This window comes from Kribbella qitaiheensis (assembly GCF_042657745.1).
Classification (GTDB): Bacteria; Actinomycetota; Actinomycetes; order Propionibacteriales; family Kribbellaceae; genus Kribbella; species Kribbella qitaiheensis.
Window position 1 is genome coordinate 1 of the sequence record NZ_JBHSKE010000076.1, and the last position, 54,595, is coordinate 54,595.

General features: G+C 67.6%; 57 protein-coding genes, 1 tRNA gene and 2 pseudogenes (1 of these 60 cut by a window edge). 29 read left to right on the forward strand and 31 right to left on the reverse strand.

The genetic code is table 11. From position 1 onward, the window contains the following. Positions 1–453: 453 nt before the first annotated feature. Entirely contained in the window at positions 454–945 is a 492-nt protein-coding gene (locus tag ACFPJ1_RS39935; protein WP_380111573.1) for an Hsp20/alpha crystallin family protein, read from the forward strand. A 2,056-nt stretch (positions 946–3,001) separates the two neighbouring features. Continuing rightward, the gene (locus ACFPJ1_RS39940) at positions 3,002–3,355 is read left to right on the forward strand and encodes a hypothetical protein (RefSeq protein WP_380111574.1); all 354 of its coding nucleotides are present in this window, start codon (positions 3,002–3,004) and stop codon (positions 3,353–3,355) included. On the opposite strand, the gene ACFPJ1_RS39945 is transcribed toward ACFPJ1_RS39940, so the two are convergent. Further along, complete coding sequence (locus ACFPJ1_RS39945; protein WP_380111576.1) at positions 3,341–3,994, reverse strand: DUF433 domain-containing protein; 654 nt, start codon at positions 3,992–3,994, stop codon at positions 3,341–3,343. The two genes, ACFPJ1_RS39940 and ACFPJ1_RS39945, sit on opposite strands and share 15 nt — an antisense overlap. Before the next feature lie 860 nt (positions 3,995–4,854). Between ACFPJ1_RS39945 and ACFPJ1_RS39950 the strand changes: the two genes are divergently transcribed. Then, a complete protein-coding gene (locus ACFPJ1_RS39950; RefSeq protein WP_380111577.1) occupies positions 4,855–5,301 on the forward strand; it encodes a PaaI family thioesterase in 447 nt (148 codons plus the stop codon). A 1,278-nt stretch (positions 5,302–6,579) separates the two neighbouring features. On the opposite strand, the gene ACFPJ1_RS39955 is transcribed toward ACFPJ1_RS39950, so the two are convergent. Together ACFPJ1_RS39955 and ACFPJ1_RS39960 are read right to left on the reverse strand one after the other, a co-directional pair. Continuing rightward, the gene (locus tag ACFPJ1_RS39955; RefSeq protein ID WP_380111578.1) at positions 6,580–6,786 is read right to left on the reverse strand and encodes a hypothetical protein; all 207 of its coding nucleotides are present in this window, start codon (positions 6,784–6,786) and stop codon (positions 6,580–6,582) included. After that, positions 6,786–7,019, reverse strand: a complete 234-nt coding sequence (locus ACFPJ1_RS39960) for a hypothetical protein (RefSeq protein WP_380111579.1) — start codon at positions 7,017–7,019, stop codon at positions 6,786–6,788. Before ACFPJ1_RS39960 ends, ACFPJ1_RS39955 begins: the two co-directional genes overlap by 1 nt. A 229-nt stretch (positions 7,020–7,248) precedes the next feature. Here ACFPJ1_RS39960 and ACFPJ1_RS39965 point away from each other — a divergent pair. After that, a pseudogene (locus tag ACFPJ1_RS39965) lies at positions 7,249–7,428 on the forward strand (helix-turn-helix domain-containing protein); the annotation flags it as partial. A 233-nt stretch (positions 7,429–7,661) separates the two neighbouring features. Here ACFPJ1_RS39965 and ACFPJ1_RS39970 read toward each other — a convergent pair. From ACFPJ1_RS39970 to ACFPJ1_RS39980, 3 genes are all read right to left on the reverse strand, one after another. After that, positions 7,662–8,468, reverse strand: coding sequence for an SDR family NAD(P)-dependent oxidoreductase (locus tag ACFPJ1_RS39970; RefSeq protein ID WP_380111580.1), 807 nt, complete (start codon positions 8,466–8,468; stop codon positions 7,662–7,664). Between the two features lie 342 nt (positions 8,469–8,810). Then, positions 8,811–10,502: a tyrosine-type recombinase/integrase gene (locus ACFPJ1_RS39975; RefSeq protein WP_380111581.1), complete on the reverse strand. Its 1,692-nt coding sequence runs from the start codon at positions 10,500–10,502 to the stop codon at positions 8,811–8,813. Positions 10,503–10,716: 214 nt separating this feature from the next. Beyond that, a tRNA-Lys gene (locus ACFPJ1_RS39980) sits at positions 10,717–10,789 on the reverse strand. A 218-nt stretch (positions 10,790–11,007) separates the two neighbouring features. Here ACFPJ1_RS39980 and ACFPJ1_RS39985 point away from each other — a divergent pair. The 4 genes from ACFPJ1_RS39985 (at position 11,008) to ACFPJ1_RS40000 (ending at position 13,701) form a co-directional block, all read left to right on the forward strand. Further along, positions 11,008–11,430, forward strand: coding sequence for a DoxX family protein (locus ACFPJ1_RS39985; protein WP_380111582.1), 423 nt, complete (start codon positions 11,008–11,010; stop codon positions 11,428–11,430). Between the two features lie 102 nt (positions 11,431–11,532). After that, on the forward strand, positions 11,533–12,039 hold the full coding sequence (locus tag ACFPJ1_RS39990) for a sigma-70 family RNA polymerase sigma factor (protein ID WP_380111583.1): 507 nt from the start codon (positions 11,533–11,535) through the stop codon (positions 12,037–12,039). After that, positions 12,036–12,698: an anti-sigma factor family protein gene (locus tag ACFPJ1_RS39995; RefSeq protein WP_380111585.1), complete on the forward strand. Its 663-nt coding sequence runs from the start codon at positions 12,036–12,038 to the stop codon at positions 12,696–12,698. Before ACFPJ1_RS39990 ends, ACFPJ1_RS39995 begins: the two co-directional genes overlap by 4 nt. A gap of 328 nt (positions 12,699–13,026) precedes the next feature. Beyond that, positions 13,027–13,701: an ANTAR domain-containing protein gene (locus ACFPJ1_RS40000; RefSeq protein WP_380111586.1), complete on the forward strand. Its 675-nt coding sequence runs from the start codon at positions 13,027–13,029 to the stop codon at positions 13,699–13,701. Positions 13,702–13,944: 243 nt separating this feature from the next. Here ACFPJ1_RS40000 and ACFPJ1_RS40005 read toward each other — a convergent pair whose 3' ends face one another. Then, a complete protein-coding gene (locus ACFPJ1_RS40005) occupies positions 13,945–14,184 on the reverse strand; it encodes a hypothetical protein (protein ID WP_132189198.1) in 240 nt (79 codons plus the stop codon). Between the two features lie 63 nt (positions 14,185–14,247). Further along, complete coding sequence (locus ACFPJ1_RS40010) at positions 14,248–14,955, reverse strand: ArsR/SmtB family transcription factor (protein WP_380111587.1); 708 nt, start codon at positions 14,953–14,955, stop codon at positions 14,248–14,250. 65 nt (positions 14,956–15,020) lie between these two features. On the opposite strand from ACFPJ1_RS40010, the gene ACFPJ1_RS40015 reads away from it, so the two are divergent. Continuing rightward, the gene (locus tag ACFPJ1_RS40015) at positions 15,021–15,665 is read left to right on the forward strand and encodes a flavin reductase family protein (protein ID WP_380111588.1); all 645 of its coding nucleotides are present in this window, start codon (positions 15,021–15,023) and stop codon (positions 15,663–15,665) included. On the opposite strand, the gene ACFPJ1_RS40020 is transcribed toward ACFPJ1_RS40015, so the two are convergent. Next, the gene (locus ACFPJ1_RS40020; RefSeq protein WP_380111589.1) at positions 15,616–15,858 is read right to left on the reverse strand and encodes a hypothetical protein; all 243 of its coding nucleotides are present in this window, start codon (positions 15,856–15,858) and stop codon (positions 15,616–15,618) included. The genes ACFPJ1_RS40015 and ACFPJ1_RS40020 overlap by 50 nt on opposite strands. Before the next feature lie 88 nt (positions 15,859–15,946). Between ACFPJ1_RS40020 and ACFPJ1_RS40025 the strand changes: the two genes are divergently transcribed. After that, entirely contained in the window at positions 15,947–16,342 is a 396-nt protein-coding gene (locus tag ACFPJ1_RS40025; RefSeq protein WP_380111590.1) for a RidA family protein, read from the forward strand. 10 nt (positions 16,343–16,352) lie between these two features. On the opposite strand, the gene ACFPJ1_RS40030 is transcribed toward ACFPJ1_RS40025, so the two are convergent. Then, a complete protein-coding gene (locus ACFPJ1_RS40030) occupies positions 16,353–17,225 on the reverse strand; it encodes a serine hydrolase (protein ID WP_380111591.1) in 873 nt (290 codons plus the stop codon). Then, a complete protein-coding gene (locus ACFPJ1_RS40035; RefSeq protein ID WP_380111592.1) occupies positions 17,222–18,103 on the reverse strand; it encodes a LysR family transcriptional regulator in 882 nt (293 codons plus the stop codon). Before ACFPJ1_RS40035 ends, ACFPJ1_RS40030 begins: the two co-directional genes overlap by 4 nt. 144 nt (positions 18,104–18,247) lie before the next feature. On the opposite strand from ACFPJ1_RS40035, the gene ACFPJ1_RS40040 reads away from it, so the two are divergent. Beyond that, positions 18,248–19,183: an MBL fold metallo-hydrolase gene (locus ACFPJ1_RS40040; protein WP_380111593.1), complete on the forward strand. Its 936-nt coding sequence runs from the start codon at positions 18,248–18,250 to the stop codon at positions 19,181–19,183. An 11-nt stretch (positions 19,184–19,194) separates the two neighbouring features. On the opposite strand, the gene ACFPJ1_RS40045 is transcribed toward ACFPJ1_RS40040, so the two are convergent. Then, entirely contained in the window at positions 19,195–20,061 is an 867-nt protein-coding gene (locus ACFPJ1_RS40045; protein ID WP_380111594.1) for an oxidoreductase, read from the reverse strand. A 116-nt stretch (positions 20,062–20,177) separates the two neighbouring features. Next, positions 20,178–20,954 carry a GntR family transcriptional regulator gene (locus tag ACFPJ1_RS40050; RefSeq protein WP_380111595.1) on the reverse strand — a complete coding sequence of 259 codons (777 nt, stop codon included), beginning with the start codon at positions 20,952–20,954 and terminating at the stop codon, positions 20,178–20,180. 202 nt (positions 20,955–21,156) lie between these two features. Between ACFPJ1_RS40050 and ACFPJ1_RS40055 the strand changes: the two genes are divergently transcribed. Further along, positions 21,157–22,164 carry a YeiH family protein gene (locus ACFPJ1_RS40055; RefSeq protein WP_380111596.1) on the forward strand — a complete coding sequence of 336 codons (1,008 nt, stop codon included), beginning with the start codon at positions 21,157–21,159 and terminating at the stop codon, positions 22,162–22,164. Positions 22,165–22,168: 4 nt separating this feature from the next. Here the strand turns inward: ACFPJ1_RS40055 and ACFPJ1_RS40060 are convergent, their stop codons facing one another. Further along, the gene (locus ACFPJ1_RS40060) at positions 22,169–23,998 is read right to left on the reverse strand and encodes a glycoside hydrolase family 2 protein (RefSeq protein ID WP_380111598.1); all 1,830 of its coding nucleotides are present in this window, start codon (positions 23,996–23,998) and stop codon (positions 22,169–22,171) included. Positions 23,999–24,344: 346 nt separating this feature from the next. Between ACFPJ1_RS40060 and ACFPJ1_RS40065 the strand changes: the two genes are divergently transcribed. Then, positions 24,345–25,130, forward strand: coding sequence for an epoxide hydrolase N-terminal domain-containing protein (locus ACFPJ1_RS40065; RefSeq protein WP_380111599.1), 786 nt, complete (start codon positions 24,345–24,347; stop codon positions 25,128–25,130). Here ACFPJ1_RS40065 and ACFPJ1_RS40070 read toward each other — a convergent pair. After that, the gene (locus tag ACFPJ1_RS40070) at positions 25,116–25,985 is read right to left on the reverse strand and encodes an amidohydrolase family protein (RefSeq protein ID WP_380111600.1); all 870 of its coding nucleotides are present in this window, start codon (positions 25,983–25,985) and stop codon (positions 25,116–25,118) included. The genes ACFPJ1_RS40065 and ACFPJ1_RS40070 overlap by 15 nt on opposite strands. A 61-nt stretch (positions 25,986–26,046) precedes the next feature. On the opposite strand from ACFPJ1_RS40070, the gene ACFPJ1_RS40075 reads away from it, so the two are divergent. From ACFPJ1_RS40075 to ACFPJ1_RS40085, 3 genes are read left to right on the forward strand one after another with little or no spacing between them, the layout of a single operon-like run. Next, positions 26,047–26,571, forward strand: a complete 525-nt coding sequence (locus ACFPJ1_RS40075) for an ArsR/SmtB family transcription factor (RefSeq protein ID WP_380111601.1) — start codon at positions 26,047–26,049, stop codon at positions 26,569–26,571. A 2-nt stretch (positions 26,572–26,573) separates the two neighbouring features. Further along, a complete protein-coding gene (locus ACFPJ1_RS40080; RefSeq protein WP_380111602.1) occupies positions 26,574–27,611 on the forward strand; it encodes a serine hydrolase domain-containing protein in 1,038 nt (345 codons plus the stop codon). Beyond that, the gene (locus ACFPJ1_RS40085; RefSeq protein WP_380111603.1) at positions 27,608–27,943 is read left to right on the forward strand and encodes a hypothetical protein; all 336 of its coding nucleotides are present in this window, start codon (positions 27,608–27,610) and stop codon (positions 27,941–27,943) included. The genes ACFPJ1_RS40080 and ACFPJ1_RS40085 overlap by 4 nt, the downstream gene beginning before the upstream one ends. Positions 27,944–27,948: 5 nt before the next feature. On the opposite strand, the gene ACFPJ1_RS40090 is transcribed toward ACFPJ1_RS40085, so the two are convergent. The 4 genes from ACFPJ1_RS40090 to ACFPJ1_RS40105 are packed head-to-tail and all read right to left on the reverse strand — an operon-like array spanning position 27,949 to position 32,172. After that, a complete protein-coding gene (locus ACFPJ1_RS40090; protein ID WP_380111604.1) occupies positions 27,949–29,187 on the reverse strand; it encodes an ATP-grasp domain-containing protein in 1,239 nt (412 codons plus the stop codon). A gap of 10 nt (positions 29,188–29,197) precedes the next feature. Beyond that, on the reverse strand, positions 29,198–29,944 hold the full coding sequence (locus ACFPJ1_RS40095; protein WP_380111605.1) for an esterase family protein: 747 nt from the start codon (positions 29,942–29,944) through the stop codon (positions 29,198–29,200). Beyond that, complete coding sequence (locus ACFPJ1_RS40100) at positions 29,934–31,124, reverse strand: MFS transporter (RefSeq protein ID WP_380111606.1); 1,191 nt, start codon at positions 31,122–31,124, stop codon at positions 29,934–29,936. Before ACFPJ1_RS40100 ends, ACFPJ1_RS40095 begins: the two co-directional genes overlap by 11 nt. 10 nt (positions 31,125–31,134) lie before the next feature. After that, complete coding sequence (locus tag ACFPJ1_RS40105) at positions 31,135–32,172, reverse strand: alpha/beta hydrolase (RefSeq protein WP_380111607.1); 1,038 nt, start codon at positions 32,170–32,172, stop codon at positions 31,135–31,137. Between the two features lie 720 nt (positions 32,173–32,892). Here ACFPJ1_RS40105 and ACFPJ1_RS40110 point away from each other — a divergent pair. After that, positions 32,893–33,201, forward strand: a pseudogene (locus ACFPJ1_RS40110) (ester cyclase); the annotation flags it as partial. Between the two features lie 78 nt (positions 33,202–33,279). Further along, positions 33,280–33,642, forward strand: a complete 363-nt coding sequence (locus tag ACFPJ1_RS40115) for an MmcQ/YjbR family DNA-binding protein (protein WP_380111609.1) — start codon at positions 33,280–33,282, stop codon at positions 33,640–33,642. Between the two features lie 346 nt (positions 33,643–33,988). Here ACFPJ1_RS40115 and ACFPJ1_RS40120 read toward each other — a convergent pair whose 3' ends face one another. Together ACFPJ1_RS40120 and ACFPJ1_RS40125 are read right to left on the reverse strand one after the other, a co-directional pair. Next, positions 33,989–34,726: a response regulator gene (locus ACFPJ1_RS40120; protein WP_380111638.1), complete on the reverse strand. Its 738-nt coding sequence runs from the start codon at positions 34,724–34,726 to the stop codon at positions 33,989–33,991. Continuing rightward, the gene (locus ACFPJ1_RS40125) at positions 34,723–36,048 is read right to left on the reverse strand and encodes a sensor histidine kinase (RefSeq protein ID WP_380111610.1); all 1,326 of its coding nucleotides are present in this window, start codon (positions 36,046–36,048) and stop codon (positions 34,723–34,725) included. Before ACFPJ1_RS40125 ends, ACFPJ1_RS40120 begins: the two co-directional genes overlap by 4 nt. 234 nt (positions 36,049–36,282) lie before the next feature. On the opposite strand from ACFPJ1_RS40125, the gene ACFPJ1_RS40130 reads away from it, so the two are divergent. The 3 genes from ACFPJ1_RS40130 to ACFPJ1_RS40140 all read left to right on the forward strand — a co-directional run bounded on the left by ACFPJ1_RS40130 (position 36,283) and on the right by ACFPJ1_RS40140 (position 38,732). After that, the gene (locus ACFPJ1_RS40130) at positions 36,283–36,978 is read left to right on the forward strand and encodes a M15 family metallopeptidase (protein ID WP_380111611.1); all 696 of its coding nucleotides are present in this window, start codon (positions 36,283–36,285) and stop codon (positions 36,976–36,978) included. A gap of 27 nt (positions 36,979–37,005) precedes the next feature. Next, positions 37,006–37,383, forward strand: a complete 378-nt coding sequence (locus ACFPJ1_RS40135; RefSeq protein WP_380111612.1) for a hypothetical protein — start codon at positions 37,006–37,008, stop codon at positions 37,381–37,383. A 311-nt stretch (positions 37,384–37,694) separates the two neighbouring features. Next, a complete protein-coding gene (locus ACFPJ1_RS40140) occupies positions 37,695–38,732 on the forward strand; it encodes a LacI family DNA-binding transcriptional regulator (RefSeq protein ID WP_380111613.1) in 1,038 nt (345 codons plus the stop codon). 15 nt (positions 38,733–38,747) lie between these two features. Here ACFPJ1_RS40140 and ACFPJ1_RS40145 read toward each other — a convergent pair whose 3' ends face one another. The 3 genes from ACFPJ1_RS40145 to ACFPJ1_RS40155 form a co-directional block, all read right to left on the reverse strand. Next, the gene (locus tag ACFPJ1_RS40145; RefSeq protein ID WP_380111615.1) at positions 38,748–39,137 is read right to left on the reverse strand and encodes a pilus assembly protein CpaE; all 390 of its coding nucleotides are present in this window, start codon (positions 39,135–39,137) and stop codon (positions 38,748–38,750) included. 102 nt (positions 39,138–39,239) lie between these two features. Further along, on the reverse strand, positions 39,240–39,947 hold the full coding sequence (locus ACFPJ1_RS40150) for a YqeB family protein (protein WP_380111616.1): 708 nt from the start codon (positions 39,945–39,947) through the stop codon (positions 39,240–39,242). Further along, positions 39,944–40,570 (reverse strand): TetR/AcrR family transcriptional regulator, encoded by a 627-nt coding sequence (locus ACFPJ1_RS40155; RefSeq protein ID WP_380111617.1) that lies wholly within the window; start codon positions 40,568–40,570, stop codon positions 39,944–39,946. The genes ACFPJ1_RS40150 and ACFPJ1_RS40155 overlap by 4 nt, the downstream gene beginning before the upstream one ends. Positions 40,571–40,702: 132 nt before the next feature. Here ACFPJ1_RS40155 and ACFPJ1_RS40160 point away from each other — a divergent pair, with 132 nt between their 5' ends. Both ACFPJ1_RS40160 and ACFPJ1_RS40165 read left to right on the forward strand, forming a co-directional pair. Beyond that, positions 40,703–41,722 (forward strand): ornithine cyclodeaminase family protein, encoded by a 1,020-nt coding sequence (locus tag ACFPJ1_RS40160; RefSeq protein WP_380111619.1) that lies wholly within the window; start codon positions 40,703–40,705, stop codon positions 41,720–41,722. Between the two features lies 1 nt (position 41,723). Beyond that, on the forward strand, positions 41,724–43,139 hold the full coding sequence (locus ACFPJ1_RS40165; protein ID WP_380111620.1) for an aromatic amino acid lyase: 1,416 nt from the start codon (positions 41,724–41,726) through the stop codon (positions 43,137–43,139). A 105-nt stretch (positions 43,140–43,244) separates the two neighbouring features. Here ACFPJ1_RS40165 and ACFPJ1_RS40170 read toward each other — a convergent pair whose 3' ends face one another. The 5 genes from ACFPJ1_RS40170 to ACFPJ1_RS40190 are packed head-to-tail and all read right to left on the reverse strand — an operon-like array spanning position 43,245 to position 47,683. Beyond that, positions 43,245–43,418, reverse strand: coding sequence for a hypothetical protein (locus ACFPJ1_RS40170; RefSeq protein WP_380111621.1), 174 nt, complete (start codon positions 43,416–43,418; stop codon positions 43,245–43,247). Further along, positions 43,415–44,404 carry a hydroxyacid dehydrogenase gene (locus tag ACFPJ1_RS40175; RefSeq protein ID WP_380111622.1) on the reverse strand — a complete coding sequence of 330 codons (990 nt, stop codon included), beginning with the start codon at positions 44,402–44,404 and terminating at the stop codon, positions 43,415–43,417. The genes ACFPJ1_RS40170 and ACFPJ1_RS40175 overlap by 4 nt, the downstream gene beginning before the upstream one ends. Next, positions 44,404–45,555, reverse strand: a complete 1,152-nt coding sequence (locus tag ACFPJ1_RS40180; RefSeq protein ID WP_380111623.1) for a hypothetical protein — start codon at positions 45,553–45,555, stop codon at positions 44,404–44,406. The genes ACFPJ1_RS40175 and ACFPJ1_RS40180 overlap by 1 nt, the downstream gene beginning before the upstream one ends. Further along, positions 45,549–46,811, reverse strand: a complete 1,263-nt coding sequence (locus ACFPJ1_RS40185) for a glucarate dehydratase family protein (protein WP_380111624.1) — start codon at positions 46,809–46,811, stop codon at positions 45,549–45,551. Before ACFPJ1_RS40185 ends, ACFPJ1_RS40180 begins: the two co-directional genes overlap by 7 nt. After that, positions 46,808–47,683, reverse strand: a complete 876-nt coding sequence (locus tag ACFPJ1_RS40190; protein ID WP_380111625.1) for a 5-dehydro-4-deoxyglucarate dehydratase — start codon at positions 47,681–47,683, stop codon at positions 46,808–46,810. The genes ACFPJ1_RS40185 and ACFPJ1_RS40190 overlap by 4 nt, the downstream gene beginning before the upstream one ends. Before the next feature lie 202 nt (positions 47,684–47,885). Between ACFPJ1_RS40190 and ACFPJ1_RS40195 the strand changes: the two genes are divergently transcribed. From ACFPJ1_RS40195 to ACFPJ1_RS40220, 6 genes are all read left to right on the forward strand, one after another. Then, positions 47,886–48,893, forward strand: coding sequence for a LacI family DNA-binding transcriptional regulator (locus ACFPJ1_RS40195; protein ID WP_380111626.1), 1,008 nt, complete (start codon positions 47,886–47,888; stop codon positions 48,891–48,893). Positions 48,894–48,926: 33 nt separating this feature from the next. After that, entirely contained in the window at positions 48,927–49,553 is a 627-nt protein-coding gene (locus tag ACFPJ1_RS40200) for an FMN-binding negative transcriptional regulator (protein ID WP_380111627.1), read from the forward strand. 161 nt (positions 49,554–49,714) lie between these two features. Beyond that, a complete protein-coding gene (locus tag ACFPJ1_RS40205) occupies positions 49,715–50,347 on the forward strand; it encodes a hypothetical protein (protein WP_380111628.1) in 633 nt (210 codons plus the stop codon). Positions 50,348–50,514: 167 nt separating this feature from the next. Further along, entirely contained in the window at positions 50,515–50,844 is a 330-nt protein-coding gene (locus ACFPJ1_RS40210; protein WP_380111630.1) for an ArsR/SmtB family transcription factor, read from the forward strand. Further along, entirely contained in the window at positions 50,841–51,314 is a 474-nt protein-coding gene (locus ACFPJ1_RS40215; protein WP_380111631.1) for an SRPBCC family protein, read from the forward strand. Before ACFPJ1_RS40210 ends, ACFPJ1_RS40215 begins: the two co-directional genes overlap by 4 nt. 2 nt (positions 51,315–51,316) lie before the next feature. Continuing rightward, positions 51,317–51,907, forward strand: a complete 591-nt coding sequence (locus ACFPJ1_RS40220) for a dihydrofolate reductase family protein (RefSeq protein ID WP_380111632.1) — start codon at positions 51,317–51,319, stop codon at positions 51,905–51,907. On the opposite strand, the gene ACFPJ1_RS40225 is transcribed toward ACFPJ1_RS40220, so the two are convergent. Both ACFPJ1_RS40225 and ACFPJ1_RS40230 read right to left on the reverse strand, forming a co-directional pair. Beyond that, positions 51,908–53,059, reverse strand: coding sequence for an NAD(P)/FAD-dependent oxidoreductase (locus ACFPJ1_RS40225; protein WP_380111633.1), 1,152 nt, complete (start codon positions 53,057–53,059; stop codon positions 51,908–51,910). Continuing rightward, positions 53,056–54,595, reverse strand: the 3' portion of a protein-coding gene (locus ACFPJ1_RS40230) for an aldehyde dehydrogenase family protein (RefSeq protein WP_380111634.1). It continues 5 nt past the right edge of the window; only the last 1,540 of its 1,545 coding nucleotides appear in the window; its start codon lies beyond the right edge, outside the window; it ends in the stop codon at positions 53,056–53,058. The genes ACFPJ1_RS40225 and ACFPJ1_RS40230 overlap by 4 nt, the downstream gene beginning before the upstream one ends.

Sequence of the window (54,595 nt, forward strand, 5' to 3'; positions counted from 1 at the left end):
GCGCTCAGCGCCTAACCAACCAGAGGATCACGCGACACAACCGCTACACCACCCCGCTGGACTTGACCGCGGAGATCTTCCATGCGGATAACGAGTGGTTCGGGCATGCCCGAAGCCTTGCAGACCACAGGTGCGCAACGCGCGCTCATGCCGAGATCCGGTAGAAGCGCGGGCGTGTGTAGGGACGGTGAGCAACTGGAGGCGTTCCGGTCCGCCAACGATACGTCGGTTCTGCCCTAGGAGATGCCGTCCGGCGCCGGAGGTGGTGCTTGAGGGGGACTCCGCCTGCTCTTGGGTTGTCGAGGTGCTGCACAGAGCCTCGCCGTTCCTGACATCCGAGGCCGAGAGACATGAATGCGGAGTCCCAAGAGGACTATTATGTCCCGAGAGAGACAGCGTCGCCCGAGGCGGTATGTGGTCCCCGAGCCGACACCTCACGAGGAGGGGCCAGCGATGTCAGTGTTCAGGTTTGAGCCCTTCCATGACCCTGCCCGGGAGCTCGACCGGCTCATGTCGATGGCCGCGAGCGGGACGCGCGCGCCTCTCGCGATGCCGCTGGACGTCTACCGCGGCGAGGACGGCAGCTACCACATCGAGGCCGACCTGCCCGGCGTCGACCCTGTCAGCATCGAGGTGACCGTCGACTCCGGCGCCTTGACGATCCAGGCCGAGCGCACCCCGCCCTATCGTGAGAGCCAGCAGGTCATTGTCGCCGAGCGATCCCAGGGGTCGTTCGCCCGGCGACTCTCCCTCGGCGAGGGCGTGGACTCGCAGAACCTCACCGCAGACTACGCCGACGGTGTCCTGCACGTGACCATCCCGGCGTCGCCGCGGAGTCAGCCACGCCGGGTCGAGATCACCCATGCGACCGGCAGTAGCCGCACTATCTCGAGCACCGTCGAACAGGGTGACGCGTCCGCCGGTAGCACGGGCGACGCCGGCTGAAGGCGCGGCGCCCCGTCGACGGTCATCCGCACGATCACCCGTCCGGGTCCGATCGAGGTCCAGCCCGAACCGTTTGCGGACCGTCGTACCGATCGCTCACAGAGGCCTCTTCGTCGCTGGGACGGACCGCCATGTCGCCTTCGGCCGTGGGGTGCACTTCTGCCTCGATGCCGCCCTTGCCCGCATGGAAGCCAGAACCGTCATCAGCACCATGCTGCATCGCATACCTGACTGGAACACCGAGCGGCTCGGGGGCACCGCGGGGGCACAGGACCATTCCGCGGCTGCACCTCCCTCCCCACCACGTGAACCAAGGCAGCACAGCCGGGGTAACGCGCGCATCTGCCGCATTGCGTGTTAGTCGACGCGCTCGAAACTCGTCACCGAGACGATGTAGACGCGATCGGGTTCACCCAGGTCGACCTCAAGAGCCGATCCGTCGTCGCGACGCTCGATCGAGAACGCGTCCACTGAATCGGCGACCTCACCATGAGCGAGCGCCTCGATGATGTCTTCGACAATCGCAGAAGTACGGTCCTGGTCCGTGGCGCAACCGTAGGGACGAACGCACTCATCTGCCGCGTTGAGTGCGCTCGGACGTTGGCGGTGTCATTCGGCGCGTGTCCTGGTTCGAAGGTTCGGCGCCCCGAAGTGAGGCCGAGGCAGAGTTCTTTGCCGCGCTTCGCACTCACGCCGCCAACTGGGAGTTCGACGTTGGTCCGGAGCACACCGGAGTGCTCACCGCACTGGAACGGCAGACGGGAAGACGCAGGGTCGGAATTGGTGGAGGCGACCTCAAGCCGTCACGGGTTTGCGACCAGGAGCCCGTCTCGGCACCAGTGGACGATTGTCACTGCGAGCTGTACAACTCCGACAGCCTCTTCCAGGCGCGGTGCCCGGTTCTGGCCGCCACCATGACGGTCGGGATTCGGCCAGATGAGTCGTAGCGCAGCGGTCAAAGTCTCTACGCCGCCAGTCGAACCGCTGCTGTCTAGGCCCAAGGTCCACTTGCTTGGCTTGGCTTCAAGGGCGCTGAGCATGGAGCCGAGTGTCGCCTTCGGGTTAGCCGGAATCACGATCGGACCCAGAAGAGTCTCGACTGCCTTGATTGCGTGATCCCAACCGTCGGACGGGTTCGGATTCCGGCCGTAGACCCTTGGACCACGCCTCGTTTAGCTCGGTGCTTGCGGCGTCCGCAGACGCGGTGGCGACTGCCATTGAGGACTGAGCGGTCGGGTCGACCCTGGTCTGCAGTGACAAGTTGTCGGGAGCGACCGTCCAGGCGGATGAGCCCGCATCGAGAATCCGCCGCAGTTCGCTCGCAGGTGCTCCTCGTGTTTGTTCCAAGGTGGCATCCAGCACATCGAGGAATATGTCCGGATCAGCTAGGCACTGGTCAAGGATCTGATTCGAGACGCCACCGAGTTCGTACGTCGAACGCAATGGGATCTGACAGGCAACACCGACACGAGCCATCACCGACTCGTTCATCCCGCCGGGGGTGCGCCACCCGAACTCGCCTTCAAGCCAGTGACGGACCCCGTATTGCAGATGCACGGGGATCCCTTCGTGCGGTCCCGACGCAGGCCGGAGTCCACGCCGTACTGACAGCCGTTGGAGTTCGACATCGCGTCCCTTCGCCGAGCGTGGACCGCCTCGGGTGCGGTCACATAACGGTGCTCAAATCGCCGTCGTTCAGAGTAGACCGCCTGGAAGGATCCGCCGCATCTGCCGCGTTGCGTCGCCCAATTTTGTTTGCCTGGGCTGGTCCAGACTTGCTAACGGGTTTGCTAACAAACGGTGTGGATCGGGGTGGACAACCAGGCGCGAGCTGGCCGGGTTCAGGCTCAGACCGGGTTGGGTGCAAGCCTCGGGTGGACCGGCGTGGACAGGTCTGCGGCAACTTTGAATCTCCAAGAGGCGTTGGGGCGGTCGGCGTTACCAGTACTTGCTGGGTGGATTTGTGGCCGGATTGGAGATGTCGAAGCGACGACGCGAGCTAGCCACACGGTGAATGCGGACGATCCGCTGAGTGGGCGCGGCTTCGAGTTCTGCGATGATCGGGCGGATCGCCGCACAGATGGCGGCCGACGCGAGGGCCAGCCCATCTAGGCCGGTCGTCAAGCTCATAGCTGATGTGGTGGAGGCCGGAGCGTTGGATCGCTCGGCACTCGTCAGGATCGCTGAACTGGCTGATGTCATTCGTAAGGATCGCGTCGAACTGTCGTTCCGCTGCGTCTCGATAGAGCGGCTGATCCTTCTTTCCCTTCCAGCCGAGGGACGCGACATTCTCGATAACATGCTTCGGGTCTCGTCTTCGGAGGAGGTGGCGGATGAGCGGCAGCAGAGGTTCGGGCACGTCCTCATCGAGGAGCAGCCTCATCCTCGCGATGCCTTACGCTGCCGTTGAGCTGCGCTTGGTGGTCTGGTCGATTAGGTGGGCCAGCTCCACAGCGCCTTCGACGTCAGATGCAGACACTGACGGGTACAGCTCGGCGATCTCCTCCGCAGGCATTCCGTCTGCGCGGAGCCCCGCCACGACGTGGAATGGGATCCGGGTGCCCTCGATGACCGGATACCCACCACGTACCTCGGGATCGATAGTGACGCCAGTCGCCGGCTCCCCAAGGTTCGGGACGCGTCGACCATCAGCAGTGGTGAACGCGCTGAACAGATCTTCCATCACAACCTTGAGGGTTCCCTGTCCAGGGTGCTTGAGAACGTCGACATATTCGCCTTCGGGAGTCACCCACACAGCACTAGCCCCGCCAGGCAGTGCCTTGACCTTGTGTGCCGACAGGTGCGTTGCGGGGTAGATCTGCTCCAGCGATGCGACCACCCGACGTACCTTCTGCAGTGACAGGTCTCCGCGCAGTCGTACGAACATCCGCAGCGCAACGATGTCGCGGTACGAGTACAGGGCTCGGGGCCGAGTGCCATGCTCTGGCGCGAAGAGCACTCCCTTTCCAGGCGTGTTCTTGCGCCAATAGTTGAGCTGCCGCAAGGTTGCGCCACTCAGAGTGGCGGCAAGCGGTGTCGGGTAGCTCATATGTGTCTCCTCAAAGGCTCTCTGTGTGCATCATGCCATGGTGCAAGCCATGTGTTCTGTTGACTAGCAGCCCCCCGAGTGTGTCGCACGAAGGGATGTAGTGGTGCCCCCGGCGTGCCCCAACGAGAGTGCAGTAGCGGGCTCGACCGGTCACTCACAGGGCCGAACCGGCTGAGCCCACGCTTAGGGATCTGGCGCTCAGACGAGCGGGAGCGCCACAACCGCCTTTGCAAGGTGAGTGACCCCAATCTGACCCCAACGACCCCGCACGGCGAGCACGCAGCTGCCAGTCGCGCGATGGCCGACTCGGACGGCGATGGGGGCCGCGCACACGTGCAGGCTCCTACGGATCAGAAGGCCCGCGCCCGGTGCGCCTGACCAGGCGTGAGCCGCGACCTAGGGTGGTCCAGATGCATGGCATGACTCGTGGCACGAAACGACGGCTACGCATGGGGAATCTCGCGCTTGCTGGGGGCGGCCGTGTTGCTAAGAGCGCTGGTAGAGGGCAGATGCGACGCTGTCGTTCTTCCTCGTAATGAGAAGGTCATCAGTTCGCCGGACGGGCTGTGGCTGTGATCCGCCAACAGATCCGCGACAGCTGTCCGCCAACTGATCCGCAAGAGTCTAGAAGCCTGGCGACCACCTGAAGGACCCGGCGAACGCACGGATCAGCCGCTGTCGGAGCGGAACGCCCGAACATAGCCGCCAGCCGGTTGCCCGGGTGCTTGCAAGCAACTCCGCGGATGGTCGGCAGGCTGACTGTTCGGTCGTGAAATGCGCGCCGCGGCGCGAGCGGTCCGCCGCCGTGGCCGCTCGCGGAAAGATCTGCTGACGTAGCTGTGCCGTAGGCTGCCTTGGCTATGGGTGAGAAGCATACGCCGTACGTGCGGCTCGACGACTACAGTGCCGCGTCGTTCAACCGGTTCGGAGCCGGGTACCTGCCGGGTTACCTCGGGATCGAGATTGTCTCGGCGGAGCCGCAGAGCATTCGTTGCCGTACCCCTATCCGCACCGAGCTGCTCGCGCCGAACGGCTACCTGCACGCCGGAACAGTCGTTACGATCGCGGACTCGCTGTGCGGCTACGGCTCGGTCGTCAATCTCCCGGAGGGATCCGCCGGCTTCACCACGATCGAGCTCAAGAGCAACTTCCTTGGTACTACGCGCGATGGCGCCGTGCTGTGCGAGGCCAAGCCCGTCCACCTCGGCCGGACCACCCACGTCTGGGACGCGATCGTGACCGACGAGACCTCCGACCGGACGATCGCGTTGTTCCGCTGCACCCAGATGGTCTTGTGGAAGAGCTAGACCAAGACCCGCGGCAGGGCGGCCGGCGAGCACGCGCGGGATGGCGGACGCGTAGTCCATTGGTCTCGGCGCTCCTAGTGTGATGGTTGCTTTGGGCATCGTTCATCTCGGCGCGGTAGCCACAGGCCGAGCAGCCGATCCAGGGATTTGCATCTTGTCGCAGTGGCGGCGCAGGAGCGCCACGCGGGGCCAGCCATGGATGCGGCGCCCTGCATCGGTAGGTGGTCAGTCGTGGTGCTGATCGTGGTGCGAAGTGACGGGTAGCCCTGGGGAAATTCGGGGCGCGGGCGGGCGTGTTGGCAAAACCGCTGGCAGAGAGCCTAAGCGACGCTGTAAGTCCTCCTCGTAATGAGAAGGTCGTGGGTTCGACTAAGACAGGCGGTTCAGTAAAGTTAGTCAGGGGCGGTCTCGAATCGCCAAACCTTCGCTTTCAGCTGATGCAATCTGGCAATCTGTGGCCCCTGACTGCCGACAGCCGACGAGACCACCAAGCATGAGTCACGGGCAGGATCACCTTGTCGGCCAAGCCGTTCGCCGCTATCGCCGCGTGTCGACACCGAGCCCTCAACCGCGACGGAGCGGCTGTTAGCGGGCTCGACGAGCCGCCGTGGCATGCGTCGTGGCATGAAGTTGGGTCCAACAAGGTTGTCGGCAGTTGGCCAGCGCAGACCAAAGAAGGAGACCTGCGCTCAAGTTGGCTCCTGATCTCCTGTCGGAGGCTCTCATGGTCCCTTGTTCGGTGCTTGAGTCCTGACGTCTGAGGAATTGATACCTCACTGTCTGTGCGGCGTCGTTGGTGATCGGCCGCAAGGACCGCGGCGCCAACCTGATCATGGTCCGGCGCAACGTGCCGTTCGTTGTGTCGCTGTCCGCTGAGCTCCGCGCCGTGCCGCGGCCGGCGAAGCGCCACGCGTGGCGGAGGGGGCAGTCGCCGAGATGAGGCTGCCGGGACCGAACAAGCCGCTCTCAAAGGTCCAACCGAAGACGGTGGTCGAGGTGTAAGCCAGGTGCGGTACGTCTCATTCAGCTCCGTCTCAGTCATGCGGCGCGCTACCTGGACGCCTTCTGCCACGGAAGGGGCCGACGGCAACCTGGCTGACGAACTCGGCGGACGAGATGACCAGGCTGGCCTGCCCCTGATTGGCGCTCCACTTCCGCTGCGGGCGAGGTGGTAGAGGTGAGCCCGGGCCGACATGAAGGTGTCGGCCGGGCGTTCGACTTGCTTGGGCTTGTGCGAGGTCTGGGTTCGACAGATTAAGCCATGCCCTAGACCCAAGTTCAAAGGAGTGATTGAGGCAACCCGTCCGGCTCGTCGAGCAGGTCCAGGGTTTCGACGAACGACCGGTGATGGTCCAGCCGGTGGGTCGTCGAGTCCGGCATAGACTTGTCCCAGTAGATGACGATCCTGTTGCCCGCCACTGACTCGATCGTGCCCGTGCCGTACTCGGGCGAGCGCACCCGAGCGGCTGGCTTGAGCCTGTCCATCAGTCGCGAGGGTCATACGGTCGGGTGCCGGGGTAGGCAAGCTCGTTCACGGTCAACGGCTCGCACCTAAGCTGGCGATCCGGCAGCCCGGCTATCCGCAGGCGAATGACATCGGCGTACCGCTGGGCCAGCTCCGTTGGCGCGACGTGCTCCTCGATCAGGTGCGTCCCCAGCCAGAGTTGGACCTTCCAGTAGCCGCTCGGGGATTGATCACGATGCGTCGTGATTGGCACGCCCAGTCCATTCTCGTGACTTCTTCGCGTCAGGTTTCCTGCCTTCAAGACAGTAAATCAACCGAGAAGTAAGTGCAAGGAGTGACAAGTACACAAGACGTGCCGCAGGCTGGTTATCACGACATGACGCTGGAGGCAATAGCGGGAAGGATGCCGCTGTGTCACCTGAGGAGATTGATGCGCTGGTAGCGGCCAATGTTCGCGCGCTCCGGCCAGGCGGCGGGAGCGGCAGGAGGATCTGGCCACCGAGCTGGGATGGTCCAGGCCCACTGTCGGAGCCCTAGAGGCCGGCACTCGGCGAGTCACCCTGGCAGATGCCGTTGCACTGTGTCGCGTGCTCGAGGTGGACCTTCGGGAGCTACTCCGCGGTGCCGACGAGGAGACGCTTCGAGCGCTCGGCGTCAACTGACCGCAGGGGGCACGGTTTGTGACCGAAGATTCGGATTCCGCGTTCAGAAGGAACCAGCGCGTGACGGATGGGGCGTCAGTGGCGTCCAGCAGAGTGGTGTATGGATTCCCAAGGTGACAGTGCGGTTCGATTCCCGTCACCAGTTCCCGATTGCTCCAGCTCAGGTCAGCCGCATGATCAGTCGCCAAGGCCTCGTGCGCCGAAGAATCACTCCTCGCTCGTGCCCGATCCGTTCACGACCCGCGGGACCGGGACGCCTTGCGGCGTGCCCCCGTGCGCCATGCAATCCACTCAGTCAGCCGAGGCATGAAGCGCTCGCTCAAGTAGAACACTCGCAGCATGGATGGCACGACGACCTCACGGCGTCCATGTTCCACCGCCCGGCAGATTGCCTCAGCCGCCTGCTCAGGCGTCAAGGTCGGGACGAGACGCGCGACAGCCGGTATCCGCTCTTCAGACCCTGGGTTGTGCAGGAAGTACTCGCTGGAGACCTTGGCCAGCACCATGTGCGTCACGCCGATGCCGCTCTGCCGCAGGTCGGCGCGCAGACCTGCATCAAATCCGCGCATCGCCCCGCGAGCGCTGATGTAGCCCACCGCACCAGGCCACGGGATCTGCGAAGCGGGGCTGTCGACATTCACCACCCAGCCCGAACCGCGAGCCAGCATCCCCTCAACGAAAGCTCGGGTAATAAGGAACGCCGCCATGTAGGGCGCCGCCGCCATCTCGAGGAATTCCTCGGGATCGGTGTCTTCGATCGACAGCCACCGCCCAGCACCGGCACTATTCACGGTCACATCAGGCACCCCGTGCTCCGCTTGCACGCGATCGGCCATCACGGCCACTGCCCGATGGTCACTGGCATCACACGGATACGCAGCCGCGCTGTTGCCCAGCTCGCGGACTAGCGCCTCGAGCTTGTCCTCGCTGCGTGCCACCAGCAGGACTTGAGCCCCACGCCGGCACATCGCCCGGGCCGTAGCCGCACCAATCCCAGACGATGAGCCGGTGATGAGGACAGTCCTACCCCGCAGGTCCACAACAGGAGCCTACGACCCTCCTGTCGCGGTAGCTGCATCTGCCGTAAACCCCAGGCTGTGCTGAGCGAATGCCGAAGGAACTGTTGGCTCTCATAATCGCTGGCTCGTGCATCCGAGCCTCGACATCTGGTAGCCCAGTCTCGTGGTGCCAACCGCGCTGCGAAATCGAGTCAGACAGCGTTGGCAGAGTGGGCTGATGAGGCTGGTCGGTTGACTCCTGCAGCCTGAAGTCGCCTGCTGTGGTGATTGCCGCGGCCTGAACGCGCGGTGGTGGTAAGCGGAAGGGTGCGTGTCACGGCCACCATGCCGCGCAGCAGGCTGGAGGTTCCGGTGGTACCGGTCTTACTTTGTGGCCACAAACGTCGTCATGAGGTCGACGTTTCCGGCGAGGCGTACGGTCAACTCGTAGTCGCCTATGTCTGCGATGTCCCCACCGCGTCGCCGGATCGCTCCGACCAGCAGTTGCCGAAGGTCCGTGGTGCTTCCTGGGTCCGCCTCGGCTCTGAACTTGGCGATGGACTTCCCAAGGAGTTGCAGTTCGAGGTCAAGCGGCTGCGGCTGGCCGGCACTTTGCCCAGCTGTGGCTGGTGCGATCTGCGCCGTGCTGGTGACGGTTGGCGCGACGGCTGCGGATATATGCTTCACGAGCGTTCGGCGGCCGCTGTTCAGTTCCACCAGCCCCCAGTCGTTCAGCAGCTTGACGGCGCGTTGGACGGTCGACACCGAGCAGCCGTGTTCAGCTGCCAGCTGCTTCACGGAAGGGATGGGCAGGCCGACCTGGAACTCGCCGTCGAGGATCTGGCTCCGGAGGCTGACGGCGATTCGTTCGTACGGACTTGAGGGATCCAGGTCGGTGAATGCGACGGCAGGCGAGGCGCCTGGACGACTCGGCATTCGCGCAGCGAGGCTTCCTGCCGCTCGCTGGTCGGCCTCGGAAACCCAGGCAGTGTAAGCCCGCAACGTGGTGGTTCCGCCGCCGCCATGACCCAGGCGCCCTGCCACGGTTCGGATGTTGACGCCCGCGGCTATGAGCTCGGTTGCGGAGTAGTGCCGCAGCTTATGGATCGTCGTCTTGATCTCCAGCCGCCGTGCCAGGTTTCCGTACCGCTGTGTGACAGAGTCCGGCACGAGGTGCGTGGAGCCGTCTGGCGCCAACGAGAACACGAAGGCGTCGTCCTTCAGCTTGGCGTGGAGCGCAGCCGCCCGCGTGGCGCAGCGAGCCTTGTGGTCGCGGAGGAGCTCCACTGTGTCGGGGTCGAGCGTTATTCGGCGGTCCTGGTGGGCCTTGGTGTCCTTCTCCCACTTCTTCTTGCCGCGCTGGCCGATTGCCTTCTCGAGGTGTAGAACGCCGTTGTCGAGGTCGTTGTGAGCCCACCGGATGGCGCAGAGCTCGCCTCGCCTCTGGCCGGTCACCATGGTTAGCCATATGAGTGCGCCCCAGTCGGGGTCCTTGAATGCCTCGTTGATGATACGTGCGGCGTGCTCGGGAGTCGGTGGTCGTGGATTCGACTTCGGCGCGGCCGGCGGTTCGGCGCCGGCGATGGGATTGGTCGTGACCCACTTCCACCGGATTGCGCGCCGAAGAGCGCCGTACAAGACGAAGTGGATCTGGCGGATTGTCGAGGAGGACAGAGGTCGGCATTCGTGCGGCAGGCACCGGCCGTCGCACTCGTGCTCGCGCGCCGTCCGATGATCGACGAGCCCCCTGTTGCGCTTGCAGTGGTCGCGGCAGCGACGGAGCTCGACGTACAGCGAATCCATGACGCCGGCGTCGAGAGAGCCGACCTTCTGGGAGCCGAGGAGGGGGCGGATGTGCTTTTCGGCGTAGCCGCGGTAGGTGTCAAGTGTGCTGAACTCAAGATCGGCTTCGAGGAAGTACCGATCGAGAAGCTGATTGACGGTGGCACTGGTGCGAGGTTGCCTGCGCTCATCCACCTGGTTCTGCAGCCTGCGGACGGCCTTGTCTGCCTCCTTGGAGGCGTTCGGCGTGCCGGCCGGGATGGTCTCCCGTAGGTAGTGACGCTTCTTGGTCACTGGGTCGATCCCTGCGTACACGGAGACTCGGAGGGCGCCGCTGGGCAGCTCTTCGATGCTCCCTTTGGCTCGCTTCTGTGCACGCGTGCGGTCTCCCCATGGGGCCTGATCTTAGGCGATTCGCACCACGTTTGATCCCACGAACAGGACGAGAGCCTTGAGACGGTGGTGGCCCCTGACCTGTTTGTGCAGGTCAGAGGCCACTTCTCACCGGTAGGCCCCGTCGGACTCGAACCGACAACCCGCGGATTAAAAGTCCGCTGCTCTGCCAATTGAGCTAGAGGCCCTGGGTGTGGGGAACAGTGTGTCAGGTCTTGGGGGTGGGGCGCTAAGCGACCTGCTGGTCGGTAGACCAGTGTGCCGACTGGTTTCGGACGGTGATCGGAGCATCACTCGGGGTTGAACCGGATGGGCGCCTCGCCAGTTCTGGAGAGGTGAGGGCATTGCCGGTGGCCGACCTCTGCCGGTGGTGCGCGAATCCGTCCGTTCACCTGAGGAGTGAGCTATGACTTTGCTGGAGCGCTGGCAGGACCAGGTACTGGCTGTCTTCCGGATCGTCGTGGGGTTCTTGTTCGCCACCCATGGGGCCGCCGCCCTGTTCGGGGTGTTCGGGGACGAGAAGGTGCAGGCTTTCGTCTGGCCGAGTTGGTGGGCGTCGGCGATCCAGTTGGTCGGTGGTCTGTTCGTCATGGTCGGGCTGGGGACCCGGTACGCCGCTCTGCTCAGCTCGGGCTCGATGGCCTACGCCTACTTCACTGTGCACCAGGCGGGCGCCTTGCTGCCGGTGCAGAACGGTGGGGAGAAGGCTGCCCTGTTCTCGTTCGCGTTCCTGCTGATCGCGTTCCTCGGATCCGGCGCGTGGGCACTCGAGCGGCTCCCGGTGTTCAAAGCCCAGGAGTCGCGGCAGCTCGAGCCGGTGACCGAGTGACCGGCCGCAGTGACCGACCGCAGTGACCCTGTCCAGTGACCAGGATCAGTGACCAGGATCAGGGCCCAGGATGATGACCCGTACGCGAGCGAGGGAGTGCCGATGGCCGACGACCGGGCGGCGCTGCTGCGCGAGTTGCACGACGTGCACGCGCCTTCGCTGTGGCGGTTCGTGGTCCGGCTGACCGGGGACGACCGGTTCGCCGAGGACGTCGTTCAGGAGACCCTGCTGCGGGCGTGGCGGCGCCCGCAGATCCTGACCGAGGGCGAGGGGGCGCGGGCCTGGCTCTTCACGGTGGCGCGCAACCTCGTCATCGACGACCGGCGCAGTGCCCGCGTCACCCGGGAGGTGGCCAGTGACGACCTGCCGGAAAGACCGAGCGCCGACCACGCGAACGCAGTACTGGATGCGTGGCTGGTGGCAGATTCGCTGGCGCAGTTGTCGGACGACCATCGGCAGGTGATCGTGCGCGCGTACTACGGACGCCGTACGGTCACCGACATCGCCGCGGAGCTCGACATCCCAGCCGGAACGGTGAAATCGCGGTTGCACTACGGGTTGCGGGCGTTGAGGCTCGCGCTGCAGGAGAGGGGGGTGACGAAGGAATGAGCGACCCGTACCGGGAGTGGGACGCGGCGTACCTGCTCGGGGCCCTGTCGGCGAAGGACCGGCGGGACTACGAGGAGCATCTGCACAGCTGTCCTGACTGTTCGGCGGAGGTGGCGTCGCTGGCCGGCGTACCCGGGACTCTGGCGATGCTGCCGGACGACCGGGCGCTCGCCACGATCACCGCCACCCCGCCGAACCTGTTGCCGAAGCTGGTCCGCGGGGTGCAACGCGACCGGCGCAGGAAGAGACACCTGTACGCCGCTGTGGTGGCGGGCGTCGCCGCCACGGCGGCCGTCACCGGCGCGATCGTGGCCGGACAGTTGACCGGAGACGGGCCGCCGGGGGAGACCGTGGTGCTCGCGCAGACGGTCTCGAGCAGGTTGTCCGCGGACGCTCGGCTGGTGGACGAGCCGTGGGGGACGACCATCGAGATCAGCTGCCGGTACGAGCAGCTCGCCACCCCGAGCGAGCGGGCACGGGGCTACGAGTTGTACGTCACGGACCAGGCGGGCAAGGCCACGCTGCTGGCCAGCTGGACCGCGGCGCCCGGCACGACCGTCAAGCCGGCCACGACGACCAAGCTGCACCGCAACGAGATCAAGACTCTCGACATCCGCGGCTCCGAGTCCGGCCGGATCCTGCTCGCCGTGCACTTCTAGAGGGACAAGAGCACTTCCAGAGGGACACGAGCAAATCTGATCGCACAGCGACAGAAAATCTGAGCAGACAGGAGCGGAAAACCTGATTGGCCGGGGATTCAAGGGGCACCTGAGGGTCAGGAGCGTCCGGTCGCTCGAGAGGTTGGCCACTCCAGGTCCCGGCGTTCAGAGACGTGCGCCGGGACCGCGCGTATCTCCCGGCGGCCGGGGTATGGTTCTCCCGGTTGGGAAGTCAGCCGGTGGCGCAGCATGCCACCCGCTAGACGGTACCGACCCGCGAGGATGCACCGACGGTGAGAACTCCCCTGCCCTTCCCGGTGACTGCCGAGTGAAGGACAAGTTCGCCCAGGAACTGGCTCAGATGGCGCTGGCCCTGCACGAGCAACCCGATGTCGAGCGGACCGCGGAGCGGTTCCTCGACTACGTCCAGTCGACGATCGGCACCCAGCACGCCAGTGTCGTGCTGGTGCACCGAGGCGGTCGGCTGGAGTCCGCCGCGTCGACAGATGCGCTGGTCGAGGAGGCCGACCGGCTGCAGGTCGAGACGGGGGAAGGCCCCAGTTACGCCGCGATTCACGACGAGGAGAGCGTGGTCTGCGCCGACGCTGCGAGCGATGCCCGGTGGCCGGCCTGGTCCGCCGAGGTCGCGAGCGTCGGACTGCGCAGTGTCCTGAGTGTCCGGCTCCGCACGCCGACGACGACGATCGGTGCGCTGAACCTCTACGACAAGGCCGAGCAACGGTTCACCGCCGCGGACCAGGCCATCGCGCAGGTCTTCGCGGACCACGCGGCGGTGGCGGTCGCGAACGCGCGCAGCGAGTCGACCCTGTGGCAGGCGATCGAGGCGCGCAAGCTGATCGGGCAGGCGCAGGGCATCCTGATGGAGCGGTTCGACCTGACCGACGAGCAGGCGTTCGCCGTACTGCGTCGCTACTCCCAGGACACCAACGTCAAGCTGCGCGACGTCGCGCAGCGGCTGATCGCCACCCGGAAACTCTCCTGAGCCGCCCCGGAAACTCTCCTGGGCAAGGAAATCTCCGCGAATCTGTAACGCCGGGGCAGTGACGAGCGATACACCGTGTGTAACGCCACTGAGGATCCCGTCCCAGGCCAACCGCCCGAAGGGCCTGGGACGGGGTTCTCGTCTGTCGCCCTGAGGCGCCCCGACTCCAGTCGTTACGCGAGAAGGCCCCCGGAGAGTCTCCGGGGGCCTTCTCGCAGTTCTTCCTCCTACGCCGTGGTTTCCTTACGACGCTCGCTCAGTCGGTCGGTCCGACTCCGGCAGCGCGATCCGGTCGGCGGGCAGCCGTTCGGTTCGCTCGATACCGTCGTCGCCCTCGTACTGCACCATGCCGGTCCATCCTGTCTCCTCGTGCTCGCGGCCGATCAGCCACGCAGGCCGCCACTGGCCGTCCGCGAGGACGATCACGTGGCTGGGCAGCGAGAGACGGGACACCAGCTCGGTGTCGGGCTCGAACTCAGTCATGGCCGAAGGCTAAGCGGTTTCACCGACAATTGCGCGTCCGAAGCGTGTTCTCTGCCATCGGTCTCACGATCTGGAGAGTAGTTCTCGCACCACTCCAACAGACAGGCCGAAAGTTTCCACCGAACCGGTGACCTTGAGTGCGCGTCCACCAGTGATACGTGTCACCCAGCCTTGCTGCAAAGCGTGTGTGCACAAAGCGGCGCCGACGGCACCGGCCAGATGCGGCCGTCGCTCGGTCACATCCAGACAAGACCGTACTGCGGGCCGCCCGTGCCGCGACTCGACCACGATGCCCAGATCGTCCAGCCAGCGGGCGCCTTCGGGAGTGAGCGCGACGCCGTCGGACCAGTCGATCAGGCCGCGCTCCGTCATCGCGTCGGTCAACGCGACCCCGAGTTTCCCCGCGAAGTGGTCGTAGCAGGTGCGAGCCCGCGCGAACGCGTCCCGCTTGCTCGCCGCCGAGAGGCTGTTCGCGATCTCCGTACGCCGGGGCGCCAGCGCAGCCAGTCCTTCGAGCAGTTCGGCGGTCTCCGGACCGGCCAGTTTCACGTAGCGATGCCGGCCCTGCCGTACTTCGGACAGCAGTCCGCCGTCGACCAGCATGTTGAGGTGCTCGCTGATCGTCGGCCGGGAAACTCCTGCCAGCTTGGCGAGTTCGGTCGCCGTCCAGGCGCGTCCGTCCAGCAGCGCGAGGCACACGGTCGCCCGGGTGGTATCCGCGAGCATCTTGGCCCAGGCGGCCAGTTCTTGCCCTTCGGTGGACGTGTTCACAACCCCATCCTGCCTCGCGGTCAGTTCGGCGCCGGCCGAAGCAACCAGCTCCTAGCGTCGCAAGCATGACGCACCTGACGATCGAACCGTCCATCCTGTACGTCGGAACGCCGGTCGAGCTGATCTCCACCGAGAACGGCGACGGCACCTTCAACCTCGCGCCCATGTCGTCCGCGTGGGCCCTCGGGGATGTGGTGGTGCTGGGGTTCGGTCGAGACGGCCAGACGGCGCACAACCTGCAACGGCGGCCGGAACTGGTGATCAACTTCCCTTCTCCAGAGCTCTGGGACTCGGTCGAGCGAATCGCCGGCCTGACCGGGCGTGACCCCGTTCCCGAGCACAAGCAGGAGAGGTTCCGCCACGAGCCGGCCAAGTTCGAAGCGGCCGGGCTGACGCCGGTGGAGTCCGAGCTGGTCCGTCCGCCGCGCGTCGCCGAGTGCCCGTTGCAGTTCGAGGCACGTGCCGTCCGTGCCGAACTAGATGCTGAGGGCAACTTCCTGCTCGTGCAGGCGAAGGTCCTCCGGGTTCACGCCGACCACCGCGTCGTCGTACCGGGCACCTCGTACGTCGATCCGGACGCCTGGTCGCCGTTGATCTACAACTTCCGCCACTACTTCGGGCTCGGGTCGCAGCTCGGCGAGAGCTTCCGCACTGAGACGCCTACCGCTGACCGAGTACCAGCCGGAGTCGGTCCAGCTCCTCGCCGATGAGTACGTCGTCGAGCTCATCGGCGAGCATCGCGCCCACTTCGTCATCGTGTACTGCGCGCCGGGTGGTCCGGCCGTCGGCGTACGTGGTGTGCAGGCTGTGCAGCGCTTCGACGGACGCAACGACGCGTGGATGCTGGATCCGTCGCAAGTAGGCGTCCAGGTCGAGGCTCCCGGTGTTCCACTCAGCCGTCATGCAGTCATAAGAACAGCTCCACCGCTCTTGAAGGCAAAGGTGGACTGGCGGCGGGGGAAGATGGGGGTCTGATCACTGGAGGTGTGTTGTGAGTCCGATCTCCCATCCGGCGCCCGAGGGTGTTGCCCCGGGCAACGGTTATAGCCATGTCGCGACCGGGCCCGGCCGCTGGGTCGCGATCGCCGGCCAGGTCTCGCTCGACGCTGACGGCAGGTTCGTCGGTGTCGGGGACCCGGCGGCCCAAGCCCAGCAGGTCTTCGCGAACCTCGAGCGCTGCCTGACCGCCGCTGGCGCGACCTTCGCGGACGTGGTGAAGCTGAACTTCTACGTCACCGACATCGCCATCCTGCCCGCCGTCCGCACCGCCCGCGACGCGTACATCGACACAGCCAACCCACCGGCCAGTACTGCGGTCCAGGTGGTCGCCCTCTTCAGCCCCGACGCCCTCCTCGAGATCGAGGCCTACGCGGTGGTCGAGGACTGAGACCAAATCATCAGCGGAGGTGGTCGACGGCCAGCCGTGCGGCCTCGCCGATGGCGGCGTCGACGCGGGGAAGCCGTCGATCACCTCGGGCCGCGTGTGTGAAGACGGCCACCGCGTAGGCGTCGCCGCCCGGCAACGTCACCACGGCGACCTCGTGCCGCAAGGCTCCGAACGTCCCCGTCTTCCCCGCGATCCGCACCCCGTCATGTGGGAAGCCCGCCGCGATCCGCTGCGTGAACACCTGCTGCTCCATCGCCTTCCGCACGAACGCCGTCTGCCCCTCCGACAACAACCCCCCGCTCCACACCTCCCGTAACAGCAACGTCATGTCCCGAGCAGATCCGGCCGACAGATTGGCCGCGTCATACACCCCTGCCGGATCCGTCCGATCGTTGTCAGCCAGTACTGCGAACGCCGCGTCCGGGTCACTCGCCCCGGTCCGCCGGACGAGTTCGACGAGGTTGCCCGCGGCCCCTCGCCGTACCCGGGTGTGCTCCAACCCGAAGGACTGCAGGAGCTCCGCCAGCCGGTCGGGCCCGACCTTGTTCAGCAGGGCGTCCGCGGACGCGTTGTCGGACACGGTCATCATCGTGACGGCCAGATCGCGCAACGACATGGTGACCGGATCGGCCAGGATCGACAGCCCGGTCGGCCCGGGAATGCGGGACTCGGGCGAGAGCGTGAGCTGCTCGCTCGGGTCTAGCTCGCCAGTGTCGACCAGCCGGCAGAACGCGGCGAGCAGCGGCAACTTGTAGACCGACGCGATCGGCACAACCACGTCCGCGTCCAGTTCGACGCTGTCCTCCGGGCGGTCCAGCGAGATCGCATGCAGCCAGCCCCGCGCACCCGCGTCGTCGAAGACCGCGCGGATCCGGGCGTTCACGGCGTCTCCAAAGCCTGGCTGAGCTGCGCCATGACCTCGGCCGGCAACGCGTTCGGAGTACGGGACTGTGGCCAGACGAGTCGTAGCCGCACGGGCAGCGGGTTGTCGATCAGGGGGTGCCTGCCGACTCCTGCAGCGGCCAGGGATGGGTCGGGCGTCACGACGATCGCTTGGCCGGCAGCAGCCATCGCCAGGCCGGCGCGCTCGTCGGTGACGATCACTGTGCCGCCACCCGGTCGGTGCAGGGCAAGCGTGTCCAGGAAGAGGTCGCGAGCTGCAGGAGCCTCCGCACGCGGCCGAACGGCTATCGGCAGCCCATGCAGCCCGCCAAGCGGCAGTGCAGCCCCGTCGTCCGGATAGAGCGCAGAAGGCACGAGGGCCCAGGTCGGCATCAACGTGACCGGCCCAGCCTCGAGCCCGTCGAGCACAGCCGGATGCAGTACTGCGGCCAGCCCTAGCCGCCCGGCTGATACCTGCTGCACCAGCGAGCTGGTCGGCGCAGAGACCACGGACACCCTCCTACCACGTACCGCTCCACTGCAGGCGGCTGCCACCGCTGCGCCGACGGAAGCGGGCACCTCGGGGGCGAGTCCGAGGCGGATCTCCACGCCTTCGGGGTCCTGCGCGCTCGCGGCGTGGTGGAACTCGTCGATCGCGTTCAGGGCCCGCCGAGCGTGGGGGAGCAGGGCCTTGCCGGCAGGAGTGAGCTCCACCTGGCCAGGCCCCCGCTCGAACAGCTTGGCGCCGACCAGAGCCTCCAGCCGGCGGAGTCCCTGGGACAGCGGAGGCTGGGTGATCCCGATGACCCGGGCCGCGTCGCCGAAGTGCTGCTCGTCGGCGAGCGCCACGAAGATCTGCAGGTATCGCTCGGTCAGCACAGCGCAGGACCCCGCTGACCTGCGGCGATATCACCAGAGGATCGGCTCATATGTAAGAGCATATTCGACATGGCGAGTGCGCTTCACCTTGACTGGGCGACCAGGCCGGTCGCGCGACCGGCGTACCGGACGAGGGGAGACGACATGGCCTTGAGTCGACGAGGAATGCTCGCGGGAGCAACGGCGGCGGCGGTCGGCGCTGCCGGAGCCGTCGGTCTACGCGCAGCCGGCTCAGCCGATGCCGTACCAACAGCAGAGAGGCCCGGGCGGCAGCCGGTCGAGTTCACCTGGTGGGGCAACCACGCCTGGCAGTTCCGCAGTGGCGGCAAGGTGGTGCTGACCGATCCATGGCTGACCAGATTCCGCACCGGCACCTACACGGCGGAAGGCGCAGATCCGAAGACGAAGATCATCAGCAAGCCGTCGGTGATCGACCGCTACGTGACCACCGCGGACGCGATCCTCGTGCACCACGGGCACTACGACCACCTGCCAGACGTGCCGTACATCGCCCGCAAGACCAAGGCGACTGTGCTCGGCAACGAGACCCACCTCAACCTGCTGCGGGCGCTGCGCGCACCGGCGGACCAGCTGTCCCAGGTGACGGGCGGCGAGTACCTGCCCTTCGAGGGATTCACGATCGAGGTGTTCAGGTCGCTGCATTCGTGTGGCGGGACGCGGCACCAGTTCGCCTATCCCGGCACCCGGCCCGGCGCAGTACCGCCCAAGCCGCGGACGATCGACGACCTGGTCGAGGGCGGCACGCTCGCCTACGTGATCACCATCGGCGGCCTGCGCATCCTCAGCCTCAGTACTGCGGGTTTCGACCCGGTCGCTCTGAAGGACCTGCAGGTGGACGTGGTGCTGGCGGCACCGGGCGGCGAGCCGGGAGTCACGGACCGGCTGCTGCAGACGATCAAGCCGGTGAAGACCGTCATCGCCACGCACTGGGACGACTTCGACCAGCCGCTGGACAAGCCGGCGGTCGACTGGGGCGGCCTCACCAAGCTTCGCGCCTCAGCCACCGCCGCCGGCTCTGCCTTCGTCGTGGTCGACCACCTGCAATCCACCACCCTCTGAGCTGAGCGTCCTCAGCGGCCGATGGTGTCGAGCTCGGCGACGGCGTCCTCGGGCAGCACCAGCTCGGCCGCGGCGACGTTCTCCCGGAGGTGCTCGACCGAGGAGGTGCCGGGGATCAGCACGATTGCCGCCGAGCGCTGCAACAGCCACGCGAGGGCGACCTGCTGCGCCGACGCGTTCACCCGGGTCGCGACCTTCGTCAGCGTCTCGGACTGCAGCGGCGTGAAGCCGCCGAGCGGGAAGAACGGCGCGAAAGCGATGTTCTCCGCGGCGCAGCGCTCCACGAGCGCGTCGTCCTGGCGGTTGGCCAGGTTGTAGAGGTTCTGCACGGTGACGATCGGCGCGATGGTCAGCGCCTCGGTCAGCTGAGTGTCGGAGACGCCGCTCAGGCCGAGGTGCCTGATCAGGCCCTCCTGCTGCAGTTCGGCGAGCGCGCTGAACTGCTCCGCGATGGACACGTCAGAGGTCTCTTCGTGTCCCGGCGCGCGGAGGTTGACGACGTCCAGCGTCTCCAGGCCGAGGTGCTCGAGGTTCTCGCGAACCTGCGCCCGCAAATCGCGAGGATCCAGCGAAGGAATCCAGCTGCCGTCGTCACCGCGCCGGGCGCCCACCTTGGTGACGATGCGCAGGTCGGTGGGGTATGGGTGCAGGGCTTCCTTGATCAGCTCGTTCGTGACAGCTGGTCCGTAGAAGTCGCTGGTGTCGATATGGGTGATGCCGAGCTCGACCGCCGCGCGCAGTACAGCGAGAGCCTGGGCGTGGTCCTTCGGTGGGCCGAAGACGCCGGGGCCGGCCAGTTGCATGGCGCCGTAGCCCATCCGGCTGATGGTGAGGTCGTCCGCGAGCGTGAGGGTGCCGCCGGGAAGAGTGGTGGTCATCTGTTGCTTCTCCTAGTTCGCTTGCCGCCGGCGGATCGATCGAGCTGCCGGCACTTACTACTCTCCATCGCGCGACCAAGGCGAAGAAGGCTGCCCTTTTCCTGGGAGTGCGAGGGCTAGGAAAGCGCGGTGCCGGCCGACGCGGGCGCGAGGCGATAACCCTCGTGCGCGGAGAACTCGGCGGCCAAGGCGAACCGGTCGCCGCGCACGATCGTGTGCCGCCACTCGATCTTGCGTCCCTGCGCGTGCCCGAGCCGGTTGATGGAGAAGGCGGCGGCGTCCGCCGGGCAGTGCAGCAACGCGCGTTCCGCCGGGGTCGGGTTCACCGCGCGGATGTCCTCGCGCCCGTAGTCGAGCCGGAGACCAGTTCGCTCGGCCAACTCGTTGTAGAGGCTGGTGTGACTGAAGTCCGCGTCCAGCAGGCCCTCGGCGAGCGACGCTGGCAACCAGACCCGGTCGAGCGCCAGCGGCTCGTCTCCCGCGAACCGCACTCGCTCCAAATAGACCAGCGGGCTCGAAGCCTCCAGATCCAGCCGGGTCGCGATCACCCCGTCCGCCCGCACGTCCAGCGACCGTACGACGCTGTGTTGCGTCAGGCCCGACGCCTCCACCGAGGAGAAGAGGCTGTACAGCGCTCCCATCGGCTGGCGGATCTCCGGCGAGGTGGCGACCCGCGGCTGCCGTCCGCGCTCCGCGACGATCAGGCCGTCGGCCCGGAGCTTGCCGAGCGCCTGCCGGACGGTGTGCCGGCTGACCTCGTACTCCTCGACCAGCGCGAGCTCCCCGGGGAAGACGTCGTCGAACTCGCCCGCGCGCAAGCGGCGTACCAGTTCCTGCTGCAACTGCTTCCACAGCGGCTGTCCACCGGTGCGGTCCAGCTTGCGCTCGCTCATCCGGGGTCCTTGCGTCGTGTCGGATCCTGCCCGCCTTGCCAAATGTCCGGTCATCTCTTAACTTAAATGTACGCACATTTACGTCTCGAGGGGGTTCCGGCGCATGCTGCACACAGAGATTAGGTCACCGGGCGTGCCCTCCTCTGCTGTCACGGCGCAAGTGGACCAGGCTCCGAGCTTCACTGAACGCCTTCTCGGTCGGGTGCCAGGTCTGCTGATCGTTCTGGCGCTCGCCGCCGTGGCTGTTCCGCTCGGCCGCCTGGTTCCCGTGATCGGCGGTCCTGTCTTCGGGATCGTGCTGGGCGTGCTCGCCGGCCTGCTCATCCGACCGCTGCGAGCGGATGCCTGCCGCCCCGGCTACGACTTCGCCTCGAAGAATCTCCTGCAGTTGTCGATCGTCGTACTCGGTACCGGCTTGTCGTTGCAGCAGGTGGTCCGCGTCGGCGGTAGCTCGCTGCCGGTCATGCTCGGCACGCTGACGGTGGCTCTCGGCGGCGCGTGGCTGTTCGGCCGCCTGCTGGGTGTGCGGGGCGACACCCAGACCCTGATCGGAGTCGGTACTGCGATCTGCGGCGCCTCGGCAATCGCCGCAGCGACCGCCGCGATCGGGGCGAAGCGGTCCTCGGTGGCCTATGCGTTGGCCACGATCTTCACCTTCAATGTGGCCGCCGTGCTGCTGTTCCCGCCGCTCGGCCACTTGCTCGGGCTGAGCGCCGAGTCCTTCGGTCTCTGGGCCGGAACCGCCATCAACGACACCTCATCGGTGGTCGCCGCCGGCTACGCGTACAGCCAGGAGGCGGGGGATCAGGCGCTCGTCGTCAAGCTGACCCGATCGCTGATGCTGGTCCCGATCGTGCTCGGCCTGGTGATCCTCAAGACCCGCCGCGAAGCCCGGGCGGCCGCGGCGTCGTCGGTGGGCGCGGGTGCGCCGAAGCGGCTGCCGTGGCGCCGGATGGTCCCGCTGTTCCTGATCGGCTTCATCGCCGCCGCGGGGCTACGCAGCGCGGGCCTGGTCCCCGACGGCTGGCAGGAGAACCTCTCCCTGCTCGGCACTTTCCTGATCACCTCGGCCCTGGTCGCGATCGGCCTCTCGCTCCGCCCGGCCGAACTCCGAGCCGCGGGCTTCCGCCCGGTCCTGCTGGGCGCGATCCTCTGGATCTCGGTCGCCCTCAGCAGCCTAGGCCTGCAGTGGGCGACCGGGACCCTCTAGCGACTCAGTCCTTCTCGTACGCCGCGGCTCGCGTCTGGATGCTCTGGATGCGAGGCACGTCCAGCTTGGTGCTGCGGTCGAAGCGGTAGATGCCGTTCTCTTCCTGGAAGACGTCGGTCAGCTGGGTGTAGCAGTAGCCGAACATCAGGGGGTTGTCGAGCAGTACGTCGACCAGCCCGGTGAAGCGCTCGTAGAAGTCGCCCTCGTCCTTGACCCGCTGGCCGTAGCCCCATGACTCGTTCGTGTTGTTGCCGGCTGCCGCCGCGGCCGCTTCCGGGTTCCACCAGATGCCGCCGAACTCGCTGCAGAAGTACGGCTGCCCGTTGTAGGCCTGCGAGATCGGCCGGTCCTCCGAACCACCCGTGTTCCCGTACGGCGTACCGTCGGCGAGGCCGGCCATCTGCTTGCCGAACTCGACCGGGTCCTGCTCGTAGTTGTGCGAGTCCCAGATGTCCGTCTCCGGCACCCGGTGCGAGTAGCCCGACGCGTCGAGCACCGGCCGGGTCACGTCCGCCGCCTTGGTGGCCAGGAACATCGCCCGGGTCACGTCGTCCAGCTGGGTGATCCGGTCGTGCAGCAACTGGTGCGTCTCGTTCAGCGGGCACCAGCCGATGATGGACGGGTGGTTGTAGTCGCGCTCGACCGCTTCCAGCCACTGGGTCACGTACGACGCGGTCGGCTGCTGGTTGTTCTCCTGGGTGCCCTCGGCAACATTCCCGCCCCAGTCGCCGAACTCGCCCCAGACCAGGTAGCCCAGCCGGTCCGCGTGGTACAGGTACCGCTCCTCGAAGACCTTCTGGTGCAGCCGTGCCCCGTTGAACCCGGCGGCCAGGCTGAGCTCGATGTCCGCGACCAGCGCCTCCTCCGAAGGAGCCGTCATCAGGCTCTCCGGCCAGTAGCCCTGGTCCAGCACAAGCCGCTGGAACACGTGCTTGCCGTTGATCAGCACGGCCTGGCCGTTGATCGACACGGACCGCAGCCCGGCATAACTGTCGGCCCCATCCACAACGGCACCGTCGGTATCCACCAGTTCCAGCCGTACGCCGTACAGGTGCGGGTCCGTCGTGTCCCACAGGCGGACGCGGTCGGCGGGGATGGGCAGCACCAGGCGTGGCGCGAGATCCAGGTCCGCGCGGACCTCGGCAGTGGCGACCTCGCCGGCCTGGTCGGAGACGATGGCCCTGACTTTCCAGCCTGGCTTGTTCGCCGAGATCGGCACGGAGACGTGGAACGCCGAGCCGGCCACGTCCGGGGTGATCCGCGGCCGCAGCAGGTGGACCTCGGGCACGGCCTCGAGCCAGACGGTCTGCCAGATGCCCGTGGTCCGGGTGTAGTGGCAGCCGGAGTTGAAGTACTTGGTGGTCTGCTTGCCGCGGGCCTGTACGCCGTACCGGCTGTCGCGGGCGCGGACCACGATCGTGGCCTCCTCGCCGGGCGACGCGACGCCCGACAGGTCGGCGCTGAACGGGGTGAAGCCGCCGCGGTGCCGGACCACCTCGACGCCGTTGACCCAGACGGTGGCGTCGTGGTCGACGGCCTGGAAGTGCAGGATCGCGTGGTTGCCGGACCAGCCGGCCGGGATCGTCACCGTCGTCCGGTACCAGACAGCCTCGAGGAAGTCGACGTTCGCGATGCCGGACAGTTCGGTCTCGGGCGAGAACGGCACGACGATCCGCTGCTGCAGCTCGCGATCGGCCACGCCACGCTCCAGCCCGGAGTCGGACCGGTCGATCTCGAACTGCCACTCGCCGTTCAGGCAGAGCCAGTCGGGCCGGACGAACTGCGGCCGCGGATGCTCGGAGCGGGGTTGCGAGCTGGGCGAGGTGCTGGGCATCGAGGACTCCCGAGAGGTGGAGGGATGCGGTCGCAGACGACGGTACAACGTTGGAATGAGCGCCAGCAATGGTCCGTGCCTCGCGTCGGACAGGCCTCGGCGGACTCTGGGTCGACTCCGGCGCAGACCAGATGTCAGCTTGCTGCCAAGCCGACCGCGTAACCCGGGGCCCGTGCCGTTCGTCACCTGGTGAGAGGGTTCGCAAGCTTTGTTCGTTGCAACAACCTGCAAATGGCCGACTGATTGCCTTAGACCCAGAACAAACCGTCGGTGTGAGGCGTCATGCTGGGAGACGGCGCGGTCGGCGTGCCGGGGGTCGAGGCGGGGGAGAGTGCGAGGTCGATGCGTGGGGATTGAGCAGACGGCGGAGATCCGCGAACTGCGGTTGCGCGTGCCGCAGGGGGATCTCGACGCGCTGTACCAGCGGCTGCGCGCGTTCCGGGACGGTGGCGACTACATCGCGGCCGGCCTGGACCGGATCGTGCCCGCTGTGTACTCCGACGATCTGCTCGACTACTGGCTCAACGGCTTCGACTGGCGCGAGCACGAGGCCCGGCTGAACACCTACGACCACTACACCACCGAGATCGCCGGCCAGTTCGTGCACTTCCTGCACCTGCGCTCGGCCGACCCCGACGCCCGGCCGGTCCTGCTCACCCACGCCTGGCCCAGTGGCGTGATGGACGTCCTCGACTCCGCGGTGCCGTATGAGGCGCAGGGCACCTTCCATCTGGTCATCCCCTCGATCGCCTGGACCGCTCTGGCCGGACCGCCCGAAGGTTCACCGAGCCAGCGCAGCGCGGCCGGCTGGGACGAGCTCATGCGCCGCCTCGGGTACGACGACTACCAGGTCGGCGACGACCGTTTCGGCGTCAGCGCGACCCCGGCGTACACGGAGGTCACCGAAGCACGGGCCGAGCAGCGCGGGCTCGACGCGTCGGAGCTGGCCGAGGTGCGCTGGTTCAACGAGAACCTCACCGCGATCAACGAGGGTCAGCGGGTGTCCGCGCTGGTCCTGAGCACCGCACTGCTCGCCTGGAACGCCCAGCTGGTCAATCTGGACCTCGACCGGGACGCGATCCTCACCGGACTCACCCTGGCGTGGTTCGCCGCGCAGCTACCGGCCGAGTAGCCGTACTCCGTTCTCCCAGCAGACGGCTCGCAACCACTCGTCACCCAGTTCCAGCCGTTCCAGCGACTCGAGCTGTACCGCATACTCGTACGGGATGTTCGGGAAGTCCGAGCCGAGTACCACCCGGTCCTGCAGGGCCGCGTAGCGCGGGAGCAGGTCACGCGGCATCGGCGCCATCGCCTCGGTGAAAGGCGTGCAGGCCATCGTGGTGTCCAGGTGCACGTTGGGGTAGGTCTCGGCCAGCGCCAGGTGCTCGGCGTACTCCGGCATCCCCAGGTGCGCGATCACCGCGGTCAGGCGCGGGTGCTTCCGTAGTACCTCGCCTATCGGCCCGGGGCCGGTATGACGGCCGGGGACCGGACCGGATCCGCAGTGCACCACCACCGGTACTCCGGCCTCGGCCAGCTGACCCCATACCGCGTCGAGCTCCTCGTCGCGCGGGTCGTAGCCCCCGACCTGGACGTGCACCTTGAAGATCCGCGTCCCGAGCTCCAACGCCTCCTTCACGTACTGCGAGGCGCCCGGCTCCGGGTAGAACGTCCCGCTCGGGACGCAGCCGGGTGTCTGCGCAGCGAACTCCCGGGCCCAGCTGTTCAGCCAAGCGGCCATGTCCGGCTTGTGCGGGTACACCAGCGCAGGGAAGGCCCGGACGCCCAACGCCTCGAGCGTGGCGAGCCGGTCGGCCATCGGCGTCCTGTACGTCACCGGCCAGGTGACGCCGTAGTGCTCCTCAGCCTGGTCGAAGTACGACCAGACGGCGTTCATCACGGAGTCCGGCAGGAAGTGGACGTGCACGTCCACGAGTCCGCTCAACCCCAACCGCTGCCACCAGCCCGGCACCTCGTCATCGCGCACCCGCCTACTTTAGAGAGCTTCTGTGTTTGCAATAGCTACGTAACTACGTACTATCCACAATGTGGAAGAAGCTGTGGATAACCGGCTCGAGGACCTGGAGCGGCGGATCACCGCTCTGGAGTCCGCGGCCGGGCCACGCCTTCGGCCCGAGAACGGGGAGGTACTGCCGGCCGGCCTCGATCCCGAGGCCTTCTTCGCGCTGGCGGCGCTGAAGGAACGGGTGCCGCCACCGGGTGCCGTGCTCTACACCGGCAGCGTGACCCTGCCGAATGACCGGCAGATCGATTGGCAGTACGGCCGCGCGACGCCCGAAGTGCTGGAGGCGGACTGGTCTCAGCGGGCTTCGGCTCTGGCGGCGCTGGGTAACCCGGTGCGGCTGACGCTGCTGCGGGAGATCGTGCACGGCCGGACCACGGTCAGTGCACTCAGTGCGGTCGAAGGTCTTGGCACGAGCGGGCAGATCTACCACCATCTACGGCAGTTGACCGCCGAGGGCTGGTTGCACAGTCCGAGTCGGGGCAGCTTCGCCGTACCCCCGACCAGAGTCGTCGCCCTGCTGGCGATCCTGGTGGCCCTGGAGAGGTAAGCATGAAACTGATCGCCGTCCTGGTAGCGGTGGCCGTGCTGGCCGGAGGCTGGTTGATCCGGCCCCGGACGCTGCAGCTGGACTCCGCGCGAACGGGCGACCTGACCCTGCAGAAGTTCATCGACGAGCACTACGAGGGTCCGGGCCATCGCCTGGCCATCGCGGTGATCGGGGACAACTCGATGGCGTTCGCCGGGCGCGGAGCGAACGAGCACAGCCGCTTCGAGATCGGCTCGGTCAGCAAGGCGATGACCGGGCTGCTACTGGCCGACTCGGTCCGGCGTGGTGAGGTGAAGCTCGACCAGGAGGTCGGATCGTTGCTGCCGCTGGGAGATACCGAGACCGCCGGCGTGACGCTGGAGGACCTGGCGACGCATTATTCCGGCCTACCGCGAACCTCGACGAATCCCTTCGTCACCGTGCGGTCGTTCGTGGCCAGTCTGAGTGCGGGCAATCCCTACCCGTACGACGTCGACGATCTGCTCGCGCAGGCACAGTCGGCGGGAACCGGCGGACGCGGCCAACCGGAGTACTCGAATCTCGGTGGAGCGCTGGTGGGGCAGGCACTCGCGCGCAAGGCCGGCAAGAGCTACCCGCAGCTGCTGCGGGAGCGGCTCCTCGACCCGTTGCAGATGCAGGAGACCACCGTGCCAACCACCGACGCCGGCGCGGCACCCGAGGGCTACAGCTCGGGTGGCCGGAAAGAAGCGCCGTGGATCCAGGACGGCTACGCCCCGGCCGGCGGCGTGGTGTCGAGCTCGGGAGACCTTGCGTTGCTGGTGCAGTCACGACTGCGGGGTATCGGCGTCGAGGCGCTGGCGCCCAAACGGGACTTCGAGGACGGCGACAAGATCGGCCTGTTCTGGATCACCAGCCCGCTCCGCGGTACCGACCACGCGATGGTCTGGCACAACGGCGGCACCGGCGGCTACCGCTCCTTCGTCGGCCTCGACCTGGAACGCAAACGGGCGGTGGTGGTGTTGTCCGATGTCGCCGCCGACGTCGACGACTTCGCCCAGGAACTGCTGGCGGCGTCATGAGGGACGTCATCCTGCTGGCGCTGGTGTTCGCCTACCCGCTGCTCGCGATCTGGCAGCTCTCCACGAAGCGGCTCCGCGACCGCCTCGACCTCCTGATCGTGCTGGCGGCCGGCGTCCTCTTCCTGCTCTTCGCCCGGACCACGGTCGACTGGCAGGAGTTCCCGCCGTGGCTCTGGCTGATCGGCCTCGGCCTGTTCGCCGTAGCCGTCGCCCTCACCGGCCGAGCCTGGCCCCACCTCGCCTGGCTCAGCTCCAAACGCCCTCAGCTCCGCGCCTTCTCAGCCACCCTCCAACTGGTGATCGCCGCCGCCCTCGTCGCCGTACTCCTCTGACTCGCCTACTTCGACTGGTCGGTGACCCAGAGGCCGGTGAGGCCGCGGAAGTGGGCGAGGAACTTGTCCTGTTCGTGGGCCGGGTAGGTGGCCGCGACCGTCTCGGAGAGGATGCGGTCGAAGTCCGGGCTCGAGACCCAGGCGACGAGTTGCTCGTCGAAGTTCGGCAGGTTGGTGGCGCACCACTCCTGATACCTGGCGGTCTCGAAGTACTCGTCGGCCAGGGCCAGGTAGGCCTCCAGCTTGGCGTCGTAGTCGAGGGACTCGTCGTCCGCGACCGCGAAGTACCGCTCCATGTGCAGGTCGACCTTCGTTCGGCGGCCGGTGGCCAGGGAGAAGATCGACCACTTCACCAGTGCGCCGATCGCCCAGGGGAAGTAGTAGTGCAGCGAGGTCACCGCGACGTCGGGGCAGGCGTTCGCGTAGTCGATCGGGTGCACCGAATCGCCGTTCACCAGCATCTCGCAGGAGTTGAACTCCCAGCCGAAGAAGGCGTTCACGATCCGGCTGATCGCGACCGCCTGATGACCGGCGGACGGGCTGAGGAAGTCGTGCGAGACGGCGTACCGGTTGTGCATCGGCTCGTCCGGCTGGAAGTCCATCACCATCGTCTCGGCGCCGATCGACAACGCCCGGGCGAACTTCTCGTACTCGACCGTGGCCTGCAGGTGCATCAGCATCTCGCCGGACTCGTCGTAGGCCTGGTGCAGGTCGTCGCGGTTGTTGATCCGGGACACCCCGCGCCAGCCGCCGCCGTCGAACGGCTTCATGTACATCGGGTAGCCGAGGTCGTCGGCGATCGCGTCCAGATCGAACGACTTGTTGTACTTCGCCGACGTGTACGCCCAGCGCACGTTGTCCACCGGGTTCTTGTACGGCACCAGCACGGTCCGCGGGATCTTCAGGCCGAGCCGGAGCATCGCGCAGTACGCGCTGTGCTTCTCCATCGCCTGGAAGGTGAACGGCGAGTTGAGCAGGTAGGTGCCGTTCATCAGCGCGGCCTTCTTCAGCCACTCGCGCGGGTGGTAGTACCAGTACGCCAGCCGGTCGATCACCAGGCCGACCCGGACCGGGTCGTTCAGGTCGAACGGCTCGATGGTGAGTCGCTCGGTGCCGAACTCGTGCGTGGTGCCGGTGTCGTCCTTGACCGGGCCGACCTGCCGCAGCAGCGCCTCGAACGCCTGCGGCCAGTCCTCCTCGGCGCCGAGCAACAACCCGATCAGATGCTGTGAGCGGTCAGCCACGGTGGGACTCCTAACAGAAGCGGGGAAGGTGGTGGGCAAGCTGCTTGCGCCACCAGGGCCAGTCGTGAGCTACATCGTGTCCCCAGAGGTCCAGCTCGTGCGGGATGCCCTTGGCAGCCAGTACTGCGGCCGTGGCGCGGGCGGACGGCAGGGAACCGGTCGGGTTGGTCTCCCAGTCGCCCTGGCCGACCGTGAGCAGCAGGAAGACGCGGCTGCGCAGCCACTCCAGGTGGTCGCCGTCCAGGTTCGGCAGGTAGTCCGCCGGGTTGTTGAAGTACATCGCGTCGCCGCGCTCGCCCCAGGCATGCCAGGCGGACGCGTCGTAGTTGCCGGACTGGCAGATCGCGATCGGGAACAGGTCTGCGCGCTTGAGCGCGAAGTTGAGCGCGTGGAAGGCACCGAGGCTGCAGCCGGTCGTGATGATGTCGGAGGCGCCCGGGGTGTCGCTGCCGATTGCCGGGACAACCTGGTTGAGGATCCACGACTCGTAGCGCCCGTGGTGACGGGCCCGGTCCTCCAGCGGGATGCTGCGGTCGGACCAGCTCTGGTGGTCATAGGAGTCGACGCAGTACAGCTTGACCCGGCCGGCGTCGATCAGGTCGGCGACGGCGCCGACCATGCCGTTGTTCTCGTAGTCCCAGGCACGGCCCTGCTCACTGGGGAACACCAGGACCGGACGGCCGTAGTGGCCATAGCGGATCAGCGTGCCGGGCCGGTCCAGCCCGGGAGCCTCCAGTTCGACCTGCTCACGCTCCATCCGGCCTCACCCCTGTCCTAGTGTCCCGCGGCCACCCTCGCATGTCTTCATGTTGTTTGCCTCGTCTGTGCGCGTCCCGCCACCGGCCCGAGGACCGCGACGAGCACAGCCAGGGCTGCGACACCACCGAGGGCCACGGGCAACGACCCGGCGCTGGAGGCGGCGCCCACCGCGCCTGGGCCGAGGAGGAAGCCCAGATAGGCGATGGTGGTGACGGTGGAGATAGCTCCGGCGCCCGGCGCTCGGGTCCGGCCCACGACCCGGCCATACCGATGATGGTCGGCGCGCAGACCGACGTACCGAGGCCGGCTATTCCGATCCCGACGAGCGCCAGCCACGCGTTACCGGCCGCAGCGGCCATGACTGTCCCCAGAGCGGCTACAGCTCCTCCGACGACGAGCAACTGAGCCGGCCGGACTCGTTCGAGCAGTGCGTTACCGCTGATCCTTCCGGTGGCTGCTGCCGCCGCGAAGATCGCCGGAGCGCTCGAGGCGAGGGCAGGGGCCGCGTTGTACGTCGTGTCGAGGTGTACGGCGCCCCAGCTCTGCCAGGCGTTCTCCACGACGAAGGAGAGCGCGCAGAGAACGCCGAACACCAGCAGAGTCGGCTCGAACCTGCGCTTCGCCTTCTCTCTCACCACCCGTTCAGTGGCAGTGCGGGAGCCAGGCGCCAGAACCAGCACGACCAGGAGCGCGATCAGCACGAAGGCGCCGCCCAGGACCGGCAGTGCGCCCGAACCGGTCGCGCGCAGGCCCGCAGTACCGAGGCTGGCTAGGACTACCGCGATCGAGAACAGCCCGTGGCCCAGGTTCATCAGGGGCTTGCCAGTGGTCGCCTCCGCGGTCGATCCGGCCGCGTTGATCGCGACATCGGTCGCGCCCGAGGTGGCTCCCAGCACGAACAGGGCCGCTGCGAGAGTGACCACCGAGTCTGCCAGAGCAGGCAGGACTCCACACAGGGCGAAGAGGAAGACGGCCACCGGCAGCACGACACCGCCATACCGGTCGATCAGGTAGCCGGTGAGCCGCATCGAGACGAGCGCGCCGAGGCCGACCATCAGCAGCGCGGCTCCGAGTTGCCCGTCGCTGACCCCTGCTTCCGACTTGACCGCGGGAAGGATCGCGCCCCACGCACCCCAGAAGAGGCCGAAGGCGGCAAATCCACCGAGTGTCCTGAGCACCCGGTCGACACTAAGCCCAGACGCGGTTCAGCAATCCGGTCAGGCAGGGGTCGAGAACATCGCGCCAGGCGGTGAAGTTGTGCATGTCGGGGGACTCGTCGAACGCAACGTCGAGGCCGAGCTCGGTCAGGCGGGCGGCCATCACCCGGTTGTTGTGGACGTTCTCCTCAGGAGTTCCCGCAGTCATGGCGATGGCCGGCTGGGACGGCGACTCCGTTGCCTTCAGCACCTGCTGGACGAAGCCGGTCACCTCGGCGTAGTACTCGAACTTCGCCTCCTGCGGATCCGTCTCGAGCGCGAAGAACGACCCGGACTGCAGGAAGAGCCCGGCGAACGTGCCGGGGTGGTTCCACTCGGCGTACAGGGCGGCGAGCGCACCGAGGCTCGCGCCCATCAGGATCGGCAGCCTGCTCTTGCACTGCGCGGTGACCGCCGGCAGCACCTGACCCGTCAGAGTCTCCGCGTACTGCGGGTTGGCGGCGTACCAGAGGTTCCTCGAGCCCGGGCGGATCAGCGCGAGCCGGAACGGCGGCAAGGTGCCCTCGGCAACCATCGCGCCGGCGTAGTGCGTCAGGCCGGCGTACAACGCGAACTCCGGGCCGTCATGGGCCAGCAGCAACGGCAGCTCGAAGGCTGGCGCGATCCCGTCCGGCGCCCAGATCTGCACGTCCACCGGTCCGACCGGCGTCGGGTTCACCGGCAGCGGGGTCAGGCTCGACGCGATCGGCTCGACCGAGACCCAGGCGGGCTCGACGTACCCGGGCAGGGGCAGCCAGGAGTGCCCGCCGAAGGCGCCGCCGACCACCCGTGGGTTGGTCGGGTCGGTCCGCATACCGGCCTCGGGGATGTCGAACAGGTACTCCATCCGGTGCACCGACGGCCGCGGCAGCCGCAACTCCCAGCCGTAGTCGACCGGCTTGAACTCCAGCAACTCGGCGGCCAGGCCGAGCTCCTCCCACAGCCGAACGCCGGGCAGGGCATGCTCCGGATCGCCGAGGCGGAACACCACCTCAGCTCCTTCGACGGCACTGACCAGCTTTTCGGGCATCCGAATACGGTACGACGTCCCGGCCGCTAGAACCGACGGCGTGGGCAGTTCCGGCGGCAGAAATAGGCAGTCCGGCACCGATGTGCCGCCTGGAAACGGGGGGAAAGTGATGCTCACGACATCCGCCGGAACCTCTGCATGGAACGGCCCTTCCGATGACGTCCACCACGCTGCAGCCGAAGGAACAGTGGGGTAACCCCCAGAGGAGGCGCGAACCCCCAGAGGAGGCAGCGAACCCCACAGCACCAGCACACTCTCGGAGGGCGCGACACCTCGCCCGCGCAACCGCACAGTGTGCTCCGCCCGTGCCGTGGGGGTTCGCCCACTGTCAGAACAGTGGGGTAACCCCCAGAGGAGGCGCGAACCCCCAGAGGAGGCAGCGAACCCCCACAGCACCAGCACACCCCCCGAGGGCGCGACACCTCGCCCGCGCAGCCGCAGAGTGTGCTCCGCCCGTGCCGTGGGGGTTCGCCCACTGTCAGAACAGTGGGCGAACCCCCCACAGGAGGCAGCGAACCCCCACAGCACCAGTGAGGCTTCGCCTCCGACCGCCGAGTGTGCGGCTGGCGTGGGTGTCATGGCACGGGACAGCCAGGGCTATGGCGACGGTGACGGTCAACGAGCCCGCCTCCGCCTCAACCGGCTCATCCAACGACGGCAAGGAACCAACACCTACGCTCGGCACCAGCGCCATCCTGATGATGGCGAACGGTTCACTGGCCGGACTTCGAGGCGGTGATCCACCCCGAGGCGACGAACCGCCTGGCGAGCGCCGAACCACCGGCCGCCCGGGGGCGCCGCGGCCAGGCGGCCTTCTACGCGACGGCCTGCTGGTTGCGGGAAGCCTTTGCCGACGTGTGCTGGGAGGTCGAGCACGTCGTCGCCGACCGCGATCTCGTGGTCCTCCACACGACCATGTGCGGCCGGCACGTGAATACCTTCGTCTCCTACGACGAGACCGGCCGGCCCGCGCAGGCGTTCCCCGCCACGGGCCGGGCCGTGAGCACGGGGAAGATCGGGGAACACTGACAGGACCTGTCGTTGACGGGAGGTAAGGTCGCCGCGATCCGGCTGTGACATCCGGAACCGTTTGGGAGGCTGACTGCGGTGGTCGATCTCGAGGATATCCGGGCGGCGACTGAGGGATTGCCGCGCAGTTATGAGGTGCTGGTCCGGGACCGGATCAAGTTCCGGGTCGGCCAGATCGTCTATCTCGCGGTCGCACCGGACGAATTGTCGATGGGGATCGGTTTCCCGCGGGAGGAGCGGGACGCGATGATCGCCGCCCAGCCGGACAAGTTCTTCCGGCCCATTCCGTCGGACGAGCGGTACCAGTGGATCCGGGTGCACCTCGACGCCATCGACGTCGACGAACTCCGCGAACTCGTCCTCGACGCCTGGCGGATGTGCGTCCCCAAGAAGGTCGCCGCCGCCTACCTGGCGTCGACCGACCAGGACGCGCCCGGCTGACTCTGCGGAGCGATCACGGTCAGTACGGAACAGGGGCCTAGGGCAACAATCGGTGGTCCTCTCATCCCTGGGGATGAGAAGCAGCCCTCCCAATGACGACCCGGGTCATGCCAAGACCGTCCTCGAGGCCGATGTCGGAAAGCTGTCCCGGCCGCAAGCTTGAACCATGACCGGAGACTTCCTACCCCGCCGCCGCCAGGCGTCGGTCCGCACCCAGCTCGCCACCGTCGTTCTCGTCGTCGCCGTCGCGACCACGACGGTCTATCTCCTCGTGAACCGCTGAATCAGCCCACCTGTTGGTGAGCGCGTCCGGTGTCAGGCGTGGCCGATTTCGCAGTACCGTCGATCAGCCTTCCCAGCGGACCTCGGCCTCGCCCGGGCGGACGACGCCGGCCTCGTAGGCGACGACGACGGCCTGGACCCGGCTGGACAGCCCGAGCTTCGACAGCACGCTGCTGACGTGGGTCTTCACCGTTGTCTCGCTGACGAAGAGCTTTGCGGCGAGGTCGCGGTTCGACAGCCCGCGCGCCATCCAGACAAGGATCTCCCGCTCGCGTTCGCTCAACTGCGCGAGCGGTCCGGTCCACCGCCCGGCGGCCGGCGGCGGTGCCTCCGCAGGCCCGTTGCCGACCTGCCGTTCCAGCTCGACGCAACGCTCGAGCAGCACCCGGGTGGAAGCCGGATCGACGAGCGAATCCCCGCGGTGCACAGCCCGCACGGCCGACACCAGCAGATCCGGATCGGTATCCTTCAACAGAAATCCCGACGCCCCGGCGCGGACCGCACTCAGTACATAGGCCTCGTCGTCGAAGGTCGTCAGCACCAGTACCGCGGGCCGGTTGCTGCCGGACTCCTTGGCCGCGGCGGTGATCCGCTCGGTGGCGACCAGCCCGTCCATCACCGGCATCCGGATGTCCATCAGCACGACATCCGGGTCGTACTGCTCGATCAGCCGGAGCGCCTCCTCGCCGTCGCCCGCCTGCGCGACCGTGGTCAGGTCGGGCTCGTGGTCGAGGATCATCGCTAGTCCCATCCGGATCACGCCCTGGTCGTCGGCCACCAGGACCCGGATCTGTTCCGTCACCTCTGCGGCGGCAACCATGCCTGCACTCTCCATCCACCCAGTGGTCCGGCGGCGACGGTCAAGGTGCCGCCGCTCGCGTGCGCGCGCTCGCGCATTCCGATCAGTCCGTTGCCGCGGCCGCTCTCGCTGCGCCGCGCTGTCTCCAGCACGTTCACCGGCGGCGGTCCACCGCTGCCGTTGTCGTCGATCGTCAGCAGTTCTCCCTGCGCCCCGCTCTGCCAACTGACATGCGCCGCGGTCGCCTTCGCGTGCACCATCACGTTGGTCAACGCCTCCTGGATGATCCGTACCGCGGTCAGATCCGTGGCGGAGGTGAGTTGCCGGGTGCGCGTGGGCAGGGTCATCGTCACGTCCACGCCGACCGCCTTCAACCGGTCACCCATCCGCGCGACGTCGGCCAGCCCTGGTACCGGGGCTGTCTCCGTGCCGATGCCGGGTGGCGTCGCGTTGTTCAGCACGCGCACCGTCTCCCGCATCGCGGTCAGCGCTTCCTTGCCGCTGGCAGCGATCCAGCGGACGGCCTCGCGCAACGCGGCCGGATTCTGGTCCGCGACGCGGTCCGCGGCCTGGGCTCTGATCACCACCGCGCTCATGTGGTGCGAGACCACGTCGTGCAGGTCACGGGCGATCCTGGTCCGCTCGGCGTTGGCGATCCGCTCGGCCTCGATCGCGCGCAGCCGGACCAGGGCGGCGTTGCGCTGCTCCAGCACCAGCAGGGTCTTGCGGTGCCGCAGCGAGTTCGCGCCGAGCAGCACCATGCCGCAGATCAACGCTTCGGCGAAGACGAACAAGGAGACGTCGATGTAGCTGTAAAGGCTGGAGATGTCGGTGGGCAGGTTCCGGTAGCGCTCGCCGTACCGGGTGATGTTCGGAGGGCTGTAGCTCAGCACGATCGCGACGACGGTGGGCAGGCCGATCATCAGGGCCGCCAGGCTGCCCATGGTGAAGAAGAGACAGGTCAGCCGGCGGACTCCGCTCGAGGCCGCCAGGTAGCCGACCACCAGCAGCGGCACGAGATGGAGCTCGGACTGCAGGGCGGCGTCGCTGATCGCGGGCGCCCGGAAGATCGTCAGGCCGAGCTGCTCAGCCAGCCCGGTCCCCGCCGACGCGTACAGCAGGGGATAGAGCAGTGAGACCCCGACGAGCGTGGTCCGGGGGATGGTCCGGACCAGGGCCACGGTCAGGACCAGGAAGATCCCGGTGACGACGGAGACGCTCGGGTTCGCCGGGCGCAGGCCGCTGTTGTTGATCAGCGCCAGGCCGGAGAACCAGACGATGCCGATGAGTGCCGCCAGCAGCAGATCCTGCTGCGCAGACGGCATCCGGCGCCAGAAGGCCCACACCCTCAGCGCCCCGTCGGCGAATCTGCTTGACTCTGCACTTGCTCAGCGTAGTCGCGTGTGAGAATGAGCGGCTCCTGCGCCCGAACGGGCCGTCTCTCCAACTTTCGGAGGAGGCGAGGCGTCCGACCCCCTACCCAGGTCCGACTTCTGGCCGTCCGAGACGGTCCCTGGGACCGATGTGGCGAACCCCGCCGACCCGAGAGGCTGTACCCCATGAGCAACCACCTGCCGCCCCGCCGCACCGTCCCGGTGCGAGCCTGGTTGCTGTCCGTGACTGGCCTGGTCGTGGTCGCGTCTCTCGTGATGTGGCATGCCCAGCTCGTCGACCTGATCGGCTTCGACACCTCCGCCGACAAGCAGCCGGTGGTCGCGAGCGGGCCCGGTGGTTCGCCGCCGCCCGTGGTCGAGGTCAGCAAGAGCACGCCGCCTCCGGGGAAGCCCTCCAAGACGCCGACCCGGTCGCCGAAGCCGACGAAGACCCCGACCAAGACGCCGACCCGGTCCTCGTCCGGCTACAGCGAGGAGGACATCGACGGGCTGTCGCCGAAGCTGCGGACGCGCCTGAGGAAGGCGATCACCGCGGCGAAGGCCGACGGAGTACGGATCAGCATCACGTCGGCGCGGCGCAGCGTCGCCAAGCAGAATCGACTGCTGCGGGAGGCCATCGTGAAGTACGGCTCGTACAAGGCGGCCACCCGCTGGGTGCTGCCGCCCGAGCAGTCCGCCCACGTCCAGGGCAAGGCGGTCGACATCGGCCCGCAGACGGCGATGGTCTGGCTGAACAAGAACGGCTGGCGCTACGGCGTCTGCCGCCGCTACGACAACGAGCCCTGGCACTTCGAGGCTCTCACCACGCCGGGCAAGCGATGCCCGGCCCGCGAATCACACGCGGTCGCCAAGGCCGACTGACCCACCACCGAATCAGGAGCGCAACTGATGACCACATATGCCCAGCCGACCATCCGGCGATCCACCCGCCACCGCCACGTCGTACCGGCCCTGTGGCGTCAGGTGGTCCGCGGTGCGCCGAAGATGGCCGAACCAGCTCACGCCGAGCCGGACCGCTCGGCCTTCACCCAACTGGAGATCTACGACGGCATCCTCGCGGCCGTCGACCACCGCGCCGAGGTCCTCGACGTGATCGCCACCTCCCCGGACCGCGAGAGCTCCATCCGCAGCCTGCGCGAACTGCTGGAGATCACCAACCTCCAGGCCACCGCGATCCTTGACCTCCCGCTGGACCGTTTCACCGCGGAGTCGCGCGACCGCATCGCCCACCGCGCCACCGAACTCCGCGCAGCGTTGACCCACTGACCGCGTCCACCCACGGGGAGGACGCCCACCCAGGTAGTTCCCGCGAATCGAGTTCAACAGAAGAGGAGGACGTGCCACCGGTCCGGCCGGCCAGGTATGGGTAAGAGCTGAGGGGCCTCACCCAATCCCGGCCGGCCGCTGCCGTTGAGATCACCTCCCGTGCCCACTCCACCTCCACACCGACCCACGCCACCTCCACACCAGCCCCACCCCCGCGCAGCCTCCAGACACCTGCACCCCACGCCCGTGAGCGAGGGACGTTCACGCAATCTGTCGGAGGTCTGTAGGAGAATCCTGGTCAGGAGGTCATCGTGTCGAAGGCGGCCGTTGGTGGGCGGGCAACTCTGGCGATGGTTGCCGCGGCGGCCGGTGTATCGACGCCGACGGTGTCGAAGGTCCTGCACGGGCGCCCGGATGTGGCAGCCGCGACCCGGATGCGGGTCGAGCAGGCCCTGGCGGACTGTGGATATGTCCCGCCGCAGAAGAACCAGGGGCGCAGCAGGGTTCACACCGTCAATCTGGTCTGCGACGACCTGCTGTCCCCGTACACCTCCGAGTTGCTGCGTGGCGTCACCAAGGCGGCGAACCTGCAGGAGGTGGACGTCGTTGTCGCGCTTCTCCAGGATGTGGCCGGTTCGACGCCACAGACCTGGACCAGGCGACTCCGCGCCGCCGGACACGAAGGCATCATCGTGGCTGCCTGCGAGTTGACGGACGCTCAGATCACTGCCCTCGACAGGGCCCGGGTGCCGCTGGTGGCGATCGACACGCTGAGCCTTCCGTCGGTCGAGGTGGCCACTGTCGGGTCGACGAACGCGACCGGGGGCGTCGATGCGACCGAGTATCTGCTCGGTCTGGGCCATCGCAGAATCGCCTTTGTCGGCGGTCCGGCGACCTCGACCTGCGGACAAGCCCGGCTGCACGGCTACCTTGCCGCGATGAGCAATGCCCGCCTGCCGGTTGACCCGGACCTGGTGTCGAACGGTCTGTTCATAACCCCGACCGGTCTCGCCGAAGGGCAACGCCTGCTCGAGCTGGACGACCCACCCACCGCCGTCATCGCGGGGAACGACCCGATCGCCATCGGAGTGATCGAGGCCGCCCGGCAACGCGGGCTCGCCGTACCGGCGGACCTGAGCGTCGTAGGCTTCGACGACACCTATCTCGCCGAATCGTCGACTCCGCCGCTGACCACGGTCCGCCAACCCCTGCAGGAAATGGGCGCCTTCGCCTTCCGAACACTGCTCCGCCTGCGCGACGGCGAACCACCGGCCGCCTGCCACACGGAGTTGGCGACTCAGTTGGTGATCCGAAGCTCCACTGCCCAGCCCGCCGCCCGGCCGCAGTGACGTGTGGTTCTGGGGTCAGCCGTTGAGGAGGTGGAGGAGGGCGTTGGCGTAGGCGTGTTCGGCGTCCGTGGCCGGGAAGGTGCTGTCGTCTGTGAGGCGGATCGTGTAGCCGCCTGGCGTTGCTTCCAGGGCCTGGAAGTGGGTGCCGAGGAGGTTGCGGAGCTGGTCTTCGCGGGGGAGCCAGATGACTTCTCGCTGTTCGATGCTGTCGAGCGCCCACTCGGTGGTGCCGTTGAATCCGATCACCTTGCCGCCGGGGTAGTCGTGCACCTCGACGGTCATGTCGCTGACCACGAACACGTCCGCGTCCATGTCGCGGTCCGGTACCACGAACCGGTCCCCAGCTCCCGGTACCCAGAGAGCCCCGGCTTTGCGTAGTCGTTTCGCCTGCTCAACCGTGATCACACCTCCATCCTGCCCACTCCCGGCAAACGCTTCACCTTCACCGCGCGCCCGCCCACAGACCGAGACAGCGACCACCGGCGTACGGCGTACCGGGGTGGCGGGTCAGAGGGAGGTCGGGCGCCAGTACTGGCGTTTGTCCTCCTCGCGGACCGTGTAGCCGAGTTTGGCGATCTCTTCGCGGAGTTCGCGGACGTCGTGCTTGCCCTTGTCGCCCAGGGCGAAGGCCTTCGAGCGTGCTTTCAGGACGGCGTTGACCGCGGCCGGGAGTTCAGGGTCGTCCTCCACCCAGCGGCGGAACTGGTCCGCGTACGGATCGCCCGACTCCGACCACGGATAGCCGTGCGCTCGGAACGCGGCAGGGATCGCCTTGGCCTCTGACTTCAGTTGGTCGTGCCGCTCGCGGGCCAGTTCGCGCGACCGGGAGTCCTGCAGCACGATCTCCTTACCGTCCAGGAACGCCACCGCCACCTGGTTCCGCGGTACCCGGGTCGTCTTCTGGTTCTTCAGGAACTCGACCTCGGTATTCGTCACCGTCACCTTGAGCGTGTCCTCGAGCGCCGCCGCGGCCAGGAAGATGCCCGCGACCACGCCGATCACGGTGAGCAGCGCGACCACCCACCAACTGTCGCCCTTCGCAATCAGTTCGAGCGGCGCTGGGAACGGCACCCACCGCTGGTCGACCGCCCAGTCGGCGATCCGCGGCAGGAAGAACCCGAGCGCGAGCCCGGCCAGCGGGAGCCCGCCGTACAGCACCACCTTGTCGGCGGTCGAGTGGCCGATCACGGTCCGGGTGGATGAGTCGGTGCTCATGGCTTGCCCCTCGTCTTCTCGGTGGCGAGGCCGAACAGGGTGACCAGTTCGTCCCCGTACGCCGCGAGGTCGGTGCCCGGGTGCTCCGCCCAGTAGGTCAGCGCACCGTCGATGGCCTGGGTGATCGTCATCGCGAGCACGATCGGGTCGAAGGCGCGGAACTCGCCGGCCTGCTGACCCGCGCGCAAGGTTGCGACCAGATCGGCGACGGGAACCGCGTCGCGCTCGGCGAAGACCGGCTTTCCGTCCGGGGCGCGGTGGTTGACGATGATCTCCGCCACCGCGACCAGCCGGGTCTGGTTGTCGCGCATGTAGGCGATCCGGGAGCGGATGTACGCCGCCAGCCGGCCGGCGGAGGTCGTCTCGGCGTCCAGGTACGGCTTCATGAACGCGGCCCAGTCGTCGATCACCTGGACGACGACCTGTTCGAGCAGATCGTCCTTGTTCGCGAAGTGGTACGAGATGACGCTCTTGCTGATGTCCGCGTGCTCGGCGATCCGGGCCAGCGAGGCCTGTCCGTAGCCGACGGCGGTCACGGTCTCGATCGCGGCCGCGATGATCTGCCGCCGCCGGGCCGCCTGGATGAACGACACTCGACCACCCGCACCGTTTTTCGACCGCATGGCCTGAAAATAGCGCACGAACCAGGCTCATTGGTCAGACGCTGAGACACTCCGGAGCCTCGCCGGACCACCCTGACACCATGCAAAGGACGACCCGGAACGACGACCAGGCCGACGAGAGGAAGAAACTGGATGGCGGACAGGGACGGGATCTGGCTGCGATTCTTGTCAGGACCGGAGATCGATTCGCTCGGGCTGACCCGGACGGAGCTCGTCGACGCGGTCGAGGAGGCGGTGCGGGACCATGGTGAGGGCGAGACCAGCTTCGAGCCACGGGTGCACCTGATGCCGGACAACGGCGGGATCGGGCATTTCAACATCCTGCGCGGCCACCTGAACCGACTCGGCGAGAACGGCGTCAGCGGTGTGAAGGTGGTCGGCGACTTCGTGCCGAACTACCAGCTCGGGCTGCCGAGCGAGCTCGCGATGGCGACCTTGTTCGACCCGACCACCGGCGTACCGCTGGCCGTCCTGGACGCGACCATGATCACCGCGGCGCGCACCGGCGCGATGACGACGGTCGGCGCCCGATACCTCGCCCGCCCGGACAGCAAGATCCTCGCGCACGCCGGCGCTCGCGGTACGGCGTGGTGGAACGTCACCATGCTCGACGACCTCTTCGACCTCGACGAGATCCGGGTGACGTCGCGCCGGCCCGAGTCCCGGGAGAAGTTCGCGGCAGAACTGTCCGCGGAGTTGTCCACGCCGGTCCGGGTGGTCGCCACCGCGGAGGAGGCCTTCGACGGTGCCGATGTGATCGTCGAAGCGACCCGGCTGACCGAACCCGAACCACTCCTGCGTACTGCGGCCGTCCGCCCCGGCGCTTTCGTCGTCCCGTACGGCACAGTGAGCGCGGTCGAACTGGATCTGCTGGACGTGATGGACAAGGTGGTCGTCGACGACTGGCGCGAGGCGCAGTCCGGGCGGTTCGGCGCACTCCGCCGGCACGTCGATACCGGCCGCCTCTCGCCCGAGACCCTGTACGCCGAGCTCGGCCAGATCGTCGCCGGCCAGAAGCCGGGGCGGGAGAAGGATGCCGAGCGCATCCTCTTCTGGCACCGCGGATTGTCCCTGCTCGACGTCGCCATCGCGCACCTGATCCTCAGGCGGGCCGAGGCCGCGGACGTCGGCACGATGCTGAGATTCCACTGACATGCTGATCGACCGCGCCGAAGACCTCGGCCCCCGCCAACTGATCGATACCGAGCCGCTGGAGCTCTCTCGCAGCCTGCTCGACCGCCTCGCCACTACCCGGTCCGCCGTACTCGATGCTCTGCGCACCGGTGACCCCGTCTACGGCGTGAACACCGGGATGGGCGCCATGAGCAAGCGTCGGCTCACCGACGAGGAGCAGCGAGTCCATCAACGCAATCTCTTGCTCGGGCGAGCGGCGGGCGGACCGCCCTGGTTGCCGCCCGACGAGGCCCGCGCCGTCGTTGTCGCGCGACTGAGGACGTTCCTGACCGGCGATGCGGGTGTCTCACCAGAGCTCTGCTTGCAGCTGGTGGCCCTGCTCAACAGCGGTCTGGTGCCCGCGATCCCGGTCGGTGGCGCGGGCTCGGCCGGCGAGATCATCCCGCTGGCCCACGCGTTCGGCCCGCTGGTCGGCATCGGCTCGGTCATCCCCGCGACCGGAACGATCAGCCCGGCTGAGGGTGTGTTGCCGTCGTTCGAGCTCGGTCCGAAGGAAGGGATCTCGCTGCTCGCCGGGATTCCCGGCGCGACCGGTAGAGCGTGGCTGCAGGTTGGTCGCGCGCAACGGCTCGCGGACCATCTGAGTTTGGTTGCCGCAGGCTCTATCGCGGTGATCGGCGCGAACCGCGATCCGTACAACCCCTTGTGTGGCAGGGGAGACGAGCTGCTGACGGCGGAGCTGGAGCGGATTCTGCGGCTCGCCGGGCCGGAGGATGAGCCGCGGTCACTGCAAGCACCGGTGTCGTTCCGAGTCGCGGGACAAGTCATCTCGCATGTCAGGCGATCGGTCGCGCGTCTCGACGAGGCAGTGGAGCGGGCGCTGGTCGGCGTGACGGATTCGCCCGCATTTCTTGGGGGAACCTTCATCGGAACAGCGGGGTTCCACGGCATCAACCTGGCCGCGCACTGCGATCAACTGGTCGCGGCGCTGACTCATGCGGCCGAGGTGTCGACGGCGCGGATCCATCGGCTGCTCGATCCCGCCGTCACGGGACTACCTGCACAGTTGGCGCACGATCCTGGTCCGCAGGCCGGGCTGGTGACCGTGCACAAACGAGCCGTTGCCACCATCCATTACTTGCGCCGACTGGCGTTGCCTTCGGCAATCGGTACGCTCGAGACCTCCAACGGGCAAGAGGATGTGCAGAGCTTCTCATGGGAGGCCGTCGGCGTGCTGGGTGAGGCGGTGCGGCTGACGCGTGAGGTCGCCGCCTGCGAATTGCTCGCGGTGTACCAGGCCTTCGCATTGTCGAAAAGGCCTGTGCCGCAAGGGCTGCGGGACTTCCTCGGCTCGGTGGCGCACGTCGTACCGGCGATCGAGGCGGACCGGCCGTTCGGGGCAGACCTGAGCCGCCTGCTCGACACCGTGATCTGATCACGCCGCGTTGCTCGTGACCCCCAATACCCGGCGGTCGAAGGCAACGACCTCCGGCGGCCGGGCAAAGGAGGGCCAGGGGTGGGGGTCAAGTGTGGGAGACGGTCAGGTTGTAGCCGGCAGTACTCCGTACGCCGCGTCCGCCTCGCGCAACGCCTCAGCCGCGTCCTCCACCGCGGGGCGAGCCACCGTCAGCCCCGGTACGGCGGACATCAGCCGCGCGGGCCAATCCGCAGTGCTCTCGCGCTGAGGTGGCACTATCACCAAGGTCACGCTCATGCCGATCGCGCCTGTCCGGCCTTGAAAACCTCGTGCTCCAACGGCTCACCCGCGACGTACCGGGCGAGCTCCGACGCCATCAGGCGGCCTTGCCGGCGGCGCTCGGTGTTCAGCGTGCCGGCCAGATGCGGCGTCACCACCACGTTCGGCAGCGAGAAGAGCGGCGACCCCGGCAACGGCGGCTCAGGATCGGTGACATCCAGTATTGCGAACAGATCCGGGCGCTCGCCCAGCACAGTCACCAGTGCCTCTTCGTCGATCAGCGCGCCACGAGCCGTGTTGATCAGCGTCGCGTCGTTCTTCATGGCCGACAGCAGGGAAGTGCTGACGATCTGGCGGGTCTCCGCGAGCACAGGAGCGTGCAGCGACACCACATCGGAGGTGGCGAACAACTCTTCGAGCGACACCAGCCGGACCCCGAGCGAAGCCGCGAGAGCAGGATCGACGTACGGGTCGTAGGCCTGCAGGACGAGGTCGTGCCGGGCCAGCAGTCGGGCGGTCGCCTGACCAGTAGCACCGAGCGACATCAACCCGATAACTGATCCGTTCGCACCCGGTTCATTGGTTGCCCGCGGCAGCGATTCGCCCAACGCCCGGGCGCCGAGCACATAACGCCAACCGTGCTTCAACGCATACAGCACCTGCGCGAGCGTGAACTCGGCAACGGACGCAGCGATCACCGAGTTGGCCGCGGTCACCCGCACGCCCCGAGCCCAGGACTCCGGCGTGACGATCGAACGCACCGACCCGGCTCCGTAGAGCACCAACGCCAGCCGAGGTGCGGCAGCCAGCAGTTCGGCAGTCAACCGCGGACCACCCCAGGCCGTGACGAGCACCTCGACGTCTCCGAGCAGTTCCGGCGTGAGCTCGGACGGCGTCAGCGGAGGAACCAGAATCTGCAGGTTCTTCTCGAGTGCGGCCCGCTCGTCCTCGCCGTACACGTCAGGGAAGCGGGCAAGGTCCATCACGTAGAGGCCGTTCAGCATCAGACCACCTCCTGAACGGCGGCCCGGATCGCCGCCAACCGCGCCGGTGAGGCCAAGCCGGCATGGTAGTACCGCAGTTCCGACGCACCTGCCGCGACCAGTCGCGCCGCGAGCGCGGTCAGCTCCTCCGGACGCTCACCCAGAGCGTTGACATTGGCGACCAACGGTACGGCGGTGCGCGCCGCCGCGGCCTTTACCCGGCCGATCGCGGCCTCCTCGTCGTCCCATGACTTCAGCACGAATGCGGCCGGAGCGGTCTCGAAGCCAGCCAGGTCGACCCCGACATCAGGACCGGTCACCCGCTCGTCATCAGTTGCCATCAGCAACACCTCTCGCCCGTCGGCCAATGCGGTGGCCTCCGCCAACAGTCCGGTGATCACCGCAGTCCGATGGTCATAGAGGGCCTGAGCCCGTTCCTCGCCCAAGGCCTCGATCAAGCTCAGCCCTGCCGGCACGCCGTCCTGAAGCTCCCGGTCGACCGTCGCACGGATGTCCGCGGACAGCCTGGCGACATCGACACCCCACTCAGCCAAAGACCGGGAACAGGCCTGACACAGGCAGATGGACAGCAGATCGCGCGCACAAGCCGTCAGATCCGCGCCGGAGGTCTTCTCATGCTGGCTCAGGTGTTCGAAGCCGAGCCAGCCACACGCCTCCAGCACTAGAGCAGGGATGTCGTAGAGCTCGATGATCTCCCGCACCAGCGTCAGCGCGTACTCCCGCACGTCTGGTTGCGCCGGACACAACGCATAGCCGAAGCGTTCACCGAAGGCGTTCCGCACCGTTAGATCCGGCGCGGACCGCCCGAGCAGCGACGAGTGGGTGAGAACCACCCAGGCCTCGGACCGCAGCCCGACGGCGGCCAGCGCCGAGGTCGCCGTACCGAAGCGGTCCTCGTCGTCGACAGCCCACGTCGGGGCGACAGGTCGCAGTCGGGCGCCACGCCAGCGCTCCGGCCGGATCCGGAAGTACGCCGCCGCGTGCTCGGCGTGCACGACCCGATGGGCGGGATGCCAGGCAGTGGTGGCCCGCACGGAGTGGTACGCCGCCTGGAGGGTGACCGTGTCGACGCCGAGATCGGCGAAGCGAGCAGCCGCTGCCGGATCGCCGATCAGGTCCCAGGTGTAAGCGAAGGCGCCGTGCCTCACCATCGCGGGATCACCGGATCCCAGCCCGGCTGCACCGCCCGCATCGGCGTGATGTCGTCCCGGGTGTCGAACCCGCACTTCTCGTACTGCTCGGCCAACCTGGCGAGCGAGTCCAGGTCCAACTCGACACCGAGCCCAGGCGTCGACGGCACCCGCACAGCCCCGTCGGCGAACTCCAGCACCCCTTCCTGCACTACGTCCTCGACGAGGTACGGGTAGTGCGTGTCGCAGTCGTAGGTGAGCTCGGGAGTGGCGCCGGCCAGGTGGGTCATGGCCGCCAGGCTGATGCCGAGGTGTGAGTTCGAGTGCATCGACAGGCCGATCCCGAAGGTCCGGCAGATCGCCGCGAGTTCGCGCGAGCGACGCAGCCCACCCCAGAAGTGGTGGTCCGAGAGCACCACCTGGACGGCATCGGCCTTCACTGCCGGTGAGATGTGGCTGAAGGCGGTCACGCACATATTGGTTGCCAGCGGCATCGACACCTCACGGGCCACCGCGGCCATCCCGTCGATCCCGCCGGTCGGGTCCTCGAGGTACTCGAGCACGCCGTCGAGCTTCTTGCCCACGGCAATGCTGCTCTCCACCGTCCAGCCGGCATTGGGGTCGAGGCGCAACGGATGATCGGGGAAGGCGTCGCGGAGCGCGAGGATGGCGTCGGCCTCCTCGGACGGCGGGAGCACACCGCCCTTGAGCTTGAGCGACTTGAAGCCGTAGCCGTTGACCATCTGGCGTGCCTGAGCAACGATGCCCTCGGCATCCATAGCCTCGCCCCAGCGGTCCGGTTCGTACCCCGGGTCTGGGTTGTGAACAGCCGGCTTGAAGAACAGATACCCGCTGTACGGAACGGTGTCGCGGACCTTGCCGCCGAGCAGGTCCACCACCGGCCGTCCGAGGGCACGACCCTGCAGGTCCCAGCAGGCGACCTCGAAGGCGGAGAGCACCGTGGCCAGGGTCTTCTCGTCACTTGCCTCACCGACCAGGCCGTGGGTGGCCCGGCCTGCCGTTGCGCCGAAAGTCTCGCGGACGATCCGCTCGAGCCCGTTCAGGTCGAACGGATCCAGGCCGGTCAGCCGCGGCGCCACCTTGCGCAGCGCTGACAGGATCGCCAAGTCGCCGTACGTCTCGCCCAGACCGGTAAGCCCGTCATCGGTCGAGACCTGCAAGATCGAGCGCAGCGCGTACGGCTGGTGGATGCCCTGGATGTTGCGCAGCGGCGGATCCTTCATCGCGATCGGGGTGATGACGACCTCGGTGATCATGCGGTTTCCTTCCGGACGAGGGTCAGGCCGTTCTCGAGGATCTGATCCAGTTCCTCCAGGTGCTCCGGCAGCGGGTCGGTGAGCGGCGACCGGACGGAGCCGACGTCGGTCCAGCGCTTCCGGACGGCTGCCTTCACCAGCGAGACGGCATAGCCCGCACCCTTGTCCCGCAACTTCACCAGCGGCAGGTAGAACTCCGGCAGCAACTCGTCCAGCCCGGCCTCGTAGGCGTGCGCGATCTCGGGCGCGAAGCAGTGCACCGCCGACGAATACGCCCGTACTCCGATCGCGGCGTACGAGCGAGCCGTCACCTCAGCCGTCGGCAGCCCGTTGAAATAGGTGAAATCGGGGGCCACCGCCATCATCCGCTGGAGAAGATCGAGATCGCCCAGGCCGTCCTTGAAGCCGACCACTCCCGGGATCCGGGCGAGTTCGGCGACGCTGTCCGCGGTGAAGATCGCGTTGTCGCGCTGGTACGCGATCAACGGCAGCCCCGCGGTCGCGGCGAGTCCGCGGAAGTGGTCGAGCAACCCCTGCTGCGAGGGCTTGATCAGGTACGGCGGCAATACCAGAAGCCCGTCCGCGCCGGCTTCCCGCGCGGCCGCCGCGAACTGCCTGGCCATCGCAGTGCCGTAGCCGGTGCCCGCGAACACCGGCAATGCGCCCGCGGCCTCCTGTACTGCGGCGCGCACCGCGGCGGCGTACTCGTCGAGAGTGAGCGAGAAGAACTCCCCGGTCCCGCAGCAAGCGAAGATCGCGGCCGGGCCGGCGTCGATCTGGTGGCGCAGGTGCTCGCGGTACGGGCCGAGCGCGAGCGCGCCGTCGGCGTCGAAGGCGGTCACGGGGAAGGAGGAAAGACGGTCCAACTGCATCGGCGGCACCTCACTGATGACGGGTCGGTAAGCGCTTGCCAAGTGACCTTAGCCGCCGATCGGAGCTCCGGCAAGAGCTCGCCTGAAAGCGATTTCAAGGCTCGCTCAAGGCTCCCGATCGCCTACTCAGTCGCGGAATCTTGCGGCCGGGCCGGGTTTGCGCCACGCTGTGCAAACGCTTTCTGAGGATTGGGAGGAGTGCGTGCAGAACCGGCCGGGTCGGTCCCCTCGCGTCACGATCAACGACGTCAGTACGGCGGCCGGCGTCTCCGCGGCGACCGTGTCCCGCGTCCTGAACGGCACCGCGAAGGTCGACTCGTCGCTCGTCGACCGGGTGCACGACGCCGTCCGCGATCTCGGCTACCGCCCGAACGCGGCCGCCCAGGGACTTGCCCGGGGTGAATGGGGAACGATCGGCGTGCTCGTGCCGGACCTCGCGAATCCGTACTTCCCCGAGGTGCTCAAGGCGGTCTCTGCCGTCTCCCGGGCGCACGGCCGCCGGATGATGGTGATGGAATCCGACGAGGATCCCGCCGTCGAGCACGACCTGGTCGAGGACCTGATGCGCTGTTGCGATGGTGTGCTGCTCTGCTCGCCACGGATGCCGCGCGCCGAGTTGGCCGAACTGGTCTCGCGCAAGCACCCGATGGTCCTGTTCAACCGGGTCGTCCCGGGGTTCGCAGTACCGTCGATCTCGGTCGACTTCCACAGCGGAATGACCCAGGTGTGCGGGCATCTCGCCCAGCTCGGGCACCGGCGCGCGGCGTACCTGAGTGGCCCGTCCGCCTCCTGGGCGAACGCCGAGCGCATCCGCGCCTTCGGGGCCGCCCGCGCGTTCGGTCTCGAGGTGACCGTCGTCGACTGCGGAGCCACCAGCCGGGCCGGGTACGACGTTGTCGCCGGAGTGCTGGAATCCGGCGTGACCGCGATCCTGACCTACAACGACCTCGTCGCGTTCGGGGCGTTGTCGAAGCTGCGTGAACAGGGCGTCGAGGTGCCTGGGGAGGTCTCGGTGATCGGCTTCGACGACATCTCGCTCGACCGGGTCGCGCACTCGAACCTCACCACGGTGTCGGTCCCGCGCGACGAACTCGACCGCCGGGCCGGCGAGATCCTCGAGCGGCTACTGGTCAACGGCTACGACGAGGACCCGCTCTACCTGCCGATGACTCTGCACGTCCGCGACACGAGCGGTCCGCCCCGCCCCTGACGCTCACCGCGGTCGGCGGCGAGAATGGCGGACATGTACGTACCGAAGCACTTTGCGGCCGGCGATGGCGTAGTACGGGATCTGCTCGTGAATCACGGGGCGGGGAACCTGGTCACGAACACAGCCGATGGCTTGCTCGCGACGTTACTTCCCTTCATTTACGACCGGACCGTCGGTGAGCATGGCGCGTTGCTCGGGCACGTCGCTCGGAACAACGAGCAGTGGAAGGCTCCCGCGCTCGGCGAATCGCTGGCCATCGTGGCGGGTCCGGACGTTTACATCAGCCCGTCGGCCTATGTGGCGAAGGCCGAACACGGCCGCGTCGTACCGACCTGGAACTACGTGACCGCCCACGTTTACGGACAACTCGTCGTCCATGACGATCCCGCCTGGATCGAGGATGTCGTTCGCCGGTTGACGACCAAGCACGAAGCGGCCTTCGAGCAACAGTGGTCGGTGGATGACGCGCCGGCCGCCTTCGTCGCCGGTCAGCTGCGCGCGATCGTCGGGCTCGAGCTCGTCATCAGCCGGATCGAGGCGAAGGCGAAGCTGAGCCAGAACCGGTCGGACGCCGATGTCGACGGAGTGATCGCCTCGCTCGAGGAGCGGGGTGAGCTGGCGTCGGCCGATGCCGTCCGGGCGGCGAATCGCCGGAGCTGAGGGCGACACGCCGAAGCGGGAGTAGCTTTTGCATCCCTTGACTCGTTGGGCTCCGTGCGGGCCGGTCGATCTTGCCCGTGAGGCTGACCTGCCCAGCCTGTTGATGCACCCGGCCGATCCATTAGCCTGGGTCGGGCTTTCGTCGGCGACGTGGAGGATTCGTGAAGCGGTTCGTAGTACCGCCGAGCTGGCCGACGCCGCCCCGCCGTAGCTGGATGCCGCCGAAGACCTGGCGCCCCGATCCCTCCTGGCCGCCCGCCCCTGACGACTGGAAGTTCTGGGTCGACGGCAAAGGCAACGCGGTCCGCGGACCCGTCGGCCGGTACGGCGGCCCCTCGCAGCGGGTGGTCGCCGCCGGTGCCGGCGGCCTGGTGCTGTTCCTCGCGGTGAACCTCTGGGCGATCTCCGCGATCGGCCTGTTCGGCGGGGACGACCCGAAGAACCAGGCGGCTCCGGTGCTCGACGACAGCAGTTCAACGCCGTCGGTCACGGCCACTCCGACGGTGCCGCCGAAGACCACCGCCGTGCCCTCGCCGCCGCCGCCGTCGGTGCAGAAGACGACGGTCAAGCCGACGCCTACGCCGACCAGGACGACGCGGAAGGTCGAGGCGACGGAGGAGCGCCAGCCGACGCCCACCAGGACCTCGACCCGGACCGTGCGCCCGACTCCGACGCCGTCGCGTCCGCCGACCCGCGAGGAGATCCTCGCGGAGTACTGCGCCAAGCACGACTTGGACGCGAAGTGGTGCGATCCGGACAACTGGCCGTCCGACCCGCCCCGCAACCGTCCCTGACCGTCAGAACCGCGGTCACAACAAACAGCCACAGTGAGCAAGAAGCTCCGGCGCGTCCCGCGTCCGGAGCTTCTGGCCTTTTGGACCTCGAACCGCTCCGGGCCTTGACAGTCGCGGGCCGTCCCAGCAATCTATAACCAATCTGTTTCAGAACAAAGAGGTTATGAATGGCTGTCGACCAGCTCAGTGAGGTGTTCAGCGCCCTCGCCGATCCGACCCGGCGGGCGATCCTGCGCCGGCTGACGGACGGGGACGCGACCGTCGCCGAGCTGGCCGCGCCGTTCAGCGTCTCCCAGCCGGCCATCTCCCGGCACCTGAAGGTGCTCGAGCAGGCCGGCCTGATCTCCCGGAGCCGGCGCGCCACCGCGCGGCTGAGTCACCTGGAGGCGGAGCCGTTGCGCGAGGCGGTCGGCTGGCTGATGGATTACCGCGCCTGCTGGTCGGCGAGCTACGACCGGCTCGACGGACTGCTCGACGTACTGAAGGACGAATCATGAAGGTGATCGCCGAACCGGGCCTGCCGCAGGTCATCATCACGCGGGAGTTCGCCGCGCCGCGCGAACTGCTCTTCCGGGCCTACACCGAGCCGGAGTTGCTGGCCCGCTGGCTCGGCCCGGACTCGTTGACCCTGACCGTCAACCAGCTCGACGTACGGCACGGCGGCCGCTGGCGCTGGACGCACTACGACGCGGACGGCAGGGGCTACGTCTTCCATGGCCTGTACCACGGGACGCCGACGCCCGAGCGGATCGTGCAGACCTACGAGTTCAGCGAGCGGCCCGGGCACGTCTACCTGAACACGATCACCTTCGAAGAACACGACGGGACGACGACGCTGCGCCAGAACACGGTGTTCCAGACGGTCGAGGAGCGCGACGGTTACGTGCGCGGCGACATGGAGACCGGGATCCGTGCCTCGATGGCGAAGCTCGACGACCTGGTGACCCGACTGGCCAAGGAGGCCTGACAATGCGTGAGTTGAGTGTCGACCTGTTCAGCACCGTCGACGGGTACGGCGGTGGTGGGCCGCAGCCGGCGCCGTACTGGGGCTACGGTGCTCCCGGCCTGTACGACTGGGTCAACGGGCAGCTTGCCCGGGACCACGTCATGCTGATGGGAGCGACGACGTACCGGGAGATGTCCGAGATCGTCGCGACCGATGCCGACCCCAGCTTCGACCGGATGGCGGAGCTTCCGAAGCTCGTCTTCTCGAAGACGCTGACCCCACCGCTGAGCTGGGCGAACACCACGATCATCGACGAGCCGGTCGAGACCGCCGTGCCCGCGTTGAAGGCGATGGACGACGGTCTCCCGATGCGCACCATCGGCAGCCCGTCCCTGATCCGCAGCCTCTTCCGGCTCGACCTGGTCGACCGGCTCCGGATCATGGTCTTCCCGACGATCCACGGCACCAGCGGTGAGGGACCGGTCTTCGCCGACCTGCCCGACGTCACCCTGGACCTGGTCGACACCACCGTCCTCGACGATCGGCTCGTGCTGCTGGACTACCGCGTCGGGGAGCGGTTGGAGCCTCGAACCGACGATCAAGCAGGTCAGTGATCAGACGATGTTCTGCTCGGCTCGGAGGGTCGAGGTACGGAAGCGGTTGGCGTCCAAGGGGGAGATGTCGATGAAGGGCGCCCGGCGCAGGTAGAGGTCCCGGAGGATCTCGCCGATGGCGGGGCCCTGAAGGAAACCGTGGCCGGAAAAGCCTGTGGCGTAGAGGAAGCGGCTGATGCTGTCGGCCTCGCCGATCAGGGCGTTGTGATCCGGGGTGTTCTCGTAGAGGCCGGCCCAACCGCTCGCCAGGCCGACGTCCAGCAGCGAAGGAGCACGCTGTTCCATCGCGGCGGTGAGGCGAGGAAGCCAGGCTTCGGTGGGAGCGAGGTGGAAGCCGGGTTCCTCCTCCGGGTCGGACAGGCCGACCAGCAGGCCCGGGCCTTCGCGGTGGAAGTAGAACGTGCTGCTGAAGTCGATCGTCATCGGCAGGTCGCGGGGCAGCTCGGGGATCGCCTCGGTCACCACGATCTGCCGGCGCAGTGGCGTCACCGGCAGCTCGACCCCGGCCATCGCCGCGAGCGGTGCCGACCAGGCTCCGGCCGCGCAGATCACCGTCGACGTAGCGACCCGGCCGCGCCGCGTCCGGACCCCGCGGATCTCGTTGCCAACGGCATCGATTCCGGTGACCTCGCAGCCGGTGACCAGCGTCGCGCCGAGTTTCCGCGCAGCCGTGGCATATCCCAGCACGACGGACTCCGGCGTACAGTGCCCGTCGTTCGGTGAGAAGCAGGCGGCGATCAGCCCGTCGGGAGCCAGCAGCGGGGCGAGCCGGATCGCCTCGGAGACCTCCAGCATCCGGGTCGGTTGCCCGGCCGCGTTCTGCAGCCGGGTGCTCTCCTCGAACAGCGTCACCTGTTCGTCGGACGACAGCAGGAACAGGTAGCCGACCCGGTGCAGGTCGATCTCCTGCCCGGGGCGTTCACCGAAGCGAGCGAACGCCTCCAGGCTGCGAGCGCCGAGCGCGATGTTGAGCTCGTCCGAGAAGTTGGCCCGGACACCGCCGGCCGCCTTGGAGGTCGAACCCGAACCGAGCTCGTTCCGCTCCAGCAGCAGGATGTCGGTGACGCCGGCCTCGGCGAGGTGGAAGGCGATACTCGTACCCATCACCCCGCCGCCGACGATCACCACTTCGGCGCGCTCGGGGAGCGTCACGGCAAGAGGAAGGTGTAGTCCGCCTCGACCGTGACGGTGTCCATCTGCGCCTTCTGCAGCTTGCCCGAGTAGTCCCAGTTCATCGACTGCCAGCGGGTGAACTGGTCGAGCACCCAGATGCCGCTCTGCCGCGAACCGTTGCCGGACTTGCCATTCCCGCCGAACGGCAGGTGTGCCTCGGCGCCGGAGGTCGAGTTGTTCACGCTGACCATGCCGGCCGAGATCCCTTGCGCGAACCGGAACGCCTTGTTCGGGTCGGTCGTGTAGATCGAGCTGGACAGCCCGTACCCCGGCTTGTTGCCGAGGGCAATCGCCTCGTCGAGGGTGGCGTAGCTGGTGATCCCGACGACCGGGCCGAAGGTCTCGTTCAGGAACAGCTCGTCGTCGGACCGGACGCCGTCCACGATCACCGGGTGGTAGAACAGGCCGACCGCGGGGTCGCCGACGAAACCGTCGCGCGGGTTGTCCGCGGAGACCCGGCCGGTCGTGCCGATCACGGTGTGGTGCGCCGCGATCCAGCCGAGCGACTTCTCGAAGCCGGCCGCGAATTTCTCGTCCAGCAGCGGCCCGAACAACACGTCCTGGGTCGGGTCGCCCATCGCCGCCGAGGCCACCGCCGCGCTGAACCGCCGGACGAACTCGTCGTGCACCGACTCATGCACGATCACCGTTCCCAGCGACGTGCACCGCTGACCCGCAGTACCGAAGCCGGAGAACAGGGCGCCTTCGACGGCCAGGTCGAGGTCGGCGTCCTCGGTGATCACCATCGGGTTCTTGCCGCCGAGCTCGAGGCACGGGGTCTGCAGGTGGCGGCCGCAGAGCTCGCCGATCCGGCTGCCGACCTCGCTCGACCCGGTGAATCCGACCTTGTCGATCAGCCCGGCCGCCAGCGCCTGCTCGAGCCCCGCGAACGTGTCGGGCCCGTCGGCGTACACGAGGTTGAAGACGCCCGCCGGTACGCCGGAGTGCGCGAAGATCTGGTAGAACGCGTCGGACACCACCGCGGAGTACTCCGCCGGCTTCCAGACCACGGTGTTACCGCAGAGCAGGGCAGGCACGATGTACCAGGAGGGCACCGCGACCGGGAAGTTGCCGGCCGAGATCACCGCGACGGCACCGACCGGACGGCGGAAGGTGAACAGTTGCTTGTCGGGCATCTCCGACGGCACCGTCTGACCGTAGAGCCGGCGGCCCTCGCCGATGAAGAAGTCGCAGGTGTCGATGATCTCCTGCACCTCGCCGAGCGCCTCCGCCAGCGGTTTGCCGATCTCGCGGGTGACGAGCGCGGCCAGCCGGTCCTTGTTCGCCGTCATCAGCCGGCCGACGTTCGCGATCACCTGACCGCGCTGCGGGGCCGGAAGCGCCGCCCAACCGGCCTGCGCCTCCCGTGCGGCCCGGGCGGCCTGGACGAACACGTCCGGCCCGGCGACCCCGATGGTGCCGACCACGTCGGCGGTGTTCGCCGGGTTGGTGGACGGCGTGGTGCGGACCGGATCCGGGACCTGCTCTCCGGCGACGACGGACAAGATGGCAGAC

Coding starts and splice junctions, on each gene's coding strand:
- ACFPJ1_RS40130 (WP_380111611.1), top strand. CDS start 36,283: ATGAGCAACCACCTGCCGCCCCGCCGCACCGTCCCGGTGCGAGCCTGG.
- ACFPJ1_RS40060 (WP_380111598.1), bottom strand. CDS start 23,998: ATGCCCAGCACCTCGCCCAGCTCGCAACCCCGCTCCGAGCATCCGCGG.
- ACFPJ1_RS40045 (WP_380111594.1), bottom strand. CDS start 20,061: ATGACCACCACTCTTCCCGGCGGCACCCTCACGCTCGCGGACGACCTC.
- ACFPJ1_RS40080 (WP_380111602.1), top strand. CDS start 26,574: ATGAAACTGATCGCCGTCCTGGTAGCGGTGGCCGTGCTGGCCGGAGGC.
- ACFPJ1_RS40020 (WP_380111589.1), bottom strand. CDS start 15,858: ATGACGGCTGAGTGGAACACCGGGAGCCTCGACCTGGACGCCTACTTG.
- ACFPJ1_RS40210 (WP_380111630.1), top strand. CDS start 50,515: ATGGCTGTCGACCAGCTCAGTGAGGTGTTCAGCGCCCTCGCCGATCCG.
- ACFPJ1_RS40175 (WP_380111622.1), bottom strand. CDS start 44,404: ATGCTGAACGGCCTCTACGTGATGGACCTTGCCCGCTTCCCTGACGTG.
- ACFPJ1_RS39955 (WP_380111578.1), bottom strand. CDS start 6,786: ATGGACAGGCTCAAGCCAGCCGCTCGGGTGCGCTCGCCCGAGTACGGC.
- ACFPJ1_RS40155 (WP_380111617.1), bottom strand. CDS start 40,570: ATGCGGTCGAAAAACGGTGCGGGTGGTCGAGTGTCGTTCATCCAGGCG.
- ACFPJ1_RS40085 (WP_380111603.1), top strand. CDS start 27,608: ATGAGGGACGTCATCCTGCTGGCGCTGGTGTTCGCCTACCCGCTGCTC.
- ACFPJ1_RS39950 (WP_380111577.1), top strand. CDS start 4,855: ATGGGTGAGAAGCATACGCCGTACGTGCGGCTCGACGACTACAGTGCC.
- ACFPJ1_RS39935 (WP_380111573.1), top strand. CDS start 454: ATGTCAGTGTTCAGGTTTGAGCCCTTCCATGACCCTGCCCGGGAGCTC.
- ACFPJ1_RS39945 (WP_380111576.1), bottom strand. CDS start 3,994: ATGAGCTACCCGACACCGCTTGCCGCCACTCTGAGTGGCGCAACCTTG.
- ACFPJ1_RS39985 (WP_380111582.1), top strand. CDS start 11,008: ATGACTTTGCTGGAGCGCTGGCAGGACCAGGTACTGGCTGTCTTCCGG.
- ACFPJ1_RS39990 (WP_380111583.1), top strand. CDS start 11,533: ATGGCCGACGACCGGGCGGCGCTGCTGCGCGAGTTGCACGACGTGCAC.
- ACFPJ1_RS40150 (WP_380111616.1), bottom strand. CDS start 39,947: ATGAGCACCGACTCATCCACCCGGACCGTGATCGGCCACTCGACCGCC.
- ACFPJ1_RS40125 (WP_380111610.1), bottom strand. CDS start 36,048: ATGCCGTCTGCGCAGCAGGATCTGCTGCTGGCGGCACTCATCGGCATC.
- ACFPJ1_RS40005 (WP_132189198.1), bottom strand. CDS start 14,184: ATGACTGAGTTCGAGCCCGACACCGAGCTGGTGTCCCGTCTCTCGCTG.
- ACFPJ1_RS40135 (WP_380111612.1), top strand. CDS start 37,006: ATGACCACATATGCCCAGCCGACCATCCGGCGATCCACCCGCCACCGC.
- ACFPJ1_RS40200 (WP_380111627.1), top strand. CDS start 48,927: ATGTACGTACCGAAGCACTTTGCGGCCGGCGATGGCGTAGTACGGGAT.
- ACFPJ1_RS40160 (WP_380111619.1), top strand. CDS start 40,703: ATGGCGGACAGGGACGGGATCTGGCTGCGATTCTTGTCAGGACCGGAG.
- ACFPJ1_RS40095 (WP_380111605.1), bottom strand. CDS start 29,944: ATGGAGCGTGAGCAGGTCGAACTGGAGGCTCCCGGGCTGGACCGGCCC.
- ACFPJ1_RS40185 (WP_380111624.1), bottom strand. CDS start 46,811: ATGATCACCGAGGTCGTCATCACCCCGATCGCGATGAAGGATCCGCCG.
- ACFPJ1_RS39995 (WP_380111585.1), top strand. CDS start 12,036: ATGAGCGACCCGTACCGGGAGTGGGACGCGGCGTACCTGCTCGGGGCC.
- ACFPJ1_RS40165 (WP_380111620.1), top strand. CDS start 41,724: ATGCTGATCGACCGCGCCGAAGACCTCGGCCCCCGCCAACTGATCGAT.
- ACFPJ1_RS40215 (WP_380111631.1), top strand. CDS start 50,841: ATGAAGGTGATCGCCGAACCGGGCCTGCCGCAGGTCATCATCACGCGG.
- ACFPJ1_RS40105 (WP_380111607.1), bottom strand. CDS start 32,172: ATGCCCGAAAAGCTGGTCAGTGCCGTCGAAGGAGCTGAGGTGGTGTTC.
- ACFPJ1_RS40040 (WP_380111593.1), top strand. CDS start 18,248: ATGGCCTTGAGTCGACGAGGAATGCTCGCGGGAGCAACGGCGGCGGCG.
- ACFPJ1_RS39940 (WP_380111574.1), top strand. CDS start 3,002: ATGATCGGGCGGATCGCCGCACAGATGGCGGCCGACGCGAGGGCCAGC.
- ACFPJ1_RS40220 (WP_380111632.1), top strand. CDS start 51,317: ATGCGTGAGTTGAGTGTCGACCTGTTCAGCACCGTCGACGGGTACGGC.
- ACFPJ1_RS40180 (WP_380111623.1), bottom strand. CDS start 45,555: ATGGTGAGGCACGGCGCCTTCGCTTACACCTGGGACCTGATCGGCGAT.
- ACFPJ1_RS40190 (WP_380111625.1), bottom strand. CDS start 47,683: ATGCAGTTGGACCGTCTTTCCTCCTTCCCCGTGACCGCCTTCGACGCC.
- ACFPJ1_RS40015 (WP_380111588.1), top strand. CDS start 15,021: ATGACGCACCTGACGATCGAACCGTCCATCCTGTACGTCGGAACGCCG.
- ACFPJ1_RS40170 (WP_380111621.1), bottom strand. CDS start 43,418: ATGAGCGTGACCTTGGTGATAGTGCCACCTCAGCGCGAGAGCACTGCG.
- ACFPJ1_RS40050 (WP_380111595.1), bottom strand. CDS start 20,954: ATGAGCGAGCGCAAGCTGGACCGCACCGGTGGACAGCCGCTGTGGAAG.